The sequence below is a fragment of the Amycolatopsis sp. MtRt-6 genome (assembly GCF_017308975.1).
In the GTDB taxonomy this organism is placed as follows: Bacteria; Actinomycetota; Actinomycetes; order Mycobacteriales; family Pseudonocardiaceae; genus Amycolatopsis.
In genome coordinates, this window is the sequence record NZ_JADWPD010000004.1 from 1 (window position 1) to 53,608 (window position 53,608).

Genomic DNA, 53,608 nt, shown 5'->3' on the forward strand with positions numbered 1-53,608 from the left:
CGTCCCACGCACCGAAGGCCACATTGGGGCGCTCGGGTCAGCGGGTGGCGGCGGCCCAGCGGACCGCCGGGCCCATCGCCCAACCGGCGGCCAGGAACACCACGCCCAGCAGGAGCCAGCCCGCGACGCCCCCGCCGATCACCACCGTGCTCAGCAGCACCGGGCCCACCGCGCGGGCCACCGACGTCCCGCTGCCGAAGAAGCCCTGGTACTCGCCCTGCTTGTCCGCCGGCGCCAGGGCGAAGCCGATCTCCCACGAACCCGCCGACTGCAGCATCTCGCCGAGCACCTGCACCAGCGCGCCGGCCACGAGGACCGCGAACGCCACCGCCGGTGACGTCCCCAGCGCCGACAGCGCGAACGCCACGCAGGACGCCAGCAGCACCACACCCGACCGGCGCACCATCCGCGCCGCGGATCCCAGCGAAGTCAGCCGTCCCGCGACGCGGACCTGCAGCGCCACCACCACGACCGTGTTGAGCACGAACAACGCCGACACCGTCCAGCCCGGGGCCGCGGTGTGGTCGGCGATCCACAGCGGGATCGCGACGCTCAGCAGCGGCATGCGCAACAACAGCACCGCGTTGAGCAGCGTCACCAGTGCGTACGGCCGGTCGCGCAGCACGGCGGACTTCGGCGCTCCCGGGCGCGGGAAAGCCCGCGGGGCCCGCGGCAGCGCGTGCAGCAGCGCCGCCGTCACCACGAAGGCCGCCGCGTCGAGGACGAAGACCGTCAGGTACGCCGCGGCCGTGTCGGCCGAGAGCGCGAGGCCGCCCAGTCCGGCGCCGACGGCGAGGCCCGCGTTGCCCGCCGACTGCAGGTGCGCCCGGACGCGCGTGCGCCGCTCCGGATCGGCGAGCGCGGCCAGCAGTGCCTGGCGGACCGCGGCCAGCCCGGTCTGGCAGCTGCCGTAGACGCAGGCGGCCAGGACGAACGCGACCGGCGAGCGCACGACGAGGAAGGCGAGGATCGACGTGCCCGTCGCCAGTGCCAGCAGCACCGCCGAGCCGCGGGTGCCGTGGCGGTCGGCGAGGCGGCCGAGCGGCACCCCCGCGACCGAACCGACCGCCCAGCCGAGCGTGAGCCCGAGCCCCACCTGCGCCGGCGTCAGGCCGGCGATCCGGGTGAAGAACAGGACCGAGCAGGTCAGGAACGCGCCGTCGCCGAGCGAGCCCGCCAGCTGCGCGGCGGTGAGCAGCCGGCCCGCCGACCGGTTCTTCGGACGTTCGGGAAGCCGTTCCAGAAGCACTGTCATGCGAAGAACGCTAGGGCGGAACTTGGCCCGATCCCAGATCCAATTCCGACCACTCGGATTGGGCCAATATAGCCTCGACAGATGGACTTCCACGTCAGCCTGGCGGGCCGTGGCGACCTCAGCGTCCGCATCTACCGCCAGCTGCGCGACGCCGTGCTCGACGGCAGGCTGCGCGCGGGGGAGCGGCTGCCGCCGACGCGGGAGCTGGCGCGGCGGCTGGCCGTCTCGCGCAACACCGTCGCGGTGGCCTACGACCGCCTCACCGCCGACGGGTTCCTCGCCGGCCGCGTCGGCGCCGGCACGTACGTCTGCGCGGAGCTCCCGCCGCCGAAGCCCCGCCAGGTCCCCGCGAAACGCGGTCCGCGGCCGACGGCGGTGTGGCGGTCGCTGCCGGCCCCGGCCGGCACCGGGCCCGGCCCGGCGTTCGACTTCCGCGTCGGCATTCCCGACGCCGCGCTGTTCCCGCTGGACACCTGGCGGCGCCTGCTCGCGCGGGAACTCCGTGACACCGCGGGATTCGCGCACTACGCCGAGCCCGGCGGGCACCCCGGCCTGCGCGCGGCGATCGCCCGGCACGTCGGCGTCTCCCGTTCGGTGCGGGCCGACGCCGGCGACGTGCTCGTCACCCAAGGCGCCCAGCAGGCCCTCGACCTGCTGTGCCGCGTGCTGCTCGAACCCGGCGACCGCGTCGCCGTCGAGGAGCCGGGCTACCGGATGGCCAGGCTGCTCTTCGCCTCGCACGGCGCCGAAGTGGTCGGCGTGCCGGTCGACGGCGAAGGTCTCGACGTCGCCGCGCTGCCGTCGCGCGCGAAACTGGTGTACGTCACGCCGTCGCACCAGTTCCCGCTCGGCACGCCGATGTCCCTCGCCCGGCGCGCGGCCCTGCTGGCGTGGGCGGACCGGGCCGGCGCGGTCGTCGTCGAGGACGACTACGACAGCGAGTTCCGGTTTTCCGACCGGCCCCTGGAACCGTTGCAGAGCCTGGACCGCGACGGGCGCGTGGCCTACGTCGGATCGTTCTCGAAGACGCTGCTTCCCATGCTGCGCCTGGGGTTCCTGATCGCGCCGGCGTCACTGCGCGACGCGTTGCACCACGCCCGGCAGCTGTCCGGCTGGCACGGTGACCTGCCCGCGCAGGCCGCCTTGGCCGGTTTCATCGACGAAGGCCTGTTCGCCCGCCACCTCCGTCGCGCGACGAAGGTCTACGCGGACCGCCACGAGCGCATCACGACGACCCTGGACCGGGTCTTCGCCGGCCGGCTGAGCGTGGTGCCCTCGGCGGCGGGCCTGCACCTGTGCGCCCTGGCCGGCGACGACACGGACCTGGAGCCGATCGCGGCCCGCGCGGCCGCGGCGGGCGCGGCGATCCAGACGCTTTCGGACCTCTGCGGGGGTTTCCCGCGCCAGGGCGTGGTCCTCGGCTACGGTTCGATCCCCTCGGCGAGCATCGACGCCGGGCTCGCGGTGCTGGACGAGGCCTGGGGCTCGGCGTAGTGGTCCGTCCGCCGTCGGGCGGCGATCAGCAGGCCGCCGGCGCACGTCGCCGCCGCCGTCGTCAGGATCACCAGCCAGCCGCGGCGGAAGTCCGCCAGGTCCGGCGTCCCGGCGAACACCGCGATCAGCACCGCCGTGCCCAGGACCGTGCCGATCTGCCGGGCCGTGTTCACCATCGACGAGCCCGCGCCCCAGCGGGACGGCGGCAGGACCGTGCCGACCACCCCCGACAGGCTCGGCATGATCAGGCCGACGCCGAGGCCCGTCAGCACCTGGCCCGGCAGCATCGACCCCGCGTAGCCGGGCACCGATCCCATGCGCAGCACCCAGACCAGCACCCCGGCCCCGAACGAGACGCCGCCGAGGGCGACCACCGGGCCCGGCCCGAAGCGGTGCGCGAACCGGCCGCCGAGGATCGACACCCCGACCACCACCAGCGGTCCCGGCGCCAGGGACAGCCCGGCCACCAGGATCGAGGCAGGCGGCGAACAGCACGGTGTAGCCGGTGAGCACCCACGACAGGGCCGCCAGGTCGTCGCCGGGGAAGGCCGCCCGGATGCCGGGGAAGGCGATCGTGACGATGAAGGTGTCCAGCGCGGCGAGGAACGCGGCCGCCGAGACGACCAGCAGCACGAGGCCGGGCTTCGGCGGGGCGTCGGTCATGGTCCTCTTAGGTTCGGTAAAGCAACCTAGCCGGACAAAATGGGTTTCAACAAGAGACTCACGCAGCGGCCCGTTCCTCGGCGCGGGCGCGCAGCGCGGCCAGGGTGTGCTCGATCGACCGGACGTTGTAGCCGGGCCGGTCCGCGCGGCCGGTGACGCGCGGCCCCATGAACCTGCGCACCACCCAGCTGCCGATCCGGTACCAGTTCTCGGTGACCACGCAGCCGCCGGTGGCCGGCGCCAGCACGTACTCCCAGCGCGACACGCGCGAGCCGAGCGGCGTGCGCACGTCGAAGGCGAACCGGCGGCCCGGCTCGAAGGCGACCACCCGCACCCGCGTCCACCACTGCAGTTCGCCGTTGCGGTTGCGGCCGCGGAACCGCGCGCCGAGGGCGGGGCCGGTGCCGTCCAGCCAGCGGCCGCCGACGTTCTCCGGGCTCAGCTCGCCCATCCGCGGCAGGTCGGTGACCCACGACCACACCGTGCCCGGGTCGGCGGAGACGGTCACACTGCGCGAAATCGTCGGTTCCACGCCCCGACGGTGACAGCGCCCGCCGGGCCCGGGCAAGGCGTGGGAGCGGAGTCCGCAGCCGAGAAGAGCCGGCCCGGCGGATTGTGACGCCGCCGTTCTGGGTATTCCGCGCGCGGGGGAATGAGGAATCCCGCGACACGGAGGGTGCGGTGGTCAGCGTGATCCCGATCGAAGTGGTGGGGATGGCCGTTCCGGTGCCGGGTGAGGCACCCCTGATGCTGCTGCGCGAGCCGGAGGGCGCCCGGCGCTGGCTGGCGATCATGATCGGGTACGGCGAGGCCGAGGCCCTCGTGCGGGCGCGGGAACAGATCGCGCAGCCACGCCCGGGCACGATCGAGCTGCTCGGCGACGTGCTCGCGGCGTTCGGCCAGGGCCTCGCCGCGGTGGAGCTGACCGAGGTGCGGGACGGCATCTTCTACGCCGATCTCGTCCTCAAGTCCGGCACCCGCGTGTCGGCGCGGCCGAGCGACGCCGTCGCGCTCGGCCTGCGCCAGGGCGCGCCCATCCGCGTCGCCGAAGAGGTGCTGGACGTCGCGGCGGTGCAGCTCGAAGTCGAGCAGGAGACCGAAGGCCCGGCCGCCGATGTCCTCGACGCCGAAGCCGAGGTCGAACGGTTCCGCGCCGAGCTCGACGGCCTGCGGCCCGAGGACTTCGACGACCGGGGGTGAGAATTTCTCTCGACGGCCGCGGTCGACAGCGCCCCTGCCGGCGACTCAGCCGGCGGCGCGCGCTTCCGACGGACGGCCGTAGGCGCCGCCGTCGTTGCTGCGCTGCAGGAGGCCTTCGTCGACGAGGTAGCGGCGGAGCGTCGCGTGGTCGTCGTGGACCATCGAAAGCTTCTCGCGGACGTCCTGCTCGGTGTAGAGCCGGCCCGGCTCGAAACGCTCGGCCAGGTAGGCCAGCACCAGCTGCCGCCGCTTGCCCGAATGCGGGATCGAGACGAGCCGGCCGTGCCGGAAGAGCGCGTCGAGCGGATCGACCGGGGCCTTGGCGAGCGCGTCGCGGAACACCGACGGCACGGCCCGGTAGCGGCCCTCGGCCTCGGTGACGAGTCCCGCGTCGACGAGCCGCTTGGCGAGCTTGGCCGACGCGTGGGACGCCTCGAGCCCGTCGGGCGCGGTGCAGATGCGGGCGAAGAGCTGCAGCCGGTCTTCGTCCGCGAGTGCGGAGACCAGCGCTTCCGGTACGGCCATGGTCTGCGACCGTACCCGCGCGCGCCCCGGGGGTGAACCCGGTTTCCGGCGGCCGGTAGGTTGCCCGGCGTGCCCCGTCCGACCGCGCCGGTGACCGTGCCCGACGCGGTGCTGCGCACGTCGATCGTCGAGCGGCTGTTCGCCCGCGCCGATGACGAGCGTCCGCTGTTCACCCACCAGGACCACCGAACCGGTGTGGAGCACACGCTGACGTGGGCCGAGTTCGCCGCCCGGGTCCGCGAGGTGGCGGGCGAGCTGCGCCGGGTGGCCGCACCGGGGGAGCGGGTCGCGATCCTCGCCGGCCAGGAACTCGCCTACCCGCTGGCGTTCTTCGGCGCGCTGGCCGCCGGGCTGATCGCCGTCCCGCTGATGGCGCCGTCGAGCCCCGCGCAGGCCGGCCGGCTCGCCGGCGTGCTCGACGACTGCGGCGCGCGGGTGTGGCTGACGTCGTCGGCCGCGGCGGCGGGACTGCCCGCGCACGAGGACGTCGTGGTCGTCGACGAGCTCACCGGGCCCGGCGCCGATCCGGTGCCGGTCACGCCGGACAGCCCGGCCTACCTCCAGTACACGTCCGGGTCGACGCGCGAACCGGCCGGGGCGGTGATCCCGCACCGCGCGATCGTCGCCGCCTGCTGGCAGGGCAGCCTCGCCTACGCCGTCGACGAGCGCACGACCTGCGCAGGCTGGATCCCGTTCTTCCACGACATGGGCCTGATCCAGCTGCTGTGCCTGCCGGTCTTCGCCGGTGGGCGGTCGGTGTTCATGGCCCCGGCGGAGTTCGTGCACTCCCCGGCGCGCTGGCTGCGGCAGCTCGCCGGGTACCCCGCGGTGTTCACCGCCGCGCCGAACTTCGCCTACGACCTCGCCGCCGACGCCGACACCGGCGAAGACCTCGACCTCTCGGACGTCCGCGTCGCCCTCAACGGCAGCGAACCCGTCCGGCCGCGCACGATCGAGCGGTTCCACGAGGTGTTCGGACCCCGCGGCTTCCGGCGGGAAGCGCACCGGCCGTCGTACGGGCTCGCCGAAGCCACCGTGTATGTGGCGAGCGCGGACGAAGACGGGCCGCGGGGCGCGGTGTTCGACCGCGAAGCCCTCGCGCAGGGCCGGGCCGTCGAAACCGAAGGCGGGCAGGAGCTCGTGTCGGTGGGCCGTCCCGTCGGGCAGCTCGTCCGGGTCGTCCACGACGGCCGGGAGCAGCCCGAAGGCGAGGTCGGCGAAATCTGGGTGCACGGCCCGAACGTCGCCGACGGCTACTGGGGCCGCGGCGACGTCACCGCGTTCGGCGCCACCCTCGACGGTCTCGGCGGCTGGCTGCGCACCGGCGACCTCGGCGTCGTGCACCGCGGCGACCTGTACGTCACCGGACGGCTCAAGGACCTCATCGTCGTCGACGGCCGCAACTTCCACCCGCAGGACATCGAAGCGGCGGCCGCGGAGGCCCATCCCGCGGTGCGCCGCGACCGCGTCGCCGCGTTCGGCGTCATCGACGACGAAGGCGAGGGCGCGGTGGTGGTGGCCGAGCGGGCCCGCGGCATCGACGCCGACGACCGGGAAGTGCGCCGCGCGGTGCTGCGCGCGGTGTCCCGCGAACACGGTCTGACGCTGCGCGCGGTACGTCTGGTCCCTTCCGGTGGACTTCCGCGCACATCGAGCGGCAAGGTCGCCCGGTCGGCCGCGAAAGCACGTTATGGTGGCGACCGTGAGTGATCACCGTGCCGAGGTCACGAAGGTCGTCTGCGACACCTTCCGGCTCGACCCGGCTCTCGTCGAGCCCGACGCGCCCCTGGAGGAGCTGGGCATCGACTCGAAGGGCCGGATCAAGCTGCTGGCGGCACTGGAGATCTACTACGGCGTGACGATCGACCTGGACCGGCTCGACCGGTTCACCGACGTGGGATCCGTGGCCGACGTGCTGGCGGACGCACTGAGAAGTGAGGGGCGCTGAAATGAGCGGCGGGGGGTACACCGCGACGACGGAAGCGTTGTCGGCGGCGGCCAAGACGATCGGCGACCTGGCGGAACACCTGCTGGACGACAACCCGGACCTGCAGACGGCGCAGGTGACCGCGGAGAAGTTCGGCCGGGCGCACGGTGCCCACGCGACCAAGTACACCGCCGGCGCGCAGGCGTTGTGGGCCGCGGTTTCCGGCTACAGCAGCACCCTCGGCTCGTTCGGCACGAACCTCGGCACCGCCGGGGCGAGCTACAGCGCCAACGAAGACAGCCAGTCGGGCACGATCACCAACGCCGGGGGCGCGCTCTGATGGCGGAGAAGAAGAGCTGGTCCGACGTCAAGGCGCTGCTGGACGACCCGAGCGTGCCGCCGGCGCAGAAGAGCGCGCTGATCAGCAGCTGGCTGCGGGAAAACCCGCCACCGCCGCCGTTCCTGGCCGACCAGGAGCCCGACGAGATCAAGCAGAAGCGGGCCGAAGCCGACAAGTACGCGCAGGCGTTCAACGCGAACCCGCTGTTCGCCGGCCAGTCGGTCGATGACGCCTACAACAAGGCGAAGCAGAGCGGCGACCAGAACAGCTACAACGAGGACCAGGAGAAGAAGGCCGTCGACGACGGCAAGAAGAAGCTCGACGAGACGAAGCCGCCCGCGGCCGACAGCAGCAGCGGGACCAAGACGTCCGACGAGATCTTCGACGCCGCCGCGCCCGCGCTGAAGCTGTTCGAGACGTTCGGGTCGCTGCTCGCGAAGCTCCCGCCCGACTGCCGCGGCAACACCCGCGCGCTCGACCTCGACAAGGACATCCGCGCGCCGTTCGACGAGCAGCGCGGGATCAGCTTCGCGGACTTCGTCGCCGACGCCGGGCACTTCAAGCGCGGCGCGGAGACGGTGGACCGCACCCTCCAGGACACCGGCTCCCAGCTGGGCAGCCTGTACCAGAGCTGGAGCGGCGCGGGCGCGGACGCGGCGTCGGACACCTACAACGACAAGATCCAGCCGAAGGCGGCCAAGCTGTCCCAGACGCTCGGCACCGCGAGCGAGGCGACGCTGAGCACGGCCACGACGGTGTTCCAGCTGTGCAAGGGCAAGGCCGACGCGGTCATCGGGATGTACACGGACCTGGTGGGCAAGGCCGACTACACGATGGCGCAGAAGGTCGTGGCGGTCGCCAACGGCGAGGCCGGCAACGAGAAGGACCTGGCCCAGATCGCGGGCTGGATGGACCTGAACTTCGGGACGAACCTGGTCGAGACGCTCAACGACCAGGGGTGCTGCGACGGCGACGAGATCAAGAAGCACGGCCAGGACCTGGCCAAGCAGTGGGTGCAGAACCAGTTCAACCCCGATATGTGGGACCGGCTGTACCAGGGTTTCGCGAAGACCTGCAAGGACACGAAGGACCTCGTCGACCAGGCGTACGACGCGCTCGACAAGGTGATGGGCGGGATCCGCAACGAGTTCGAGGGCGTTTCGCTGCCGGGTGGGCCGGGTTCGACGGGTGGCCCAGGCGCGCCCGGGGGTCCCGGAGGTGGGGCGGGTTCGGGTTCGGGCGGTTCCGGTGCCGCCGGTGGTTCGGGCGGTGGTCCCGGTGGTCCCGACGGTTCGGGCGCCGGGGCGGGTTCCGGGTTCGGCGGTGGTTCCGGTTCGGGCGGCTCGGGTTCGGGTGGGTCCGGTTCGGGTTTCGGCGGGTCCGGCTCGGGTTCTGGGTCTGGTTCGGGGTCCGGTGGCGCCGGTGGGCCGGTGCCGTCGATTCCCGAGACGAACGCGGGGTCCGGCGCGCCGGGCGGGGGTTCGGGCGGCGGCTCGGGCACCGACCTGCCGAGCGGCGCGGGCGCCGGCAGCGGCTCGGGCGCGGGTGGCGGCGGTTCGGTGCCGCCGATCCCGGACGGGTCCACACCGTCCGGCGGCGGTTCCGCGGGCGGCGGCGCGGGTTCGTCGGCGGGCCAGGACGACGCCGCGGCCGCGGCGGAAGCGGCCAAGCAGCAGGCGGCACAGGCGGCCGAGGCCGCGAAGAAGCAGGCCGCGGACGCCCTGAACCAGTTCAGCGGCCCGGGCATCCAGACCGACTCGGGCGCCGGAGCCGGCCTCGGGTCGGGCGGCGGTCCGGGCGCGGGGTCCGAGGGCACGACACCGTCTTCGGTGACGCCGCCGTCCGACAGCGGTCAGGAAGCCGCCGAAGCGGCGAAGAAGAAGGCCGCGGACGCGCTGAAGGAGTTCAGCGGCCCGGGCATCGAGACGGAGTCCGGCGACGGCGCCGGCGGCCTCGGCGGGGCGCCCGGTTCGGGTCCGGGGGCCGACGACGGCAAGGCAGCGGCCGAGCAGGCCGCGGAAGAGGCCAAGAAGAAGGCCGCGGACGCGTTGAAGGACTTCGGCGGCCCGGGTATCGAGACCGACCCCGCCGGCAAGCCCGACAGCCTCCTCGGCGACGGCAAGGGCGACGACGAGCCGGAAGTCCTGAAGGTCAAGCAGGGCGACAAGACGTTCGAGATGACCGAGCCGGACTCCGACGGCAAGATGGACATCAAGGTCGGCGACGGCCCGGGTGACCCGAAGGACTTCAAGCTCGACTGGTCCGACACCGGAAAGCCCGCCGATGGTCCACAAGGGACGGACACGGACACGTACCGCCCCGGCCCGGACGGCAAGATCCACATCCGCGACGGCGACCTCGAGATCACGGCCGAGCGCCCGGACGGCCCGGATGGCCCCACGGTGGTGACGGTCGACGACGGCAAGGGCACCCCGACGACGTACACGCTGGGTGAGGACGACAAGCAGGCGGACGCGCTCGGCAGCACGCCCGCCAAGCAGGTCGACGACCTGCCCACCCACCGGGGCACCCTCGCGGACCTCGCGGCCCCCGACCAGGCTTCGCCCACCGGCGCGGATGGCAAGCCCGGCGGTGACTTCGGCGACCCGGCCTCGTCCGGCGGCGACTCACACCACGCCGGTTCGCCCGACGGCGCGGATGGCAAGCCCGGGAGCGGGGACGGCTCGCACAGCGGCGGTTCCGGCACCGGCGGCGGGCCCGGGGGCGGCGACTCGGGCCCCGGCGGCGGCTTCGGCGACCCGACCTCGTCCGGTGGCGGTGCCCACTCCGCCCCCGCGGCGGCCGGCATCGGCGGCGGCGCCCACGCCGGCTTCTCCGGCGCGGGCTTCGACCCGGCCGGGCTCGGCGAAACCCCCGTCTCCGGCGGTGCCCACACCGGCACCGCCCAGCCCCAGCCCGCGTTCGCCTCGGCCGCCGGCGCGCCCGGCATGACCGGGGCCGCCGGCGCACCCGGCTCGTCGATGCCCGGCATGGGCGCCATGGGCGGGGCCGGCGCCCAGGGCGGTGGCGGCGACACCGAACGCCGCGCGCCCGCCTACCGGATCGAAGGCGCCGTCTTCGACAACCTCGGTGAGCCCGGGCGGCGGATCATCGGCTCCCTCGACGACGAAGACCCGCCGTCCGCCCGGACCCGGTAGGAGGACGCATGACCGACATCGCCGCGATGAAGGCCCAGCTGGACGGCCTCGTCCGCGAACAGGCCGACCGCCGCGCCCTGCGCGAACAGCAGGGCGAAGAAATCAAGGCGCGCTCGCACGAGTACATGACCAAGCAGGTCCAGGCCGCCGAACGGTACGTCCAGCACGTCCGCGAAATGGCGCAGCGCAAGACCAAGTCCGGCTGGAGCACCGACCGGTCGCACGCCGAACCGGCCTCCGCCTTCGACGCGGAGGCGTACTCCGCCGGGTTCGAGCCGGCGCCGCGGCCCGTGCGGGACGAGCCGCGGGCCGCCCGGCGTCCGCGGGCCGCCGTCGAAGAGGACGAGGACTTCAACAACCCCTGGTGAACCACAGGTCGACGGCGATCTCGCGCAACCGCACGGTGAACGTCTCCGCCGGGGCCAGCCGCCGCCGGAGCTCCGCCTCGAACTCGGCCCGCCGCGCGCCGAACAGGTGGGGCGCCGAGCTCGACAGCGAGAACACGCCGGCGACGACCTCGTCGACCGTGCGCGTCACGACGCGCCCCGGCACCTCGAACCGCCGCGGGCCGTGGAAGCCCGCCGCGCGGTAGATCGCGGCCTCGCCGCCCGCCGTGCCGGCCGGCAGCGAACCGCGGCCCGCGCGCCGCACCGGGCCGAGGTACTCGCGCACCAGCTCCGCGATCGCCGGGTGCGCGCTCTCGTGCGTCGACGCGTGCACGTGGGCGCAGACCCCGTCCGACGTCAGCATTTCCCGCACCGCGGCCGCGACCCGGGGGCGGTCGAACCAGTGGAACGACTGCGCGAAGGTGACCAGCCGGAACCGGCCCAGCCCGGCCGGCAGCTCCTCCGCGCGCCGGTGCACCCAGCGGCAGTTCGCGGCGTCCGCCGCGAGCCGGCCCGCCTCGGCGAGCATGTCGCCGTCGGCGTCGAGCCCGACCGCCTCCTCGAACAGCCCCGCCAGTAGCAGCGTCAGCGAGCCCGGTCCGCAGCCGACGTCGAGCAGCCGTCCCGACCCGTCCAGCCCGAGCTCGGCGGCGAAGGCGGTGGCGAGTTCCGCGGGATACGCCACCCGCCCCCGCGCGTAGTATTCCGCGCTGCCCGAATAGAGGGACGGGTCCCATTCCCACGCGTCGGTCACGGCCTCCAGCGTAGATACTCGGGTGCATGGTCGACTGGTGGCGCGACGCCGTGGTCTACGAGGTCTACGTCCGCAGCTTCGCCGACGCGGACGGCGACGGCACCGGCGATCTCGCCGGTCTCCGGGCCCGCCTCGGCTACCTGGCCGAACTCGGGGTCGACGCCGTGTGGACGACGCCGTGGTACCGCTCGCCGATGGTCGACGGCGGGTACGACGTCGAGGACCACCGGGCGGTCGACCCGCTGTTCGGCACCGACGCCGACGCCGTCGCGCTGATCACCGAGGCGCACCGGCTCGGGCTGCGCGTCGTGATCGACGTCGTCCCGAACCACACCTCCGACCGGCACCGGTGGTTCCGGGCCGCGCTGGCCGCGGGCCCCGGCTCGCCCGAACGGGCCCGTTACCACTTCCGGTCCGGCCGCGGCGACCGGCCGCCGAACGACTGGCGCAGCGTTTTCGGCGGACCCGCGTGGACGCGGGCGCCGGACGGCGAGTGGTACCTGCACCTGTTCGCCCCGGAGCAGCCGGACCTCGACTGGGACCACCCCGAGGTGCGCGCCGACTTCGAAGACCTGCTGCGGTTCTGGTTCGCCCGCGGGGTCGACGGCGTCCGCATCGACGTCGCGCACGGCCTGCTCAAGGACCCGGCGTTCCCCGACCTCGGCATCGACGACGAAGAGATCGTGCGGCCACCCGACCGCAGCCGCCACCCGCACTGGGACCGCGACGGCGTGCACGAGATCTACCGGTCGTGGCGGCGGGTCGCGGCCGAGTTCGGCCCGGACCGCGTGTTCGTCGCCGAGGCGTGGGTCGACCGCCCGGACCGGCTCGCGCGGTACGTCCGCCCGGACGAGCTGCACACCGCGTTCAACTTCGACTTCCTGCGCTGCGCCTGGGATCCGGAGGCGCTGCGCGCGGTGATCGACCGGACGTTGGAGGCACTGCACGCGGTCGGCGCACCGGCGACCTGGGTGCTGTCGAACCACGACGTGGTCCGGCACGTCACCCGTTTCGGCGGCGGAGCGCTGGGGACGAGGAGGGCCAGGGCGGCGCTGCTGCTGATGCTCGCGCTACCCGGCGGCGCCTACCTATACCAGGGCGAGGAACTGGGCCTGGCGGAGGTCGAGGACCTGCCCGAAGCGGTGCTCGCCGACCCGACGTGGGAGCGCTCCGGCCGCACCCGCCGCGGCCGCGACGGCTGCCGGGTACCGCTGCCCTGGTCGGGAACGACGCCGCCGTTCGGGTTCACCGGCAACGGCGTGCCGACGTGGCTGCCACAGCCGGCCGGCTGGCGGACGCTGACCGCCGAGACCCAGGCGGCCGACCCGGGTTCGATGCTCCGCCTGTACCGCGCGGCACTCGCGGCGCGCCGGGCGCATCCCGCCTTGGGGGACGGGACGCTGACGTGGTCGCCCGCGCCGGAGGGGGTGTTGTGGTTCGCGCGCGAGCCGGGGTTCGGCTGTGTGGTGAACCTGGGGGAGGAGCCGTGCGAGCTGTCCGGCGACGCGCGGGTGCTGTTGGCGAGCGGGCCGCTTGACGGTGGCCGGCTGCCGCCGGACACCGCGGTGTGGCTCGCCGGGAGCTGAGCGCGCGCCGGGTGGGTGGTGGTGGGTTGCGGCTGTGCGGTGGGGCTCGCCGGGATCGGGTGCGCGGGTTGCTTGGCGCGCCGGGGTGCTCGCGGCGGGTCGAGCGGCACCGGCCCGCCGCCGCTCGCGGGTGGCCGCCGCAGCAAGGCTCGACGGGAGTTGAGCCCACGCCACCCGGACGGGTTCGGTGAAGGGGTGTGAAACCCGGCGCGGCGGGGTATCCGGTCGCGTTCGTTTCGCCGCCGAATGAGCCGGAGGTCTTCCGATGCCCGTGCGCACCGCCACCCCGCCCGCCACCGATGTCGTCGGCCTGGCGCTGGAAGTCCTTGCCGCGCAAGGACTCAACCGCGCCGCCGCCCAAGCGGCCCTGGTCTCGATGGCGAAGGAAAGAGGCCTGACCGTGCCGCGCTGTGCCGCGCTCGTCGTGGCCGCCGTCGATGGGCAGGTGGGCTGATGGCCTTCACCGTGCGGGCCGACGATGACACCGCTTCCGTCGGCGGGGGCGTGCTGGTCGCCGTCGGGCTGGTCGTCGCGTTCTTCGGCTGGTGGTCCTGGTGGACCGTCGCCGGTCTCGGTGTGGCCGCGCTGGGCGCGCTGTGGCTCACAGTCGCCCGCCGCGACGAGTAACCCGTCCGGGACGGGGAACGTCGCTTCCGACCGGAGAACGAGACCGAGAGGAGGCCGTCATGGCGCAGCACGACGAGGACGTCATCGAGTTGCTGCAGCGGCAGCACCGGGAGATCCGCGAGCTGTTCGCCGCGCTGGAGACCGCCGAGGGCGACCGGCGGCGGGAGCTGTTCCACGACCTCGTGCGGCTGCTGGCCGTGCACGAGACAGCGGAGGAACTGGTCGTGCACCCGGAGATCCGCGATCTGGAACCCGCGGCCGAGCCCGTCGTCGAGGCCCGGCTGGGCGAGGAGCACCGGGCCAAGGAACTGCTGACCACCCTGCAGAAGATGGGCCCGGAGGCCGACGGCTTCGACACCCTGCTCGTCCAGCTGCGCGATGACGTGCTCGCGCACGCCGACCACGAAGAGCGCGAGGAGTTCCCGCTGCTGCGGGCCCACCGCCCGCCGGAGCGGCTGCGGGCGATGGCCGCGACCGCCAAGGTGGCCGAAGCGGTCGGGCCGACCCGCCCGCACCCCGGCGTGGAAAGCGCGAAGGCGAACCTGCTGCTGGGCCCGCCCGCGGCGATCATGGACCGGGCCCGCGACCTCATCCGCGGCGCGCTGGGGAGCCGGTCGTGATGACCGAGCCCGGCGACGACGTGACCGCTCCGGACGACGACGTGACCGATCCGGAGGAGTTCGCGGAAGAGGCGGGCCTGGACCCGACCCCGCAGGAGGTCGCCGAATACGAGGAGCTGGCGAAGAAGAATCCGCCCTGGTCGGCACCGGACTGAGTGGGTACTCCTGAACCATGGCAGCCGACCCGGCCCGCAAACTGCGGCGCTACCAGCAGATGCGCGACTTCGACCGGACCGCGGAGCCGGCCGGCGGCGCCGCGGGCGGGCCGGACGGCCACCGGTTCGTGGTGCAGCGGCACCGCGCCCGCCGGCTGCACTACGACTTCCGCCTCGAGCTCGACGGCGTGCTGGTCAGCTGGGCGGTGCCGAAGGGGCCCACGCTGGACCCGAAGGCCCGCCGGCTGGCCGTGCACGTCGAAGATCACCCGATCGAGTACGCCTCCTTCGAGGGCGTCATCCCGCGTGGCGAGTACGGCGGCGGGGACGTCATCGTCTGGGACCGCGGCGTGTGGCGGCCGGTCGAAGCCGACCCGGCGGCGGCGATCGAAGCCGGGACACTGCACTTCGACCTCGAAGGCGAGAAGCTGGCCGGCCGGTTCGTGCTCGTCCGGAGCGGCCGGAGCGGTCGCGGCGAGAAGGACCAGTGGTTCCTCCTGCACAAACAGGACGAACACGCGCAGCCGGGCTGGGACGCCGAAGACCACCCGCGTTCGGTGAAGAGCGGCCGCACCAACGACGAGGTCAAGGCCGCTCCCGACGCCCTGTGGCACGGCGACCGGCCCGCCGCGGAGGCGGAGGAGTCCGTGGGCGGCCGGCAGCCCCCGACCGACGACGAACTGGCCGCCCTCGACGCCCTGGGCGCCAAGGGCCGATGGTCGGTGGCAGGCCGCGAACTGGCCCTGACGAACCTGGACAAGGTGCTCTTCCCGGCGGCGAGCGGCGGCAAGCCCGTCACCAAGCGGGATCTGATCCGCTACTACGTCACCGTCGGACCGGCCATGCTGCCGTACCTGGCCGGCCGCCCGCTCAACACCCACCGGTTCCCGCAGGGGGTCACCGAGCCCGGGTTCTGGCAGAAGGAGGTCCCGCGGCACGCGCCGGACTGGCTGACCACCTGGCACAACGAACGCGCCGGGGAGGGGGAGAGCCGGCGGTACGTCGTCGCCGACAGCGTCGCCACGCTGGCGTGGCTGGCGAACTACGGCGCGCTGGAGTTGCACGCCTGGACCTCCCGCGCCGCCGACGTCGACCGGCCGACGTGGGTGCTGTTCGACATCGACCCCGGCCCGGAGACGACCTTCGAGGAGGTCCTGGACCTGGCCAGGCTGCACCGCACCGCGCTCGAGCACTTCGGCCTGACCGGCCGGCCCAAGGTGACCGGGCAGCGCGGGATCCAGGTGTGGGTGCCGATCGCCCCGCACTGCACCTTCGAGCAGACCCGCACGTGGGCGGAGACGGTGTCCAAGACGATCGGGCGGGTGCTGCCCGACCTGGTCAGCTGGGCCTGGACGAAGGACAAGCGCCGCGGCCGGGCCCGGCTCGACTACACGCAGAACGTGCTGAACAAGACCCTCGTCGCGCCCTACAGCGTCCGTCCCCGGCCGGGCGCGCCGGTTTCGGTGCCGCTGGAGTGGGAGGAGCTGGACGACCCGGAACTCGCGCCGGACCGGTGGACGGTCCGGGACGTGCCGGGCCGCCTGGCCGAGCGCGGCGACCCGTTTTCGGTGCTGCTGGGCCTGGAGCAGAAACTGCCGGGCCTGTAGGCCCTCAGGCTTGGACGGTTTCCAGCTCCTGCGGCTGCAGCCGGTCGAGTTCCGCGCGGGACAGGTGCGGGCGCCCGCCCGCGTGCCCGGTCGTCGCCGCGGCGGCCGCGACGGCCAGGCTCGCCGCCGTCTCCAGCGGACGACGGCGGGTCAGCGCGGCGGTCAGGGTGGCGACGAGTGCGTCGCCGGCGCCGGTCGGGTCGACGACGGGGGTTTCGACGTCCGGCACGAACCAGGTGCCCTCCGGCCCGGCGAACAGGTTGCCCTGCCCGGAAACCTCGAGCACGACCAGGGACGGCCCGCGCCGCCGGAGTTCCGCCGCGGCCCGGGCGGCCGCGGCGACGTCGTCGACCGGCTTTCCGGTGAGCAGCTCGGCTTCGTGGCCGTCGGCGCGCACGACGTCGGCGAGGGCGAGCAGATCCGCCGTCAGTGCGTCGTCCTGCGGTGCCCCGTCGAGCACGACCCGGGTGCCCGCGGTGTGCGCCAGCCGGGCGGCCAGCAGGGCCACCGGCGCGGGCTGCTGCAGCTGCACGATGAGGGACGCGGCGGCCGAGATCGGCGCGGACGCGGCGAAGACGTCGTTCTCGGTGAGCAGCGTCCCGTCCGGGACGTGCTCCAGGTAGCGGCGCCGGCCGTGGTCGTCGACGACGTCGACGAGCAGCGCGGTTTCGGTGCCCGCCCGGCGGACGACGTGGGAGGTCCCGATCCGGTCGGCCCGGGCCTGTGCGAGCAGCGTGTCCCCGGTGCGGTCCCGGCCGACGACCCCGACGAGGGACACCGAGACGCCGAGCTGGCCCAGCGCCACGGCCTGGTTGGCGCCCTTCCCGCCGAGCAGCTCCTGCCGGTGCCGGACCGGGGCCGAGGAGTCCGCCTCGGGCGCGTCCGGCACCTCGATCACCAGGTCGCGGGCGATCTGCCCGGCGACGACGACTTCGCTGAACATCACCGGTACCACCGGTCGGTCATGGCGCCTCCTCGGATCACCGACCGGCTACCCCACGCGCACCACGGGGTAAACCGCTCGTTCGGGTCGGCTGCCACCGGGTGATCCCGTTGCGCCGGATGGCGGCGCCGCTTCGGCCTTCCGCGTGGCCGGCCCCACAAACCCCGGCGCCGCCGCAAGCGGAGCACCGCGAGGTGCGGTAAATCAAGAGAACCAAGACCGGTGGAGGTTCGGTGACCGAGACACTCATGAACGCGGCGGACCGCTGGAGACCGCTGGCCGAGTTGCTGCAGGCCCTGCTCGAGCGGATCTCGGGGGAACTGCCCGGCTGGCTCGGCGCGGGCCTGACCGTCAGCCGCGGCGACCGCCCGCTGCGGGTGCTGGCCACCGCGGGCGTCGCCGAGCACGTGATCCCGGCCCAGCTGGCGCACGGCGGGCCGGTCCCCGTCGCCGACGCCACCGGCGAGCCGGTCACCACGGACCACCTCTTCGGCGACGAGCGCTGGCCGGACCTGACCCGCGAGACCGTGTTCGACGGCGGCCCGGCGGTCGCCGCGATCCGCGGCGCGGCCGCACTCCCCGGGTTCTGGGACGAGGACGGCGCGTTCGTGCTCTCGGTCACGCTCGACCGGTCGCCCGGCGACGCCACCCTGGCCGTCCTGCGGCGCTACGCGAAACTCACCGAGATGACGCTCGTGGTCGCCGAGACCGCCACCGCGGGCGACCCCGACCAGATGCTCGACCTGCTGGCCTCCCGCGCCGCCATCGAGCAGGCGAAGGGCGCGATCATGGCGGTCCGGCGATGCCCGCCGGAGGAGGCCTGGCAGACCCTGCGCCGGGCCAGCCAGGAGTTCAACGTCAAGGTCCGCGAGCTGGCCGTCGCCCTCGTCGAGCACCTCGGCGGCCGGACGGCGGTCCCGCCGGACGGCGCCCGGGAGATCCGGCCCGGCGCCGCGGCCCGCCACGCCGCCGAACGGCTCTGGTCGGCCTTCACGACTGCCTCGCCGTGAAGGGGAGCGTTTCCGGATCGGGCGTTTGGGTATCAAGAACCCGTCCTTGATCACGTCACTGCGTCGCCGGCCCCGGCCGGCGCGGAAGGCCAACCGAATCCCGTGTCCCCTGCCTTTCCGGTCCCCACCCGGTCCGCGCCCCTGGTGGCGCGCCGGACGGAGTACCGCCCCGGTTTCCTGGTGCTGACGTTCGCCGGCGAAATCGACGCGCTGACCCTGCCGATCCTCGAGCGCGAGCTGGGCTCGGCCCCACCGGGAACGACCGTCGTGGACCTCACGCAGGTGGCGTTCGTCGGCCTGGCCGGCGCCCGCGCGCTGGCGGCGGCCGCCGACCGGGCCGGTGCCGAGGGGCGGCGGTTCGGGGTGGTGGCGAACAGCCGGACCCTCGCGCGGCTGTTCCGGATCACCGGGCTGGCGGCGGTGGTGCCGATGTTCGCGTCGCTGTCGGACGCGCTGCGGGAGCTGCTGGCGCCGGACGTGCACGACACCGCCTGCTGAACGTTCTTCGGCGGGTGGGCAGCCGGGACCGGCGGCCGCCGAGGCGGGCGGACCTCGAGGTGCCGCTCTTCACCGCGCGGTCCAGCGGGCGACCAGCACGCCGGCGTCCTGCCGGAACCCGCCGCCACCATGGGCGAGGACGGCCCGGGTGAGCCGGCGGGCGATCTCCGGGGGCAGTTCGCCCGCGTCCCGGCCGAGCTGCTCGGTGATCCGGGCGCGGCCGAACGGCTCCCCGGCGGCGTCGGGGGTTTCGGTCACGCCCCGGGAGCAGAACGTGAGCAGGTCGCCGGGTTCGAGCCGGAGCCGCGTGGGCGGGTGCGGCGCGCCGAACCGCGTGGCGGTCGGCTCGGCCACGGGGACCACCTCGCCGTCGCGGACGACCAAGGGGGCGGGCTGCCCCGCTCCGAGCAGGCGCAGGACGCCGGTGCCGAGGTCCAGCTCGGCGAGGACGCCACCGACGGCCGGGGCGTCCGGGATACCGTCGAGCTCGGCGCCGACCGCGGCGAACTGCTCGCCGAGGGAAGCGCCGGCGTGCCGGGCCGCGCGGTAGGCGGCGAGGGCGGTCAGGACGGCGGTGTTCGCGCCGCGGGTGCGGGCGCCGGCGTCGAACATCGCCAGCTGGGCCCGCTCTTCCGAGAGCGCGTAGTCGAAAACCGTGCCGCAGAGGTCGTACACCGGCTGGACGCTCACCCCCACGACGACGCTTTCGGTGGCGCCGGTGAGCGGCGGCAGGCTCTGCCACAGCAGCTCGGCGGCGGACTCGCGGCGCCGGTGGCGGCGACGGCGGTCCAGCCCGTCGCCGTACTGGGTCGTGACGGTGACGAGGTGGCCGAGCAGCGCGGCCAGCCACCGGCACTGCTCCCGCAACGCCGGGTCGTCCGGGTCGGCCCCGCCGGCCGGGACGATCTCCAGCACGCCCAGCCGTTCGACGCCGTCGAGCAGCACCGTCCACAATGTACCGTCCCGGGTGACCGTGCCGGCGCGGCGGAAGACGTCGCCGCCGACGGTGGTCTCGATGTCGAGACCGGCGGCGTCCGGCCGCAGCGGCACGAGCGTGCGCTGGTCGTAGTCGGCCAGGTAGACGCCGATCTTCAGGTCGAGCGCGCGGCCCGCTTCGGCGACGACGGCAGGCAGCCGTTCCGGCGGCGCGCGGTGGGCGCCTTCGAGCAGGTCGACCAGGGCCTTCAGCGGACCGTGCAACGGCTTCGCGTCCTGGACGGTGTGGCTGTAGGGCGCGCGGGCCGGGCCGGTCACCTCGTCGAGCCGCTCGTTGACGGCGTGGGCGAGCATGTCGCGGTCGACACGGGGCAGCACGACCAGCCCGTTCAGGTAGGCGTCCAGCTCCAGCAGGCTCAGGCTGCCGCCGAGCGCGAAGTACCGCATCCACAGCTCTTCCAGCGTCAGTTCGCTCCGGGCGAAGCAGGCGGCGAGCAGCCGGCGCTGTTCCTCCTCGGGCAGGAAACGCATGCGCTCACCCTTCCCGCGGCTCGGGGCCGACGAGCCGGGCGGCGGTTTCGGCCGGACTGGTCCCGTGGCCGCGGGCCAGCGAGAGCAGACGGTCGAAGGCGGCGTCCTCGCCGAGGCCGTCCCGGCCCATGAGGAAGCCCTTCGCCAGGGTGATCAGGTCCCGGTCGCGGAGGGTGAGCTTGAACTGGTCGCTGAACCGGCTGGCCCGTTCGTAGGCGCGGGCGTTGGCGACGAGCACGGCGGCGCGCTCGGCGAACGTCGCCAGTGCCCGCTCGTCGGCGGGCCCGAAGGCGCCCGGAGTGGTCGCGTAGATCTTGATGGCGCCGTGGCAGCCGTCTTCGGTGACCATCGGCGCGGTGACGGCCGATCGCAGCCCCGACCCGGCGACCGCGGCACACCACCGTCGCCACCGTCGCTCCGTGGCGACGTCGTCGATCCGCTGCGGCGAGCACCCGGCCAGGGCGGTCATGCAGGGACCGTCGTCCAGCTCGTACTGCAGGGCGTCCGCTTCGCGCACCAGCGGGGCCGACGCGGTGGAGGTGACGAACCCGCCGTCGGCGTCGACGAGCGTCACCCCCACGCCGTCCGCCGCGGTGATCGTCGCGCTCGCCAGCGAAACGATCAGCTCCAGCACCGAATCCACGGATTCCCGCGACAGCAGCAGCCCGGACATCCGGGCGGCGACCGCGGCCAGCTCACCGTCCAGCGGCAGCTCGCCCGGCGAGGCCTGTTCCGACGACATGGCCGCCGGTTACCAACCCGCCGCCCCCGGCAAACGTCGGCGGACATGGATCGGCGGCGGAGTGGGTACCCGAGGGCACTTCGCGCCCGAGCGGGAGGAGCAGACATGGAACGGCCGGACCCCATCGCCCCGGCGTCACCGCTGTTCGACGAGGTCACCGGGGCGCTGGAAACCCTCGCGGCGGTCCTGCGGGAGGAGGACGACTTCCGGATCCTGCTGCAGCACGTGTGCCTGCAGGTGCGGCACGCCGTCCCGGGGGTCGACGAGGCTTCCGTCACGCTGGTGACCGGGGAGGTGCCGCACACGGCGACCGCGACGAGCGCCGGGGTGGGCGAGCTCGACGGCGAGCAGTACCGGATCGGCGACGGCCCCTGTCTCGAGGCGATGCGCGGCGGCAAGATCGTCCGGACCACGATGGCCGACGCGCTCGAGCGCTGGCCGGGCTTCGCCGGCGCGGCGCGGGAGGCGGGCTTCGGGAGCTTCCTCGCCGCCCCGCTGGTCGCCGACGAGCAGTTCTCCGGCGCGGTCAACTGCTACGGACGGCAGGACGACGGCTTCGAGGAGGTCGAAGCTCAGCTGCTGGAGCTCTACACGGCCGCGGTGGAGGCGATCCTCCGCGTGTACCACCGGTACCTGCGGGCCCGGGAAACGGCCGAGCACCTGCGGACCGCGCTGACCTCGCGCGCGGTCATCGACCAGGCCAAGGGCATGCTGATGGCGATCCGCCAGGTCGACGCCGACGACGCCTTCGCCCTGCTGGTGGAGCAGTCGCAGCGGGAGAACGTCAAGCTGCGCGAGGTCGCCGAGCGGTTCGTCGCGCGGGTGGTCTCCGGGCACGTCCGGCCGCGGTAACGTGGAGCCGTGGCGGGGAGCCGGATCACGGTGCGGGTCGGCGAGCGGCAGCTGACGCTCTCGAACCTCGAGAAGGTGCTCTACCCGCGGCACGGCTTCACCAAGGGCGAGGTGCTCGACTACTACACGCGGATCGCGCCGGTGCTGCTGCCGCACGTCCGCGACCGGGCGATGACGTTCGTGCGCTTCCCCGACGGTGTCGCCGGCGGCTCGTTCTTCGAGAAGGACGTCTCCCGGCACGCCCCGGACTGGGTCCCCACCGCGCGCCTGGCCGTCGGCGGCCGGCGCAAGGACCCCGAGCTCGTCGCGTACCCGCTGATCAACGACCTGCCCGAGCTCGTGTGGGCGGCCAACCTCGCCGCCCTCGAACTGCACGTCCACCAGTGGACCGTCGGACCCGGCGACGAGCGCGGCACCCCGGACCGGCTGGTGTTCGACCTCGACCCCGGTCCCGGCACGACGGTGGTCGACTGCTGCCGGGTCGCCGAACGGCTGTACGACGTCCTGGTCGAGGACGGGCTCACCCCGGTGGCGAAGACCAGCGGTTCGAAGGGCATGCAGCTCTACGCGGGCGTCGTGACCACGGATGGCGGCGAGCCGTCGAGGTACGCGAAAGCGCTGGCCGAGCGGCTCGCCGCCGAGACGCCGGACCTCGTCGTGGCGCGGATGACGAAGGACCTGCGGCCGGGCAAGGTCTTCATCGACTGGAGCCAGAACAACCCGTTCAAGACCACCGTGGCGCCGTACTCGCTGCGCGGGCGCGACGAACCGACGGTGTCGGCCCCGGTCACGTGGGACGAGGTCCGCGCGTGCCGGCACGTCACGCACCTGAGGTTCACCGCGGACGACGTCCTGGCGCGTGTCGACGACCTCGGAGACCTTTTCGCCGATCTGGAGCGCACCCGGGTGCCGATTCCTACCTTCGGCTGAACTTCGGTCGCGGAAATTCCCGGACGTGTGCTCGTGTCGGTTTTCCGGAAATTGCCGAAAACTGCGTCACCTGCGGATTTGATCGTCCACAGTGGATCGCTGCACGTGCAGACGAGCGTGTCGCTGCACGACGCGGAGATGGGGGATATTCGGCGGTGGGCCGAAGTCGGCGAACTCGGTACGGTCTACGCACGAAGCGCGGCGGCCGTCGCGGTGGCGAACGACAACGACGTGGCGGCCGTCGCCGGTCTTGTTGAATCCGGCGAAAGGAAACGGGTGTCCGGCCTGATCGACACCGATCTCGAATTCTGGTTCCAGCGCGGGCTGCGCGCGTATCTGGGCGAGGTGGCGCGTGCGCTCGGCTTCGGCCTGGAATCCTGCACCGTGGACGTCGACGTCCCGGTGTCGGCGTACGTGGCGGTGGACTGGCGGCTGCGCCGGTTCCCCGAGCGCGACGTGGCGCTGCTCTGGGACGAGGTGCACGGCTGGGCGGTCGCGGTCGAGGCGGCGTGCGGGGAGGACATGATCGTGCTGTCCTACCTCGGCGGCGCGGACGTCCTGCCGCCGCCGCGCGAGGTCGTGCGCTTCCTGACGGCGCTGCGGGCCGGCGCCCGGGTGCCGGGCGGGCCGGGTTCGCCGGTGCTGCGCCGCGCGGGCCGCCACCAGGAGCTCCTGCCGCTGCTGCCGGCCCGCTGACTCTCGCGAGTGGACCGTGACCGGCGTCATGTGCGCAGCTGTCACATCGGTCCGGGCCGCGGAGTCGAGCGGGGTGACGGACCCCGGAACCGGGGGCCGCGGATCCCGAGGAGTCCCGATGTCCACCGCTCACCTGATCGTCACCATCGCCGCCGCGGCCTGGGTCGGCTTCTCGGCCATTTCGATGTTCGCCCGCGCGAAGTGGGTCGTCGAGCCGATCACCGGGTACGGCGTGCCGCGGGCGTGGTGGAACTGGCTCGGCACGGCCAAGGCGGCCGGCGCGGCGGGGCTGCTCGCCGGGCTCTTCTGGCCGCCGCTCGGTGTGGCGGCGGCGATCGGCCTGGTCCTGTACTTCGGCGGCGCGCTCGTCACCGTGGCCCGCGCGCGGTCGTACGCGCACCTGGCCTTTCCGGTGCTCTACCTCGCGCCGGTGGTCGGTTCGCTGGTCCTGCTGCCCTGATCGGCGAGCCAGGTGAGGACGTCGGCGGCGTGGCGCAGCACGGACAGGTGCCCGTCGCCGGGCGAAGGCCGGTATTCGGCGTCCGGGCACCGCTCGGCGAGCCACGCGCTGTGCGCGGCGGGGATCATCCGGTCCTGTTCGCCGTGCACGAGGAGGACGGGCGCGGTGATTCGCGCGGGGTCGCCGCCCCACGGCGCGACATAGGCGAGGTCGTCGTCGATCAGCCCGCCGCGCCCGTCCGCGAGCGCCGCGCGGGCGACCTCGTCCAGCCACGACCACGACCCGCGGAGCGCGGCCATGTCGGCGGCGGTGAAGACCTCGGGATCGAACTCGGCGGTGTCCTCGTGCTTCTCCTTGGCGGCCCGCCCGGCGGCGGCCGCCCGCAGCGACGCGGCACTGGCGTCGGCCATGCCGCCGAACCAGTCGAGCCCTTCGGCGTCGAACGGCGCCACCGCGGCCAGGCTCGCGACGGCGCGCACCCGGTCTGGCAGCAGGGCGGCGCAGGCGAGAGCGTGCGAGCCGCCACCGGAGTGCCCCAGCAGCGCGAAGCTCCCGATCCCGAGCGCGTCGGCGACCGAGGCGACGCACCCGGCGACGTCCCCGACGGTCCGCCCCGGCACGGCGGTGGAGGTGCGGTAACCGGGCCGGTCGAAGGAAACGAACCGCACCCCGAGTTCCGCGGCGAGCGGCAGCAGGGGGCCGGGCGGCGCCCCGGTGTTGGGGGTCCCGTGGTGCCAGAAGACGGCGAGCCGGCCGGGGCCGCCGGTGTCGTAGACGTGCAGGGCGCGCCCACCGGGCAGTGCGAGCTCGGTCTCGGTGACCATCAGCCGACCCTAGCGAAGGCGGCGGCGGACCGGTGAGCCGCGATCAACGGGCCAGCCGTTCCGCCAGCCAGGCCAGTGAAAGCGGGTACCGGTAGTCGATCCCGCCGTGGCCGGCGTCGAACAGCTCGAAGTACACCCGCTCGTCCGGCAGGCCCGCCGCCGCCACCTCCGCGCGGAACGCCTCCGCGCCGACGTCCAGGAAGTACTCGTCGCTCGTGCCCGCGTCGATCCATACCGCGCGCAGCGAGCGGACCGCCTCCGCGTGGCGCGCCACCATCCGGACCGGGTCCCAGGCCAGCCAGCGCTGCCACTGCTCCGGCCGCAGCGCTCCGGTCAGCGGGTCGAACGGCAGCTCCGGCGTCCCGTCCTCGGCCGCCGAGAAGCACGCCGAAACACCGAGCACCGTCAGCAGGGCGTCGTCTTCGGGCCTGGTGAACGCCGGGCGGCTCCGGAAGTCCGCCCACCACGCCTGGATGTCCTGGTCGTACCCGCGCAGCGCGCGGACCGCCTTGCCGAATTCCTGGACGTAGGACAGCTCGTACAGCGCGTCGCCCGCGTGCGTCGCCAGCGCGCCGAACACGTCCGGCCGCAGCATCGGCGTGATCATCGCGCCGTACCCACCCGACGACTTGCCCGCGATCGCCCGGGATTCGCGGTCCGGGATGGTCCGGTAGTGCTCGTCGACCCACGGCACGATCTCGTCGCACAGGTACGAGTGGTACCGGCCGGTGCCCGGCGAATCGACGAACTGCGAGCCGCCGTACGCGGTCCACGCGTCGACGTACACCACTACGCACCCCGGCGCGCTGCCGGCGAAGACGGCGTCGGCCGTCTCCACGAACGGCTGCCGGAACGGCGTCCGGTTGGCCCACATCGTCAGGTGCCCGGTGTAGCCCTGGATGACGTACACCGCCGGGTACCGCTCGCCGCCGTCGTCGTAGCCGGGCGGGACGTACACCCACAGCGGCCGCTCGAACGGGTCGCCGAGCGGATTGCCGCGCAGCAGCGCGGAAGTCACGGTGTGCCGGTCGAGCCTTCCGGCGAGTTCGCCGTCCCAGGGCAGCATGCGGCCAGTCAACCACGCCCACCCGGTTGCGGGGGCTGAGCAATACCTCTTGGCGACGCGTAACGTGAGCCGTTTCGCCCGAAGTTCGTGTTTCGCACGCGGTGGTGGGAAGAGAATGAGACATCCGGGGCCGTTGTTCACCTTGCTCGCCGGAGTGGTGCTCGCGGGCGGGATCGGCATCGTCAACGTGGCGACGGGGACCGGCGCGGAGCCGGTCGCCGGGACCGCGAGCGCGGTGGGCGTCACGACCACCGCGCCACCCGCGACGACGTCGGAACCGCCGAGGCCCGAGGTGCCCGCGCGAGCGGACTTCGCCGGACGGGTGACCGGCGGTGGTGCGTCGATCGCGGTGTCGGCGCGTGACGGCCACGCCATCGCGTACGTCTGCGACGGCAAGAAGGTCGAAGCCTGGCTCCAGGGCGTCACCGTCGGTGGGGCACTGGACCTCAGGGGCGCGCCGAACGCGAGCCTGACAGGCAGTTTCGACGCCACCTCCGCCACCGGGACGGTGATGGCGGCGGGCAGGACGTACCGGTTCACCGTGCCGGCGGCGAAGAAACCCGCAGGCCTCTACCGCGCGACACCGACGGTGCGGGGCAAGGCGGCGAAGATCGGCTGGATCGTGCAGACCGACGGCACCCAGGTCGGCATCCTCACGACGGACGGGGATTCGACGGCCGCTCCCGCGCTCGACCAGGCCGCCGGCACCGCGGTCGTCGACGGCACCCCGGTGCCGGCCGAGGCGATCAGCGGCCTGGCCGGGACCGGTGACTTCTGATGGCCGCCCCGGCCGCGGGCCACCGCGCCGCCGTCGTGCTCGTCGTGCCGCTGGTGGCCGGCGCCGCGGTTTCGGTGGCGCTCGGCGTCTACGGCAGCCTGCACCCGCCGACCGGGGTCGCGGTGAACGTCGCGGGCTTCTCCGGCCCGCAGCCGGTGAAGGCCTGGCTCGCCACGGTCGTCGTCGTGCTCGCCCTCGTTCAGCTGGTCTCGGCGCTGGCGATGTACGGCAGGCTCGGCGGCGGCGCGCCCGCGTGGGTCGCGCCGGTGCACCGGTGGTCGGGCCGGCTGGCCTTCCTCGTGTCGATCCCGGTGGCGATGCACTGCCTCTACGCGCTCGGGTTCCAGTCGTTCGACACGCGGGTCCTCCTGCATTCGCTGCTCGGGTGCTTCTGCTACGGCGTGTTCGTCGCGAAGATGCTGTTGCTGCGCAAGGACGGCGCGCCCGGGTGGGCGCTCCCGGTGGTCGGCGGCCTGGTCTTCACCACGCTGGTCGGGCTCTGGCTGAGCGCGTCGCTGTGGTTCTTCACCCGGTTCGGCTTGGTCTTCTAGCGGGCGGAGGACGAAAGTGCGCAACGACGACGTCGACCCGGTGCTGGCGCGCCGGACGGCACTCGCGGTCCTCGGCGCCGGGCTGGCGGCCGGCATCGCAGCCCTTGGCGAAGAAGCCGATCACGGTCACCGGCGGCAAGATCACCCTGGGGTAGGTAATCCGGTCGCTGCCCGCCGGGCTCCTCTGGCACGATCGGGCGGGTGCGCCCGGTCGAGATCGCCTGCGACGAATCGGGCTCGGAGGGCGAGAACCTCCTCGGCGGCGAGACGGACGTCTTCGCCCACGCCGGCGTCCGGATGTCGTCGTCGGCGGCGGACGCGTGCGTGCGGGAGATCCGCGCCCGCGTCGGCTCGCCCGCGGAGGAGTACAAGGCCAACCACCTGCTCCGCGCCAAGCACCGAGCGGTCCTCGAGTGGCTGCTCGCCCCGGACGGCCCCCTCGCCGGCCGCGGCCACGTGCACCTGACCGGCAAGACGTACTTCGCCGTGCGCGCGGCGGTCACGCTGCTGGTCGGGCCGGGCACGGAACCGATGGCCCGCACCCTGCACCGCACGGGCCCGGCGACGTTCGGCGCGGCCCGCTGGGAGTTCTTCCTGAAAGCGTTCGTGAGCGCGCTGCGGCTGAAGCCCCGCCGCGGCGTGACGACGTCACCGGAGGACTTCTTCACCCTGGTCGACGAACTCGCGCGGGTCCCGGGCGAAGCCGGCGAGATCGTGGGCCGATTCCGCGGCGGCGCCGAGCGCGTGACCGCGTACCGTGCCCGCCTGGCGAGCGACCCGGGCGTCGTGCCGGTACTGGACCCGCTGGTATCGGCGGTGATCCACACGGTCCGGCACTGGAGCACCGACGGCACCCCGGTCGAGCTGGTCCACGACGAGCAGCTGGCGCTCACCGCCGAGCGCGTCCTCCAGCTCAAGGCCACCCTCGGCCCCCGCCTGGCAGGCGTACGTTTCGTCGATTCCCGCGACGACACCCGAGTCCAGATCGCCGACTTCCTGGCGGGCGTGGCCCGCCGCATCGCCTCCGACGAGCTCAACGGCCGCGGCGACCCCGTGTTGACGACGCTGCTGAGGTCCTTCGTCGATGCCGGTTCGGTCTGGGACGGGCCCGGCTGGTGATCACCTGGGGAGCCGGCAGTGGGACAGGACGGGTTCGCCGGGCTGTCCCACCGCCGCGGTTCGACCGGTCAGGTCACGCGATGGCGTGCGCTACCGTCTGCGAAGCGATCTTGTCGGGATTCCAGTACTGCGGGCCAACCGCGATCGCGGAGGTGATTACCAGCGCAGCCAGTGCGATACCGGCGATTTTCTTCTTTAGCATGTCTTGCCTCTATTAGTTCGGTCGTGCATCAACCGCGGAGCAAACTCACTCGGTCGTGTGCTTGTCGCCCGTTGTTGACAGTGCGGCCACTGTAGTGGACGGTCCTTGGTGGCCGTGGCGTGGGGTCTCTACCGTGAGTGGGACCAACGGCACGCACGGGTTAACCCTACTCAGAAGTAAACGACGACTTGTCGTCATTTCGTGTTACAAGGCGAGTGACATTTACTTTACTCGCGAGTATTGCCACTCCTGGCCGCGAGGGCGGCGAGGTCTTCGCGGAGGTGCTGCCCACGTTCCTCGTTCCCCAGGTCGTCGTAAATCACCGCCGAGGCGAGCCAGCCCTCCTCGGCGGCGGATAGACGTCCGGTGTCATGCAATGCGTGGCCGAGGAGGTGGAGTGCTTCGGCTTCCACTGTGGCATTCTGGTTGCGCATGGCCAGCCGCACGGCTTGGCGGGCGTAGCCGATCGCCGTGGCGTACCGCGACTGCTGGTAGTTGATCTCGGCCATGACGGAACAGGCGCGGGGACCCGCCTCCACGTCGATGATCTCCTCGATGATGGCCAGCGAGCGAAGGCTGTAGTCCTGTGCTTCGCTGTGCCTTCCCAGGCTGCACAACGTGGCGGCCACCTCGGTCAGGATTTCGGCTTCGCCGTGCCGGTTGCCGATGCTTTTCTTCAGGACCAGGGCCCGGCGGTACAGGGTGAGTGCCTCGTCGTGCTGCCGGCGCTCACGCAGGGTTTCCGCGAGCCGGTGCAGAAGCGCCGATTCGATACCTGCGTTGCGGCCTTCGCGGAGTTGGAGCAGTGCGCGGCGATACAGGCGTTCGGCGCCGTCCGAGTTGCCGATCTGGGCTTCGTAGCTTCCCAGGTGCAGCAGCGAGGTGGCGATCCAGATCGGGCTGTGGGTCTGTTGTGCGATGGCGGCGGCGAGGTGTAGTTCCCGCAAGGCTTCGTCGCGGTCGCCCAGAGCGAGGCTGATCAAGCCGAGGTCACTTCGGGAAGCGCCTTCTGCTTCGAGGTTGCCCACGGCTTGGGTCGAAGCCACCGACACGGCGTAAGCGTCGCGCAATTCGCTGTAGAAGCCGTACCTCCGGTAGATGCCGTAGAGGAAGTGGGGAAGCCGCCAAGAAAATTCGTGGTGATTCCGGTGGGCGGCCCAGGGGATGAGCCGATCGAAGTTGTTCTTTTCCGTCAGCAGCCAGCTCGCCGCGTCGTTTTCGGACGTGAATTCGACCGAAGGAATGCCGGGCACGGCCGGAAGCATCGGGACCGACGGCCGAAACGGGAACAGCAAACGGTCGACGTGGTGGCCGGCGTGCAAATAGAACGACAACAGCCGGCGCTCGGCATCTGCCCGGACGTCGGCGTGGTCCTCCGCTTCGGCGAGTTCGCGGGCGAAAGCGCGGAGCAGGTCGTGGATCCGATAGCGGCCGGGAGTACCCGTGTGGGTGAGGAAGTGGGTGCTGACGAGCACGTCGAGAGCGTGCCGGACTTCTTTCGCCGGCAAGCCGGCCAAGGCGGTGGCGGCGGGCAACGTCAGTTCCGGTGCGGGGGAGAGGCCGATGGATCGGAGCAGGTCGCGGGCATCTCCGGGAAGAGCGTTGTAGGTGACCAGAAGCGCGGCCCTCAGGTTCGCCGGCGGATCGTCCCCGTCGTCCCCGATGTCCAGCAGCCTGCTCTGGTCGCGGAGTTCGTCGGCGAACTCCGTCAGCGCGGCGCCGTGGCGGCTTTCGATGTGGTGGGCGACCAGTTGCAACGCCAAGGGGACGCCGCCGCACAACGCGGTGATCCGGGCGAGCGGTTCCTGTTCGGCGGCACCTCGCGGACCGACGCGGTTGGTCAGGACTTCGACGGCGTGCGGATCGTTGAGCGGGGTGACAGTGCAGCGCCGGGCCCCGTGCCGGCTCGTCAGCGCCGTGAGGCCTTGGCGGCTCGTGACGAGCAGGAGGCTCGGGGAGAGGGTGAACAGCAACGGCAGCACGTGTGCCGAGTTCGCCGCGTTGTCGAGCACCACCAGTGTGCGGTTCTGTGCGAGGGTCTCGCGTAGTTTCGCTTCCCGCCGGGTGCGGGTGGCCAGGCGGGCGATGGGCACGTCGAAGGCGTCGAGGAGCTCGTCGACCACGTCATCGGCTTTGACGGGCCGCCCGCCGTCGAATCCGTGCAGGTCGAGGTACAACGCCGTGTCGACCAGCTTGCCGTACTGCCGGTGCGCCCAATGCACCGCGAGCGCGGTCTTCCCGATGCCTGCCAAGCCGTCCAGGACGATCACTCCGGCCCGGAACCGCCCGTCGGCGGTGCGGGCCAGGTCGTCGAGCGTCGTCTGCAGGTCGTGATGCCCGACGAAGCCGGTGGCGGCCGGTGGAAGCAGCAGCCGGCCTCGGGGTGCCAACGGCGGCAGCAGGGTGGACGGCGCGTCCGACGGCGGCCGTGGACGGGGTAGTGAGGCCAGCCGTTCGGCGGCGACCCGTGCCCCGCGTTGCGCCGAAGTCTTGCTCGTGAGCAACAGGTTGTAGTACTTGAGGAGGTCGGCGGCCGCGGCCTGGTCGTCGTCGGCGAGGAGCAGCCTGCGGACGGAAATGTGGTAGGCGCCCATGTCGTCCGTCCGGTCCAGCTCGCGCAGTACGTGCAGACGCCGCCGGGCCAGCCCGATGTCGGTCCGGTGTTCGCGCTGGAGCTCGTCCAGTTTCTGCAGCGCGGCTTCGAAGCGTCCGAGGGCGATCAGCTCGCCCAGCAACAGCTGGTTCGCCGGCAGCCAGACATTGTGCGCCGCCGAATACCGCCAGGCCCGCGCGGGCTGCGAGGTCAGGTCCGCGAGTGGCTGCCCTTGCCAGAGCGCCAGGGCCGTCGTGGCCACCTCGCAGGCCTCTTCGTGCTCGTTTTCGCCGCTGTACCGTCGAGCGGTTTGGATGAGCTTCCGGAAGGCGAAATAATCGATTGCCGACCGATCGACGTCGAGGTGCAGTGCGCCGTCGATCGTGCGGAGGGTCGCGGGAACACCGGCATCGCGCATTGCCTTGCCGATGCGTCCGGAGTACGTGCGGAACGTGGAAACCGGATCGTTCGGTTCCGGCTCGTCGACCGACCAGACCCATTCCGCCAGCGTGGCCATCCGCATGCGCGCCTGCGGATCCGTGAGCAACGCGGCCAGCACCCTGCGCAGCTTCAGTGATCCCCAGCCGGTCGTCAAACGACCGTGCATTCGCATGGTAGTCTGCCCGAGAATGCCGAATGCGATCTCCATCCCGCCAGCTTTCCCCCCTCCTGGGATCGCTGATCTTCCTCGCCGATTTCGAGTCTCGCATTCGCTCGCGCACCCGCGCCACCGCTCTGACCTGTGATGACATTAATTTGTCACGTTCGACATGGCCATGTTCGCGCGCGGCGCTGCCGTCGACATGTCGTTGACAGCGGCGGGTTCCATGCTTCCGGTGTCCGGCAGAGCACCGACCGAGCGGAGCGTGAATGTTGGTGAAGACCCGTCAGGCGAAGCCCTTGCGTTCCTGCATTCCGGCGAAGCTCGCGGTTCTCCGTGCGCAAATCGGAAAGGAGCTGCAACGTGGTGATCGAATTCATTGAACCGGACCGTGAACCGACCTTCAGTAACCCCAACCAGCAAAGCTAGACCCCAGGAGGAATGGCCATGCAGCGACCCATGATCAAGCCGGAACACCTCCCGGTCCGCCACGGTGGCGACCGGGTCCGGATCGGGGGTGTCGTGCGCGGAATCGCCGCCGACATCAGCGATCCCGACGGGTGGGTGTGGGCGCTGCTGGAACTGCTCGACGGTTCGAGGACCCCGGACCAGGTCGTCGCCGACCTGGTCCGCCGTCACCCGGTGCGGACCGATGCCGACGTCCGGGCGGCCGTCGCCGACCTGGTCGAGGCCGGGTACGTCGAAGACGCCGGCGAGCCGGATCCCGGCGGGCTGAGCGCCGGCGAGCGGGAACGCTACCGGCGGAGCCGGGCACTCTTCCGCTGGATGGACCGCACGCCGCGCCGCACGAGCTGGGACACGCAGCTGCTGCTGCGCGGGGCGCGTGTCGTCGTGATCGGGATCGGCGGCGTCGGCTGCACCGCGGCGCAGACCTTGGTCGTGTCCGGCGTCGGGCACGTCCACTGCGTCGAGCCCGACGTTGTCGAGCTGTCCAATCTCAACCGGCAGGTCCTGTTCACCGAACGGGACCTCGGTCGCCCGAAGGCCGAGGCCGCCGTCGAGCGGCTGCAGGAACACAATTCCGAGGTCCAGGTCACCGGCGCCCGCCTCCACGTCGACGACCGCGTGGCACTGCGGACGCTGGCAACCGGCTTCGACGTCGTGCTGCTGGCCGCGGACCAGCCGCAGGAGATCCGCTCCTGGACCAACCAGGCGTGCGTGGCGACCGGGACGGCGTGGGTGCACGGCGGCTACCACGGCCCCCAGGTCAGCTGCGGGGTGTACCGGCCGGGCGCAGGTCCGTGCTACGACTGCGCCCGTGTCGCCGAACGGGAACGTCGCGCCGGGCTGCCCCGGCAGACCTTTTCGGCGGCGGTCGGCGAGGTCCCGTCCCACGCCGCCAATGCCGTGTCGGCCGGCATCGCGGGGCAGCTGGCCGCGCACGCGACGCTGAGCCTCATCACCGGTGTGCCCGCGTTGCGGACCAACTGCGAGTTCGGGTTCAACCTCGTCACCCTGCAGGACAGCTTCGCGCTCGGGCTCGAAGCACCCCGGCCCGACTGCCCGACCTGCGGCTGACTCACTCCCGGGTCGTCAGGTCCCTCGCTCGGGCGCGGAGGGTTGCGGCGCGCTCCTCGTCGAGATCGTCCAGGAGCGCGCATGCCTCCGCGAGGCACTCCGCCGCCTGGGGGACATCTCCGGTGCGTTCGAGGGAGGTCGCCGCCGTTTCCAGTGCGTCGGCGAGCAGGGTCTCGGTGCCGGCGAGTGACCGATAGAGCGCGATGGCCTGCCCGGCGTACTCGATCGCCGTGTCGTGGTCCTCGAGTCCTTGCATCGCAACGGCCAAATCGCGGAGGGCGTACGCCTCACCGACGCGGTCCGCGGTCTCGCGGCGCAGCACGAGTTCGCGTTCGGCGTGCTCGCGGGCCTGCTCGAACTCGCCCAGCCGGACGCTGATCTGGCTGAGATTGCACTCGACGACGGCTTCCGGGCGGCCGCCGCCCGCCTGCCGAGCCAGTGGCAGGGCCTGGCGGTAGAAGTCCCGCGCCTCGGCGTAGCGCTGTTGCAGAAGGCGGATCTGCCCCAAGCCGGCCAGCGCCACCTCGTGCCGGACGGCGTCGTCGAAGTCCCGCGCCAGCGCCAGCTGACGGCGGAAGTCGGCCTCCGCCTCGTCCCAGCGCCCCAGGTCCGCGAGCGTGTCGCCCCGGAAACCGAGCAGGAACGCCTCCCCGGCCCGATCCTCGGCCGCTCTGGCGGCCTCGATGCCGAGGGTTTCGGCTTCCAGCCGCACGGACCACTGGGTGCGTTCCCGGCGTCTGAGGAACCGGGCGGCCGCGGCCAGGACGACGGCGGTTCGGTACTCGGGGGCCGAGCGCAGCACCGCCAGCAAGTTCGCCTGCTCGGTGTTCAGCCACGCGAACGCCTGGGCGCGGTCGGCGAGCGGCACCTCGGGTCCAGCCGGGGGGAGTGCGATGTCCGGGTACTCGAGACCGGGGAAGACGAGCCGGTCGGCGGCCTGCGCGATTCGCGCGTACCACCTGAAGAGCCGCGACGTGGCCTCGCGTCGGCTGTCCGGGTCGTCGTCCTGCTCGGCGCGATGCGCCGCGTAGGCGTGCAGCAGGTCGTGGAACCGGTAGCGTCTCCGGCCGGCGGGCTCGATCAGGTGCACGTCGGCCAGCGCTTCCAGCAGCCGGTAGGCCTTGGCCTCGTCGACTCCGGCCACCGCCGCGGCGGCGGGCACCCCGAACTCGGCGCCCGGATGCAGGCCGAGCCGGCGGAACAGGCCGGCGTGTTCGTCCGCGAGCCGCGTGTACGACCAGTCGAACACGCTCCGCACGGCACTGCGCTCGTCTCCGCTGCTGCTCAACACGTCCAACCTGTCCCGGCCGCCGGCGATGTCGGCCACGACCTCGGCGACGCTGGTGTGGCGGCGGGTGGCGATGCGCGTGGCGGCGATCCGCAACGCCAGGGGGAGCCGGGCGCACACCTCGACGAGGTCGGCGACGGCGTCGGGCTCGGCGGCGACGCGCGTGGCCCCGAGAATTCTCCGGAGCAGCACGCGGGCTTCGGCCGGCGTGAACAGGTCGAGGGTCACCTGGCTGGCGGCCTCGGCGACGAGCAGCCCGGTGAGGCTGGCTCTGCTGGTGACCAGGACGACGCAGCCGGGGGACCCGGGCAGCAGCGGCCGGACCTGTTCGGCGGTACCGGCGTTGTCCAGCAGGATCAGCACCCGGCGGCCGGCGAGCACCGAGCGGTACATGCTGATCTGGAGGTCCGGCTCGGCGGGGATCCGGTCCTCGTCGACGCCCAGCACGTGCAGGAAGGACGCGAGGACGAGGTCCGGGCGCAGCGGGGCGCTGGGGCCGTAGCCGCGCAGATCGGCGAACAGTGTGCCGTCGGCGAAGCGGTGTTCGACTCGGTGCGCCCACTGCACGGCCAGTGCCGTCTTCCCGACCCCGGCGGTGCCGTCCAGCGCCGAGATGACCATGGCGGCCGGGCGGTTCTCGTCGCCGGCGAGCAGGAGATCGTCCAGCCGGGCGAGCTGGTCCTCACGCCCGGCGAAGTCACGCACCGCCGGGGGCAGCTGGCGGGGCACCGGCAGATCCTGGCGCCGCACCGCTGTGGAGAGGACGACCTGCCGGATGGTGCCCGCCTGCACGACGGGACCGGTCACGGTGCCCGGCAGCTGGTTCGTCACCGAGTTCGGGCCGTACTCGTGCGTCGGTTCGTCGACCATCGCCGTACCCCGCAACCCACCAGTCGAAGTTCCGGTTTACCGCATGTCATCGGGCTGTTGAGCGGAATGTGACACGGTCGACGCTCAGCGTCACCCGGATGTCGGCCGGAACCTGTCCGGCCCACGTACCCTGGTCTGGTGCGGACCCGGCCCACCCTCTCCTGGACCTCGGCGGCGGCGCCGCTGCCGCGGACGGCCAGCCTCGACGAACTGACTCGCGTCGTCGCGCGCGGGCGTGTTGCCGTGCTCAGCGGGGCCGGGCTGTCCACCGAATCCGGGATCCCGGACTACCGCGGTGAAAGCGGCAGCCTGCGCCGGCACACGCCGATGACCTACGACGAGTTCGTCACGAGCGCCGAAGGCCGGCAGCGGTACTGGGCGCGCAGCCACCTCGGCTGGCGCACGATCGCCCGCGCCGACCCCAACGACGGCCACCGCGCCGTGACGGCCCTGCGCGAAAGCGGGTACATCGACGGCGTCATCACGCAGAACGTCGACGGCTTACACCAGGCGGCGGGCACCGCGGACGCCGTCGAGCTGCACGGCAGCCTGGACCGCGTCGTCTGCCTGGACTGCCGCCGCACCAGCCCGCGCGCCGATCTCGACCGCCGGTTGCGGGCGGCCAACCCGGGCTTCGCGGGCGCGGCCACCCGGATCAACCCCGACGGCGACGCCGAGCTGCCCGCCGACGTCGTGCGCCGCTTCCGGCCCGTCGCGTGCGAGGACTGCGCGGGCGTCCTCAAGCCGGACGTCGTGTTCTTCGGCGAGAACGTGCCGCGGCCGCGGGTCGAGCAGTGCTACCGGCTGGTCGACGCCGCCGCGGCGCTGCTGGTGCTCGGCTCCTCCCTGACCGTGATGTCCGGGCTCCGGTTCGTCCGCCACGCGGCGAACGCGGGCAAGCCGGTGGTGATCGTCAACCGCGGCGAGACCCGCGGCGACCGCTACGCCTCGGTGCGGGTCGACCGGCCGCTGGGGCTCGCGCTGACCGAGCTGGCCGGCCGGCTCCGGACCGCGTGAACGAGCCGGCCCGGGCAAGTGGGGGAACCTGCCCGGACCGGCTCTGGCGACGGACCTCCACAGCCGGTCGTCGCCTGCAAGACGCCGGGACCGCCCCGGGCGTTACACCGGCCGCGACCCGTGCCACGACCAGCGGGGCACGGCCGCCCGGACGGCACGTCGCCGGGCGGCCCGGGGTGGCTGAGCACCTCGGGCACGGCCCGTTCCGCGCAGCCTAGGCCGATCTGTCACAGTCGAGTAGCACTTCAGCGTAGGCAGAAGTCGACCACTACCGCAGGGCCGCGTCGCCGTCACCGACGCGCACCCGGAGCGTCGCCGAGTGGTCGCCGCGCTCGCGGGAAACCGTGGCGGGCCGCCCCTGACCTCGGCCCAGTACCAGGCAAGCCGCTCGACGTGCCGTGGGTGCTGCCCGGGGTGGGCGAAGGGGCGGTTCGGCTCCGGATCGGCCCGGCAGCGCTCGCGGTGGCCGGCGCGCGGAACGCGGGGTCGCCGCCGGCGAATTCCTCCAGCGTCGGACCCGCCCCGCCGAGCCTGGGCGCCGGACGTCAGGACGTCAGCGCGCCCCGGCCGCCGCGCGTTCGGCGGCGGGGGAGAAGCCGCCGAACGCGTCGACCGCCCGCCGGACGTCCTCGGTGACGAGGTCGTGGTTCAGCGCCCCGGCGGCGGCCGCGCCCTGGGCCGCGGCGATGATCACGGTCGCCCGCGCGTCGACGACGTTCCCCGCCGCCCACACACCCGGGACGCCGGTCTTCCCGGAAGCGTCGACGTCGCCTTCGACGTAACCGAGGTCGCGCAGCAGCCCGTCGTGCGGGACCGTCCGGGAGCGGAGGAACAGTGCCGCCCGCGGCACGAACCGCGCCCCGAGCTCGACGCCGGTGAGGTGGCCGGCTTCGCGCCGGACAGCAGTCACAATGCCGTCGACGACGCGGATCCCGCGCGCGTCGAGCCGTTCCCGGTCCTCTTCGGACACCGCGGTGGTGTGGGCGAAGTAGACGACGTCCGGCGACCACTGGCGGACCAGGAGGGCGTGCTCGACGCTCGCGGGCTCGGTGCCGAGGACGCCGAGTGGCTGGTCGCGCACCTCGTAGCCGTGGCAGTAGGGGCAGGTCACCGCGTCGGTGCCCCAGCTTTCGCGCAGGCCCGGGATGTCCGGCAGGTCGTCGTGGACGCCGGTGGCGACGAAGACGCGCCGGGCGGTCAGTTCCCGGCCGCCCGCGAGCTTCGCGGTGAAGCCGTGATCGAGGCTCAGCACGCGGTCTTCGAGGAGTTCCACGCCGTAGCCGCGGAGTTCCTCGCGGCCGATTTTCAGGAGCTCGGACGGGGGCAGGCCGTCGCGGGAGAGAAAGCCGTGCATGTGCGACGCCGGTGCGTTGCGCGGGGCGCGGGCGTCGACGACCGCGACGCGCCGCCGCGCCCGGCCCAGCATCAGGGCGGCGCTGAGTCCCGCGGCGCCGCCACCCACCACCAGTACGTCGAAGCTGTTGTTTTCGTTCATGCCGCCACCTTGACCCCGGTATCGCGAATCCGACAACTAATGTTGCCGATTCCGGGACAAGCGGGTTTCCTGGAGACATGACGGACGCGATCACCCAGGCCCTGGCCGAGGTCGGCCCCCGGCTCAAGCGGGTCCGCACGCAACGGCGGGTCACCCTCTCCGACCTGTCGGCGGCGACGGGCATCTCGAAGAGCACGCTGTCCCGGCTGGAATCCGGCCAGCGGAAACCCAGCCTGGAGCTGCTGCTGCCGATCGCCCAGGCCCACCAGGTGCCGCTGGACGAACTGGTGGGCGCGCCCGAGGTCGGCGACCCGCGGGTCCGCATGACCGCCCGCCGCATCCCGCGGCACAACGGCGCGACGATGACCGTGCTGCCGCTGACCCGCCAGCCGGGGGCGCCGCAGGCGTTCAAGATGATCCTGGAGCCGGAGACGGGCGAACCCGATCCCCAGGTGCACGAGGGCTACGAGTGGCTGTACGTCCTGTCGGGCCGGCTGCGCCTGATCCTGGCCGACCGGGACATGACGCTGGGGCCGGGCGAGGCGGCGGAGTTCGACACCCGCCTCCCGCACTGGTTCGGCGCGGTCGACGGGCGGCCGGCGGAGATCCTCAGCCTGTTCGGGAAGCAGGGCGAGCGGCTGCACCTGCGGGCGAAGTCCCGTTAACCCAGCTCCCGCTGCATCAGGATCGTGTCGAGCCAGCGGTCCTGCTTGAACCCGACGCGGCGCAGCACGCCGGCGTCGGTGAAGCCGGCCGCGCGGTGGAGGTTCCGCGACGCCGGGTTGCCGGAGTCGACGATGACCGCGATCGCCTGCCGGGCACCGGCGTCCGCGCACCGCTTCAGCAGTTCGTCGAGCAGCCGGCGCCCGTGGCCCCGGCCGGCGGCCTCGGGGGCGAGGTAGATCGTCGTCTCGACCGAGAACCGGTACGCGGGCTTCGGCCGCCACGGCGTCGCCAGCGCGTAGCCACGGATCTCGCCCTCTTCGGCGAGAACGAGGAAGGGCCAGACGCTCTCGCGGATCTTCGCGCGCCACTGCGCCACGGTCGGCGGCGTGGTTTCGAAGGTGAAGACGGAGCCGGTGGCGTACGGCGCGAAGACGGCGGCAATGCCTTCGGCGTCGGCCTCCACGGCTTCCTCTATAGTGGACATGGTCGCTATTATAGAGGAATGATCGATCCGGTGTTGCTCGGCCGCCACCTCCACGACCTGCGCGCGGCCCGCGGTCTGGCGTTGAGTGCTCTGGCCGGGATGGCGGACGTCAGCGTCAGCATGCTGTCCGCCATCGAGCGCGGCGAGAAGACGCCGACGATCGTGGTGCTGTCCCGGATCGCCGACGGCCTCGGGCTGCCGGTGTCCCGGCTGCTGGCCGGTCTGGAGGCCGATCGCGTGATCGTCCGCCGCGCGGCGGAGCAGGACCACATCGCCGAACCCGGCGGCTGGCACCGCACGGTCCTGACCCCGGTCGTCCCCGGCGTCAACTTCGAGTGGATCCGCACGACCCTCCCGGCCGGCTGCGACGCGGGCGGATTTCCGGCGTACGCCCCGGGTTCGCACGAGTTCGTCGCCGTCGAGTCGGGGGAGTTGTGCCTGGGTGTCGGCGAGGCCGAGTACGTCCTGGCGGCGGGCGATTCGGTGTACTTTCCCGCCGACGTCGGGCATTCCTACGCGAACCGCGGCGAAGGCCCTTGTGTGTACTCCGTCGCCGCGTTGATCATGCGGTCCCGCTCGGCGGGGTGAGGCCGAGCGAGGAGATCAGCCGCGCGATCTCGTTGCGGTACAGCTTGGCGGGGTTGGTGGTCTGGGCGCGCAGGTGGCCGAGCACCTTGAGGGAGACCAGCCCGTGCAGGTGCCCCCGGATCCGCAGGCCCAGCGCGACCGCGGCGGGCGGCAGGCCGGGGAACTCGGCCTGGACCTCCCGGACGGCGTCGGGCGCGGCCCCGCCGCCGGGAGGCTCGTAACCGGGGACGGGATCGCCGTAGACGAGCCGGAAACCCTGGGGCTTGCCCAGCGACCAGTCCCGGAAGGTCTGCGCCCACGCCAGGATCCGGCCGGCCGGTCGGCTTCCGGCACGGCGTCCCGGGCGTTCTCCAGGGTGTCGGCCAGCTCGGTGCAGACGTCTTCGATCAGGGCGGTGAGCAGGTCGTCGCGGGTCGCGAAGTGACCGTAGATCGCGTTGGCCGTCATGCCCATTCCCGGGCGATGGCCCGCAGCGTGATTGCGCCGGGCGCACCGGCCGCTTCCGGATCGGCGGCGACCAGCCCGTGCTCGACGCCGGCGGCCGCAGCCGCATCTCCGTCGAAGACGCCGCCGTCGCGCTGATCGACGAAGCCGGGCTGCCGCGGTTCGTTCAGCGCCGCTTCACCGTGGGCTACCAGGAAATCGAGGTGACACGGCCGCGCGGGCCGTGCCACCCTTCCGGTCATGTTCCCCGTGTCCGACAGTGCGATGCTCGCAGGCTTGTCCCTGCCGAGCGCCCTGCCGGCACGGCCGTTTTCCGCTCTGCTGACCGGCGCTCGAAGCTGACCCTTCCCCGATTTCCCCCGCACTGGGCGCGAAACCGCCGGGGGAGGGTCGACGCGCTCCGCCCGGTTTCGCGCATTCTTCCTTCAACACAGGGAAAACCCATGACCAAGCAGCAGTACGTGCGGACCAAGCCGCACCTGAACATCGGCACGATGGGGCACGTCGACCACGGCAAGACCACCCTCACCGCCGCCATCACGAAGGTGCTGGCCGAGCGGGGTGGTGCCGACTTCGTCGCCTTCGACCGCATCGACCGCGCGCCGGAGGAGATCGAGCGCGGCATCACCATCAACATCGCGCACGTCGAGTACGAGACGCCGACCCGGCACTACGCGCACGTCGACATGCCCGGCCACGCCGACTACGTCAAGAACATGATCACCGGTGCGGCCCAGCTGGACGGCGCCGTGCTCGTGGTTTCGGCGCAGGACGGCGCGATGCCGCAGACCCGCGAGCACGTCGTGCTGGCGCGCCGGATCGGCGTCGAGCACCTCGTCGTCGCGCTCAACAAGGCCGACGTCGCCGACGACGAGGAACTGCTCGACCTGGTCGAGCTCGAGGTGCGCGAGCTGCTCACCCGCTACGGGTTCGACGGCGACGCCGTGCCCGTGGTCCGTGTGTCGGGGCTGCGCGCGCTCGAGGGCGACCCGCGGTGGACGCAGCGGATCCTCGACCTGCTCGCCGCCGTCGACGAGCACGTGCCGATCCCACCGCGGCGGCTCGACCTGCCGTTCCTGATGCCGATCGAGAACGTCCTCACCATCACCGGCCGCGGCACCGTCGTGACCGGCGCGGTGGAGCAGGGCACCCTCGCGGTCGGGGACGCGGTCGAGGTGATCGGGCTCGGCCCGGCGGTCACCAGCGTGGCCACCGGGCTCGAGACGTTCGGCAAGCCGATGGACCGCGCCGAGGCCGGCGACAACGCCGCGGTGCTGCTGCGCGGCGTCAAGCGCGGCGAGGTCCGGCGCGGCCAGGTCGTCTGCCTGCCGGGCAGCGTCCGTCCGTACACGCGGTTCCGCGCGGACGTCCACGTGCTGTCGGCCGCCGAAGGGGGCAGGCGGACGCCGTTCGCGGCGAACTACCGGCCGCAGTTCCACTTCCGCACCAGCGACGTCGTCGGGGTCGTCGCCCTCGCCGACGGCGTCGCCGTCGTCCGGCCGGGCGACGCGGCGGAGCTGACGGTCGAGCTGGGCCAGCCGGTCGCGATGAACCCGGGGCTGGGTTTCGCGATGCGCGAAGGCCGGCTGACGGTCGCCGCGGGCACCGTCCGCGAGGTGCTCGGCTGAAGACGCCGCTCGTCCCCGCCCGCGCGGGGACGAGCGGCCGCAGCCGGGAAGTCCGCCGGGCCGGACCGGCGGGAATCCGACGTCACCCGGCGTGGCGATCGAGCTGTCGCGAACCTGCCAGCCGGCGTGCTTCGCCGCCGGTTCACTGGGGCCTCATGAACACCTCCGTGCCCCGGTGGCCCGCCGTCTTCGCCGTCGCCGTCGGGATCTTCGCCATCGTCACCACCGAAATCCTCCCGATCGGGCTGCTGACGCCGATCGCGGCCGGCTTCGGCGTCTCGGCCGGGACCGCCGGCTGGACCATGACTGTGCCCGGGTTCGTCGCCGCCGTCGCCGCGCCGGTGGTCACGGTCGCGGCCGGGCGGCTCGACCGGCGGCTCGTGCTGGGCGGGCTGCTGGTGCTGCTCGCGCTCGCGGGTTTCCTCGCCGCCGCCGCGCCCACGTACGGGGTGCTGCTGGCCGCCCGGTTCCTCGTCGGCGTCGTCATCGGCGGCTTCTGGTCGATCGGTGCCGGCCTGGCGCCCCGGCTCGTCGGGACGGCGGCCGCCGCCCGCGCGACCTCGGTGATCTTCGCCGCCGTGCCGCTGGGCTCGGTGCTGGGCGTCCCGCTTGGCACCTTCATCGGGCAGCTCGCGGGCTGGCGGACGGCGTTCTTCCTGCTCGGCGTGCTGAGCCTCGGGACCGCGGCCGCCCTCGTGCTTCTCGCGCCGTCGTTGCCCCCTGAAGAAGCCACGCGCCTGAAAGTCCTGAGTGGACTGCTGCGGCGTCGCGGTGTCCGAAGTGGACTGCTGGTCACGTTCCTGGTCGTGCTGGCCCACTTCGGCACCTACACCTACGTCACGCCGCTGCTGCGGGACGTGGTCCGGCCGGAGGTGCTCAGCGGCTACCTGCTGGCCTACGGCGTGGCCGGGATCGCGGGCACCTTCCTGGCGGGGCGCCACGGAAAGGGCTTCGCGCTCGCGGCGGCGGTGCTCGCGGCCGCGGTGCTCGTCCTGCCGCACACCGGGCCGATCGGCGCGCTCGTGACCCTCGTGGCGTGGGGCGTGGCCTACGGCGCGGTGCCGGTGTACTCCCAGGCCTGGTTCGCCCGCGAAGCGCCGGACGCCCCGGAGGCGGCCACCGCGCTGTTCACGGCGTCGTTCCAGGCCACGATTTCGGCGGGGGCGCTGGCCGGCGGCTTCGTGGTGGACGCGGTTTCGGTGCCGGCCGTCATGACCTGCGGGGGAGTGGCCGCCGCCGTCGCCGGGCTCGTCATCCTCGGCGCCGGCCGCCGTTCACCGGACCGGGCGTTCCGGTGAACGGAACGTCCGGCTGTCGCCTGCCCTCGCCGCGGTGCGACGGTCGGACCATGGCTCCCGTGATGGCGGCGATCGTCGGCCCCGGCAACATCGGCACCGATTTGCTGGCGAAGCTGCGACGCAGTGAAGTGATCGAAGTCGGCTATGTGGTGGGTGTGGTCGAGTCGGACGGCCTCGAGCGCGCCCGCGCGCAGGGGATCGCGGCGTCCGCGGAGGGCGTCGACTGGCTGCTGCGCCAGGACCCCCTGCCGGAGCTGGTGTTCGAGGCGACGTCGGCGAAGGCGCACGCCGCGAACGCCCCGCGGTACGAAGAAGCCGGTATCCAGGCGATCGACCTGACCCCGGCGCACCTGGGCCCGATGGTGTGCCCGCCGGTGAACCTCGGCACCCACCTCGACGCCCCGAACGTCTCGATGATCACCTGCGGCGGCCAGGCGACGATTCCCATGGTGCACGCCGTCTCCCGGGTGACGACGGTGCCGTACGCGGAGATCGTCGCTTCGGTGGCTTCCCGCAGCGCCGGGCTGGGGACGCGGGCGAACATCGACGAGTTCACGCGCACGACGTCGCAGGCGGTCGCCGAGATCGGCGGCGCCGGGCGCGGCAAGGCGATCATCATCCTCAACCCGGTCGAGCCGCCGATGATCATGCGGGACACGGTGTTCTGCGCGATTCCCCCGGACGCCGACCGGGACGCGATCACCGCGTCGATCCACGAGATGGTCGACGAGGTGCGCGAGTACGTCCCCGGCTACACGCTCCGGGCGGATCCGCAGTTCGACGACGCGCGCGAGGACTGGGATGGCAACGCTCGCGTCGGGATCTTCCTCGAGGTCCGCGGCAACGGCGACTACTTGCCCGAATACGCCGGGAACCTGGACATCATGACCGCCGCGGCCGCCCGGGTCGGCGAGCTGATGGCGGGCGCGAAGCAGGAGGTGTCCGCATGACTCGCCCGGAACTGCGCCACGACGTCCGGATCGTCGACACGACACTGCGTGACGGCAGCCACGCGATGGCCCATCGCTTCACCGAGCAGCAGGTGCGGGACACCGTGCGCGCGCTCGACCGGGCGGGCGTCGAGGTCATCGAGGTGACCCACGGCGACGGCCTCGGCGGCTCGTCGTTCACCTACGGCTTCTCCGCCGTCGACGAACTCGAGCTCATCGCCGCGGCGCGCGAAGAGGCGAAGCAGGCGAAGATCGCCGTGCTGCTCGTGCCGGGGATCGGCACGGCCGAGGACCTGCAGCGCGCCTTCGACGCGGGCGCGGAGATGGTCCGGGTGGCGACGCACTGCACCGAGGCCGACGTCTCGCCGCAGCACTTCGGGCTGGCGCGCGAACTCGGCATGGAGACGGCCGGGTTCCTCATGATGGCGCACCGGACGCCGCCGGAGGACCTGGCGAAGCAGGCCCGGATCATGGTCGACGCGGGCTGCCAGGCGGCCTACGTGACGGACTCGGCGGGCGCGCTGCTGATGCACGAGGCCCGCGCCCGCTTCGAAGCGCTGGTCGCCGAGGTCGGCGACACGGCGTGGGTCGGCTACCACGGGCACCAGAACCTCTCGCTCGGCGTCGCGAACTCGGTCCTGGCCCACGAAGCGGGCGTGCGGTACATCGACGGCTCGCTGTGCGCGCTCGGCGCGGGCGCCGGCAACTCGCCGACGGAGGTCCTGGCGGCGGTGTTCGACCGCCTGGGGATCGACACGGGCCTGGACGTCGGGGCCCTGCTGGACGCGGCGGAGGAGGTCGTCCGCCCGTACCTGCACCGCTGGCCGAAGATGGACCGGAACGCGATCGTCCAGGGCTGGGCGGGGGTGTACTCCAGCTTCCTGCTGCACGCCGAGCGCGCGGCCGAGCGCTACGGCGTCCCGGCGCAGGCGATCCTGCGCCGGTGTGGCGAGCTGGCGCTGGTGGGCGGCCAGGAGGACATGATCATCGACGTGGCGGTGCGACTGGCGGCGGAGAAGTAGGCAACCGAACGCGGGGCTCGGGCGTGGGAGGGGCATGGAGATCGACCCCACCCTGGACGACGCGCCGGACATCCCCTGGCCCGTGCGCCGCCGCCTGCTGCGCACGGGCCCGATCCGGCGGGCGTCGTGGCAGCGGCGCGTACCGGCGGTGTCCGTGGACCTCGTGCTGCATTTCATCGTGGCGGCCGTGGTCGCGGCGGAGGTCGACGTGGAGGGTGGCATCGCCTACTTCGTGACGTTGGTGGCGACCTACCTCGTGGCCTCCTTCGGGCACCGCGTGTTCCTGCAGCGGTGGTGGGGCGCCACGATCGGCAGGCTGCTCGTCGGCCTGCGCTGCGCGGACCCGCAGACGGGCCGGCCGCCGACCCTGCGCCGGCTCGCTTTCGGCTGGCTGTACGGGCTGTTGGCGACCATCGCCGCCGTGCTCCCTTAACCGGCGAACTTCGCCAGTGCGGCGAGCAGCCAGGCCCGTTTGACGTCGCTGGCGCCGTGGCCGGACCGGTCGTCGACGAGGAGTTCGGCGCCGGGCCAGGCCTCGGCCAGTTCCCACGCCGTCGTCACCGGGCAGCCGAGGTCGAGCCGGCCGTGGATCAGCACGCCGGGGATGCCGGCCAGGCGTCCGGCGTCGCGGATCACCGCGCCCTCCTCGAGCCAGCCGGCGTGCGCGTAGTAGTGCGTGGTGAGCCGGACGAACGCCAGCAGCGCGTCGTCCGGCGGTCCACTGTGGACGTCGGCGGTGGCGCCCGGTTCCAGCGAGAGAACCGTTCTCTCCCAGGCGTCCCACGCGAGCGCGGCGCGTTCGCGCCGGCCCGGGTCGGCCATCAGCCGGGCGTAGGCGGGCACGACGTCGTCGTCCCCGGCGACGTCCCGGAAGCGCTGCCACGCCTCCGGGAAGAAGCGGCCCACCCCGCGGTACAGCCAGTCGATCTCCGATCGGCGTGTCGTGCTGATCGCGCTGACCACGATCTCCGTCACCCGGTGCGGGAAGCGCTCGGCGTACACCAGCGCCAGCGTCGCGCCCCACGAGCCACCCCGCACCAGCCAGCGTTCGATGCCGAGGTGCTCCCGCAGCCGTTCCAGGTCGGCGACGAGGTGGTCCGTCGTGTTGTGCCGCAGCGACGTCGCGGGGCCGGCGGCGTGCGGACGGCTCCGGCCGCAGCCGCGCTGGTCCAGCAGGACGACGCGGTAGCGGGCCGGGTCGAACGCCCGCCGCATGCCGGGTGTGCAGCCCTGGCCGGGGCCGCCGTGCAGCACCACCGCCGGCTTGCCGTCCGGGTTCCCGCAGGTCTCCCAATACACGTGGTGGCCGTCGCCGACGTCCAGCAGGCCTCGGTCGTAGGGTTCGATCGGCGGGTGGAGTTCGATCACCGGCCCCATCCTGTCAGGCGGGTGCGCCGAACCACCTGTGCAGCGCTGCTTCGAGGCCGGCCACCGAACCGCCCTCCCGCGCCCAGGCGATGTGGCCGTCCGGCCGGACCAGCACGCCCGTGAGCGCCGGCTCGCTGTCGCACTTCATGGTCAGCACGCCGACCCGCCCGGCCCAGCCGTTCGCCGTCTCGCGCAGGCCGGCGTGGTCGGCGAGGTCGAGCAAGAGGGCCTTGCCGTTGTGGAGGTGCTCGCCGAGCCTGCTGCCGTCGGCGAACGCGAAGTCGGGCGCGGCGCGGCCGGTGAGGTCGTGCTCGCCCTCGATCGGGTAGCGGTGCAGGACACCGGAGAGCTTCTTCGCGAGGTACGTCGCGCCGTCGCCGGTGTGCAGCAGGTCGTCGACGACCCGGCGCAGCGCCCGGGTCCGCACGTCGCTGCGCATCAAGGCGACCTGCGCCCGGGTCCACTCGAGGACCCACTCGCCGATCGGGTGCCGCTCGGTCGTGTAGGTGTCGAGCAGGCCCTCGGGCGCCCAGCCGTGGACGGTCGCGGCGAGCTTCCAGCCCAGGTTGACGGCGTCGCCGATGCCGAGGTTGAGGCCCTGCCCGCCGAAGGGGGAGTGGACGTGCGCCGCGTCCCCGGCCAGCAGCACACGGCCCCGGCGGTAGGTGCTCGCCTGCCGGGCGTTGTCGGTGAAGCGGGTCGCGCTGTGGAGCTGGGTCACCCGGACGTCCGCGCCGGACACGCGCCGGAAGCTGTCTTCGATCTCCTGCGCGGTGACCGGTGCGTCCCGGTCCGCGGGCGGCCCGTCGAACTCGACGGTGAGGACCCGCCCGGGCGTCGGCCCGTGGACGTAGAGCCCGCCGGGGCCGTGCTGCCAGCCCGCCGGCAGGACGTCGGCGCCGGTGAGTTCGGTGAGCGCCTGCCGTCCGGTGATGGCCGGGTCGGTGCCGGGGAACTCGAAGCCGGCCTGCTTGCGGACGAAGCTGCGGCCCCCGTCGGCACCCACGAGCCAGCCGGCGCGCACGGTTTCCCGGTCGTCGAGGTGCACGCTCACGCCGTCGTCGTCGGCGTCGAACCCGGTGAGCTCGACACCACGCCGGATCTCGACGCCCAGTTCGGTGGCGCGCTCGGCGAGGATCGCCTCGACGTCCTGCTGCTGGATGACGACCACCCGCGCAGCGGGCCCGACGTCCCGGAAGGCCGGATCGCCGAAGTCGACGCCGTCCGAGGCGACCATGATCCCGGCGAAGTGCCCCACCGGCACGGTCTTCGGGCCACCCCCGCCGCGTGACTCGAGGAACTTCCGGATCTGCGCGGAGTTCCGCTCCACGACGGCGTCCATCGCGGGCAGCAGGCCCCGGCGGTAGAAGGCTTCGCCCGTCGTCAGGTTGACCGACCCGGCCTTGATCGTCTGGTCCGGCTCGGGCAGCCGTTCGACGACGAGCACGTCCACGCCCGCCAGCCGCAGTTCGCAGGCCAGCATCAAGCCGACCGGTCCGCCCCCGGAGATCACCACATCCCTGTTCATGGCTCCGATGATGCCGAAAAACTTTTACCGAGTCAAACTTTGATCTCGGTCTATACTCGGCGCATGGCGGACCCCGGACTGCGCGAGCGGAAGAAGCAGGCCACCCGCCTGCTGATCTCCAACGTGGCCACCGGCTTGTTCATCGAGCGCGGCTTCGAGGAGGTGACGGTGGCGGAGATCGCCGAGGCGGCGGGCGTGTCGAAGATGACGGTGTTCAACTACTTCCCCCGCAAGGAGGACCTCTTCCTGGACCGCCACGCGGACCGCCTGGCGGAGCTGACGGAGGTGGTGCGCTCCCGCCCGGCGGGCGTGTCGCCGTGCACGGCGTTGCGCCGCCACCAGCACGAGCTGCTGGCCTCGGGCCACCCCCTGTCGGGCGCGATACCGGGCGGCCCGGGTTTCTGGTGGGTGCTGACGTCGAGCCCGGCCCTGACGGCCCGCTGGTACGAGCAGGAGCGCGAGATCGCGGACGCGTTCACCGAGGTGCTGACGGAGGAGACGGGGGAGGCGTTCCGCTCCCGGATGGTGGCGGGCCTGCTGACGACGGCGATCACGACGGTGTTCGCGCACGCGATAGGCCGCATAGTGGCCGGCGACGACGCCGAAGTGGTCCGGCGCGAGCAGGTGGCGGTCATCGACCAGGCTTTTGATCTGGTCGAGCGCGGGGTGGGCGGCTTTCCCGCCGCGGGGAACTGACGACGCGGGCCTTCAACGCAGCGCTTCCTGCGCGGCCCGGGCCACCGCCTCGGCCACCGCGGCCAGGGCCGGGGAGTCCAGCTTCCACTGCTGCCAGTGCAGCGGGACGTCGACGGGGCGGTCCGGGGCCAGGTCCACCAGGGCGGCTCCGCGCGGGCCCGCCTGCAGCTCCGGGACCATGCCCCAGCCGAGGCCGGCCGCCACGGCGTCCACGAACGACTCCGAGGCCGGGATGTGGTGGCGGACCATCGTGAAGGTGCGGCGGCGGGTGAGGGCGCGGAGGAAGCGGTCCTGCAGGTCGTCCTTGCGGTCGAACACGATCACCGGGGCCGCCGGGAGGGACGTCGTCAGGGGCGCGTCGGCGAGCCGGCGGGCGACGAACTCCGGGGACGCCATGGCGCGGTAGCGCATGCGGCCGAGGCGGTGGGACGTGCAGCCCTGGACCGGCTGGGGTGACGCCGTCACCGCCGCCATCACCAGGCCCTCGCGCAGCAGGGCCGCGGTGTGGTCTTCGTCCTCGCGCTGGAGGTCGAAGCAGACGCCCTGGTCCTCGGCGATCCCGGTCAGGGCCGGCAGGAACCAGGTGGCCAGGGAGTCCGCGTTCACCGCGATCGGCACCGTGCGCGTGCCCTCCGCGCCGAGGCCCAGCTCGGCGAGGGCGTCCTGCTCCAGCTGCGCCAGCGATCGGCCGAAGCGGACCAGGACCTGACCCGACGCGGTCAGCTGGATCGGCTTGGTGCGGAGCAGCAGGACCCGCCCGGTGCGTTGCTCCAGGGCCTTCACCCGCTGGCTGACCGCGGACGGCGTCACGTGCAGCACCGCGGCCGCGGCGTCGAAACTCTGCTCGTCCACCACGGCGAGCAGCGTCTTGACCTGGTCGAGCGGGAGATCCGACATCACGAGTGCTAATGTTACGTAAGAATCTTTAGCTGGAGTAATGAGGCAGGCGGGTCATACCGTGACGGGGTGCTCCCTCTCCTGCTGGCCGGGTTCGGAACCGGCCTGTCCCTGATCGTCGCGATCGGTTCCCAGAACGCGTTCCTGCTGCAACAAGGTCTGCGCGGCGGCGCGGTGGCACCGCTGGTCGTCATCTGCGCCGCGTCCGATGTCGTGCTGATCGGGCTCGGCGTCAGCGGGCTCGGCGCCGTGCTGGAGCAGTGGCCGACGGCCATCGGCGTGATCGCCGTCGGCGGCGGGCTGTTCCTGCTCGGCTACGGGGCACTCGCGGCGCGGCGGGCGTTCCGGCCGTCGGTCATGACCGTCGGCGAGGAACGGACGCCGCTGCGCAAGGCCGTGCTCGCCTGCGTGGCCTTCACCTGGCTGAACCCGCACGTCTACCTCGACACGGTCCTCCTGCTCGGCTCGGTGGCGGTCGCCCACGGCACCGGGCGCTGGCTGTTCGGCCTCGGCGCCGGGATCGCCAGCGCGGTCTGGTTCAGCGCCCTGGGCTTCGGCGCCCGGCGGCTGGCCGGGGTGTTCGCGAAGCCGACGGCATGGCGGGTGCTCGACGTCGTGATCGCGGTGACGATGACCGGCCTCGGGCTGTCGCTGCTGCTCGGCCGGGTGTGATCACGCCGTCAGGATGCTCGGCAGGTGCGCCTCCTGCCGGGGTCCTGGCCTCGATGCCGCGCCTACTACGACCGCAGCCGAGCCGAGGGCAGAAACACAACGCCGCGCTGATCTGCCTCGCCTGCCGCCGCTGCGACGTCCTCGACGCCATGCTCCGCTACGGCACCCACTACCGACAACCCGCTCCCGCTGCGGCTGACAACCATAGGGACCCCCGGCCTCGTGCGGCAGGCGGCCGACGGATCGGGTCGGGTCGGGTCGCCGTCGCCGGCACCAGGTCGCCCCGCGCCTCGGCGATCTGCTCGGCGTCCGCCCGGGACGCGGTGTCCGTGCCGATCACGATGTGCCGCGCCCGGTCGAGCAACCCCGGCAGCGCCTCGAGTTCGCGGGACGTCATGCTGCGTCGTGGAACACGAGGCCGAGCGTGTGCCGCCGGCCGGACCGGACCGCCGAGACGCCGTGGCGGACCGGGGCCGCCGACCAGCCGCGGGCCGAGCGGACCGGCCTGTCCCGGGTGGTGAACACCAGGCCGTGGCCCTGCGGGATGAGCGTCGCCGTGCCGCGGGACTGGGCTCGCGGCCGCTGCTCCACCAGGAGGAACTCGCCGCCGGTGTGGTCGGTGCCCGGCTCGTTGAGGTTGATCACCACCTGTAGCGGGAACACCTTGTCGCCGTAGAGGTCGCGGTGCAGCGCGTTCCACCCGCCCGGTTCGTAGCGCAGCAGGATCGGCGTCGGCCGCCGTTGGCCCGCCGCGTGGCAGACCGCCAGCCACTCGTCCAAAGTGGACGGCCACTCCGCCGGTCGACCGAGCCGCGCGGACCAGTCCCGCGCGATCGGCAGCAGCCGCGGGTAGAGCGCCTGCCGCAGCCGCTGCACCGGCTCCGGGAACGGCGCGGCGAAGTAGTGGTAGTCGCCGTTGTCCCCGAACCGGTGGAGGCGCAGGTTCACCGTCGCCCGGAAGTGCGACGGTTCGTCCCACAGCGCGACCAGCCCCGCGCACTCGGCCGGGGTGAGCAGCCGCGGCAGGAGCGCGCAGCCGTAATCGTCGACCTCGGCGGCCACCGCGGCCCAGTCGGCGGCGGCGACGCGCTCTTCGAACGTCTTCACGCCGCCTCCATCGTCAGCAGGACCCGCTTGGCTTCCTCGCCGCCGGCGTACTGGCCGTACGACCCGTCGGACCGGACGACCCGGTGGCACGGCACCACCACCGGCAGGGGGTTGAGCGCGCACGCCGTGCCGACCGCGCGGACCGCCTTCGGGCTGCCGGCCGCCGCCGCGACCTGCGCGTAGCTTTCCGTGTGGCCGTAGGCGATCTCGGGCAGGTGGTCGAGCACCGCCCGGCGGAACCCCCGCGCCAGCCGGAGATCCAGCGGGACGTCGAAGACCTGCCGTTCGCCGGCGAAGTACTCGGCGAGCTGGCGGATGACTTCCTCGAACCGGGACGGCGCCCGGAGGATGCGCGGGCTGATGCTCGACGCCAGCTCGGTCAGCACGGCGTCGTGGTCCTGGCGTTCGAAGGCCACCTTCACGAGGCCCTCCTCGGTCGCCGCCAGCAGCAGCGACCCGACCGGGGAGCCGACCGTGTGGTAGGCGACGTCCAGCAGGCCCTCGCGGGCAGCGTCGGCGACGAGCCGCTCGTGCATCGGGTTCGGGTCGAGCAGGATCTCGTCCCGCAAGTGCTTGAAGAAGAAGTCCGTCATGAGTGCGCTCCTTCCAGGGGGTAGCTCGCCCGTAGTGCTTTGACGCCGTCGGCGGCCGCGCGGCGCGCGGCGTCGACGGTGCCTCCGGTGATCTCCGCGATCTCGCGGTACGGCAGCCCGGCCAGGTAGTGGTAGGCGACGGCGAGGCGCTGCTTGTCCGGCAATCGCGCCAGCGCGTCCCACAAATCGCCGTTCCACGCCGCCGCGCGGCCGGGCCGGTCCGGGAGCTCGCCGACCGGGACCGGGTCGCGGGCCCGCGCGCGGGTGACGTCGACGGCCTTGCGGTGCGCGATCGTGACGAGCCAGGCTTGGACGTTCGCGTCGGCGGGCAGCTCCGGGTACGCCTTCAACGCCGCCAGGAAGGTTTCCGACCAGGCGTCTTCGGCGTCGGCCGGCCCGAGCACGGCCCGGCAGACCCGGAGGACCATCGGCCCGTGCTCGGCGACGACTTGCTCGAACGGTTTCACGATCACATGAGGTAGACGTCCGGGAGCGCCGGAACGTGAGATCACGGTTTCGCGGTGCCGGTGACGACGGTCGCGCCCAGCTCGTCGCAGGAGTGCACGCGCGGCGGCAAGCCCGCTGCCGCAAGGATTTCCGCGAGCACCGGCGCCTGCCGTTCACTCGATTCGATGAGCAGCGTCCCGCCCGGCGCGAGCCAGTCCGGCGCACCCGCGGCGACCCGGCGGGCGAGATCGAGGCCGTCCGCGCCGCCGTCGAGCGCCACCAGCGGCTCGTGCAGGCGAGCTTCCGGCGGCATCGTCGCGACAGCCTCCGAAGGCACGTACGGCACATTCGCCAGGAGCACCGACACCCGGCCACGCAGGGAAGCCGGCAACGCGGAGTAGAGATCGCCCTGGTGGACAAAGGCGTCCGGCAGGTTCAGCCGCGCGCACTCGACCGCGGCGGCCTCGACGTCGGCGGCGTGCAGTTCACGCGGCGGCAGCGTCGCGGCGAACGCGGCACCGAGCGCCCCCGAGCCGCAGCACAGGTCGAGCACCACCGGTTCCGGCGGCGCGAGCGAGACGGCCACGTCGACGAGGAACCCCGTGCGGTGCCGCGGCACGAACACGCCGGGCCGCACGGTGACGCGCAGGCCGTGGAACTCCGCCCAGCCCAGCAGGTGCTCCAGCGGCAGCCCGGCGACGCGGCGTTCGACGAGCGCGTCGAGTTCCGCGGGGGACGTGGCCGCGGCGACGAGGAGATCGGCCTCGTCCTCGGCGAACACGCAGCCCGCGGCGCGCAGCCGGGAGACGACGGTGGGAGTGTCCAACGAGGAGGGAGCCTACAAGACCTGCACCGCGTCGCCGACGTTCAGCCCGTCGAAGAACGCCGCCGAATCGGCGTCGGTCAGGTGGACGCAGCCGTGTGACGGCGTGTCGATCGGTCCGGCGTGGAAGGCGATGCCGCCGGCGGCGAAGAACACCGAGTTGGGCATGTCGGTGCCGTACTGGCTGCTGCGGTGCTCGCGGTCCTTCCACACGACGTGGAACGACCCGGCGGGCGTCGCCTGGCCGGGTGACCCGAACCCGGCCGGGACCGGGCCGCGGACCACCCGGCCGTCCCGCAGCAGCCAGGCCAGCCGCTGCGCCAGGCTCACGCAGGCGCCGGTCGTGATCGCGCACGGCGGCGCGGGCGGGGGAGCGGTGGTCTTGCCGGTCGTCACCGGAGCGGTGGTGGTCAGCGGTACCGGCTCGGCGATCGGGCTCGGCGTCGTGGTGCGCGGCGCCGAGCACGCCGTCGTGACCAGCACCGCCCCCAGCAGGGCCACCACCCCGGTCCTGCGCATCCGTCGTCCCCTCGCCGAAGAACCTGCCGGTGACCAGTAC

Annotated in this window: 58 protein-coding genes and 1 pseudogene; 34 read left to right on the plus strand and 25 right to left on the minus strand. The window is 73.0% G+C overall.

Annotated features, from left to right (window positions below):
* Positions 1–37 precede the first annotated feature (37 nt).
* Entirely contained in the window at positions 38–1,255 is a 1,218-nt protein-coding gene (locus I4Q55_RS08605; protein WP_206785509.1) for an MFS transporter, read from the minus strand.
* An 81-nt stretch (positions 1,256–1,336) separates the two neighbouring features.
* Here I4Q55_RS08605 and I4Q55_RS08610 point away from each other — a divergent pair, with 81 nt between their 5' ends.
* Positions 1,337–2,749, plus strand: coding sequence for a PLP-dependent aminotransferase family protein (locus I4Q55_RS08610; RefSeq protein ID WP_206785510.1), 1,413 nt, complete (start codon positions 1,337–1,339; stop codon positions 2,747–2,749).
* On the opposite strand, the gene I4Q55_RS08615 is transcribed toward I4Q55_RS08610, so the two are convergent.
* Both I4Q55_RS08615 and I4Q55_RS08620 read right to left on the minus strand, forming a co-directional pair.
* Positions 2,677–3,216 carry an MFS transporter gene (locus I4Q55_RS08615; RefSeq protein WP_307793158.1) on the minus strand — a complete coding sequence of 180 codons (540 nt, stop codon included), beginning with the start codon at positions 3,214–3,216 and terminating at the stop codon, positions 2,677–2,679. The two genes, I4Q55_RS08610 and I4Q55_RS08615, sit on opposite strands and share 73 nt — an antisense overlap.
* Positions 3,217–3,470: 254 nt before the next feature.
* Positions 3,471–3,944: an SRPBCC family protein gene (locus tag I4Q55_RS08620; RefSeq protein ID WP_206785511.1), complete on the minus strand. Its 474-nt coding sequence runs from the start codon at positions 3,942–3,944 to the stop codon at positions 3,471–3,473.
* A gap of 149 nt (positions 3,945–4,093) precedes the next feature.
* On the opposite strand from I4Q55_RS08620, the gene I4Q55_RS08625 reads away from it, so the two are divergent.
* Positions 4,094–4,612: a bifunctional nuclease family protein gene (locus I4Q55_RS08625; RefSeq protein ID WP_206785512.1), complete on the plus strand. Its 519-nt coding sequence runs from the start codon at positions 4,094–4,096 to the stop codon at positions 4,610–4,612.
* Between the two features lie 45 nt (positions 4,613–4,657).
* On the opposite strand, the gene I4Q55_RS08630 is transcribed toward I4Q55_RS08625, so the two are convergent.
* A complete protein-coding gene (locus tag I4Q55_RS08630; RefSeq protein ID WP_206785513.1) occupies positions 4,658–5,137 on the minus strand; it encodes a DUF2087 domain-containing protein in 480 nt (159 codons plus the stop codon).
* 69 nt (positions 5,138–5,206) lie between these two features.
* Between I4Q55_RS08630 and I4Q55_RS08635 the strand changes: the two genes are divergently transcribed.
* The 5 genes from I4Q55_RS08635 to I4Q55_RS08655 are packed head-to-tail and all read left to right on the plus strand — an operon-like array spanning position 5,207 to position 10,930.
* The gene (locus tag I4Q55_RS08635; RefSeq protein WP_206785514.1) at positions 5,207–6,847 is read left to right on the plus strand and encodes a fatty acyl-AMP ligase; all 1,641 of its coding nucleotides are present in this window, start codon (positions 5,207–5,209) and stop codon (positions 6,845–6,847) included.
* Positions 6,840–7,085, plus strand: coding sequence for an acyl carrier protein (locus I4Q55_RS08640; protein ID WP_307793159.1), 246 nt, complete (start codon positions 6,840–6,842; stop codon positions 7,083–7,085). The genes I4Q55_RS08635 and I4Q55_RS08640 overlap by 8 nt, the downstream gene beginning before the upstream one ends.
* A gap of 1 nt (position 7,086) precedes the next feature.
* A complete protein-coding gene (locus I4Q55_RS08645; protein ID WP_206785516.1) occupies positions 7,087–7,404 on the plus strand; it encodes a hypothetical protein in 318 nt (105 codons plus the stop codon).
* Positions 7,404–10,562, plus strand: a complete 3,159-nt coding sequence (locus tag I4Q55_RS08650) for a WXG100 family type VII secretion target (RefSeq protein WP_206785517.1) — start codon at positions 7,404–7,406, stop codon at positions 10,560–10,562. The genes I4Q55_RS08645 and I4Q55_RS08650 overlap by 1 nt, the downstream gene beginning before the upstream one ends.
* Before the next feature lie 8 nt (positions 10,563–10,570).
* Positions 10,571–10,930: a hypothetical protein gene (locus I4Q55_RS08655; RefSeq protein ID WP_206785518.1), complete on the plus strand. Its 360-nt coding sequence runs from the start codon at positions 10,571–10,573 to the stop codon at positions 10,928–10,930.
* Here the strand turns inward: I4Q55_RS08655 and I4Q55_RS08660 are convergent.
* Positions 10,914–11,702 carry a class I SAM-dependent methyltransferase gene (locus tag I4Q55_RS08660; RefSeq protein ID WP_206785519.1) on the minus strand — a complete coding sequence of 263 codons (789 nt, stop codon included), beginning with the start codon at positions 11,700–11,702 and terminating at the stop codon, positions 10,914–10,916. The two genes, I4Q55_RS08655 and I4Q55_RS08660, sit on opposite strands and share 17 nt — an antisense overlap.
* 26 nt (positions 11,703–11,728) lie before the next feature.
* Here I4Q55_RS08660 and I4Q55_RS08665 point away from each other — a divergent pair, with 26 nt between their 5' ends.
* The 6 genes from I4Q55_RS08665 (at position 11,729) to ligD (I4Q55_RS08690) (ending at position 16,297) form a co-directional block, all read left to right on the plus strand.
* Complete coding sequence (locus I4Q55_RS08665) at positions 11,729–13,288, plus strand: alpha-amylase family glycosyl hydrolase (protein ID WP_206785520.1); 1,560 nt, start codon at positions 11,729–11,731, stop codon at positions 13,286–13,288.
* A gap of 265 nt (positions 13,289–13,553) precedes the next feature.
* The gene (locus tag I4Q55_RS08670) at positions 13,554–13,742 is read left to right on the plus strand and encodes a hypothetical protein (protein WP_206785521.1); all 189 of its coding nucleotides are present in this window, start codon (positions 13,554–13,556) and stop codon (positions 13,740–13,742) included.
* On the plus strand, positions 13,742–13,915 hold the full coding sequence (locus I4Q55_RS08675; RefSeq protein ID WP_206785522.1) for a hypothetical protein: 174 nt from the start codon (positions 13,742–13,744) through the stop codon (positions 13,913–13,915). The genes I4Q55_RS08670 and I4Q55_RS08675 overlap by 1 nt, the downstream gene beginning before the upstream one ends.
* 59 nt (positions 13,916–13,974) lie before the next feature.
* Positions 13,975–14,535 (plus strand): hemerythrin domain-containing protein, encoded by a 561-nt coding sequence (locus I4Q55_RS08680; protein ID WP_206785523.1) that lies wholly within the window; start codon positions 13,975–13,977, stop codon positions 14,533–14,535.
* Positions 14,532–14,690, plus strand: a complete 159-nt coding sequence (locus I4Q55_RS08685) for a hypothetical protein (RefSeq protein WP_206786452.1) — start codon at positions 14,532–14,534, stop codon at positions 14,688–14,690. The genes I4Q55_RS08680 and I4Q55_RS08685 overlap by 4 nt, the downstream gene beginning before the upstream one ends.
* A 17-nt stretch (positions 14,691–14,707) precedes the next feature.
* The gene (gene ligD / locus I4Q55_RS08690; protein WP_206785524.1) at positions 14,708–16,297 is read left to right on the plus strand and encodes a non-homologous end-joining DNA ligase; all 1,590 of its coding nucleotides are present in this window, start codon (positions 14,708–14,710) and stop codon (positions 16,295–16,297) included.
* Between the two features lie 4 nt (positions 16,298–16,301).
* Here ligD (I4Q55_RS08690) and I4Q55_RS08695 read toward each other — a convergent pair whose 3' ends face one another.
* Positions 16,302–17,240 (minus strand): PfkB family carbohydrate kinase, encoded by a 939-nt coding sequence (locus I4Q55_RS08695; protein ID WP_242545612.1) that lies wholly within the window; start codon positions 17,238–17,240, stop codon positions 16,302–16,304.
* 233 nt (positions 17,241–17,473) lie between these two features.
* On the opposite strand from I4Q55_RS08695, the gene I4Q55_RS08700 reads away from it, so the two are divergent.
* Both I4Q55_RS08700 and I4Q55_RS08705 read left to right on the plus strand, forming a co-directional pair.
* Complete coding sequence (locus I4Q55_RS08700; protein WP_206785526.1) at positions 17,474–18,250, plus strand: ANTAR domain-containing protein; 777 nt, start codon at positions 17,474–17,476, stop codon at positions 18,248–18,250.
* Between the two features lie 102 nt (positions 18,251–18,352).
* Positions 18,353–18,748 (plus strand): STAS domain-containing protein, encoded by a 396-nt coding sequence (locus I4Q55_RS08705; RefSeq protein WP_206785527.1) that lies wholly within the window; start codon positions 18,353–18,355, stop codon positions 18,746–18,748.
* 69 nt (positions 18,749–18,817) lie between these two features.
* Here the strand turns inward: I4Q55_RS08705 and I4Q55_RS08710 are convergent, their stop codons facing one another.
* Positions 18,818–20,215 carry a PP2C family protein-serine/threonine phosphatase gene (locus I4Q55_RS08710; RefSeq protein WP_206785528.1) on the minus strand — a complete coding sequence of 466 codons (1,398 nt, stop codon included), beginning with the start codon at positions 20,213–20,215 and terminating at the stop codon, positions 18,818–18,820.
* A 4-nt stretch (positions 20,216–20,219) separates the two neighbouring features.
* Positions 20,220–20,957 carry a GAF and ANTAR domain-containing protein gene (locus tag I4Q55_RS08715; protein ID WP_206785529.1) on the minus strand — a complete coding sequence of 246 codons (738 nt, stop codon included), beginning with the start codon at positions 20,955–20,957 and terminating at the stop codon, positions 20,220–20,222.
* A 105-nt stretch (positions 20,958–21,062) separates the two neighbouring features.
* On the opposite strand from I4Q55_RS08715, the gene I4Q55_RS08720 reads away from it, so the two are divergent.
* From I4Q55_RS08720 to I4Q55_RS08735, 4 genes are all read left to right on the plus strand, one after another.
* On the plus strand, positions 21,063–21,809 hold the full coding sequence (locus tag I4Q55_RS08720) for a GAF and ANTAR domain-containing protein (protein WP_206785530.1): 747 nt from the start codon (positions 21,063–21,065) through the stop codon (positions 21,807–21,809).
* 9 nt (positions 21,810–21,818) lie between these two features.
* Positions 21,819–22,739, plus strand: coding sequence for a non-homologous end-joining DNA ligase (ligD, locus tag I4Q55_RS08725; RefSeq protein ID WP_206785531.1), 921 nt, complete (start codon positions 21,819–21,821; stop codon positions 22,737–22,739).
* A 276-nt stretch (positions 22,740–23,015) separates the two neighbouring features.
* The gene (locus tag I4Q55_RS08730; protein ID WP_206786381.1) at positions 23,016–23,435 is read left to right on the plus strand and encodes a DUF6292 family protein; all 420 of its coding nucleotides are present in this window, start codon (positions 23,016–23,018) and stop codon (positions 23,433–23,435) included.
* Positions 23,436–23,553: 118 nt separating this feature from the next.
* Entirely contained in the window at positions 23,554–23,895 is a 342-nt protein-coding gene (locus I4Q55_RS08735; RefSeq protein ID WP_206785532.1) for a DoxX family protein, read from the plus strand.
* Here I4Q55_RS08735 and I4Q55_RS08740 read toward each other — a convergent pair.
* Entirely contained in the window at positions 23,853–24,719 is an 867-nt protein-coding gene (locus I4Q55_RS08740) for an alpha/beta fold hydrolase (RefSeq protein WP_206785533.1), read from the minus strand. The two genes, I4Q55_RS08735 and I4Q55_RS08740, sit on opposite strands and share 43 nt — an antisense overlap.
* Before the next feature lie 43 nt (positions 24,720–24,762).
* A complete protein-coding gene (locus I4Q55_RS08745; protein ID WP_206785534.1) occupies positions 24,763–25,785 on the minus strand; it encodes an alpha/beta hydrolase family protein in 1,023 nt (340 codons plus the stop codon).
* Positions 25,786–25,900: 115 nt separating this feature from the next.
* Here I4Q55_RS08745 and I4Q55_RS08750 point away from each other — a divergent pair, with 115 nt between their 5' ends.
* From I4Q55_RS08750 to I4Q55_RS08760, 3 genes are all read left to right on the plus strand, one after another.
* Positions 25,901–26,563 (plus strand): hypothetical protein, encoded by a 663-nt coding sequence (locus tag I4Q55_RS08750; protein ID WP_206785535.1) that lies wholly within the window; start codon positions 25,901–25,903, stop codon positions 26,561–26,563.
* On the plus strand, positions 26,563–27,114 hold the full coding sequence (locus I4Q55_RS08755; RefSeq protein ID WP_206785536.1) for a DUF6529 family protein: 552 nt from the start codon (positions 26,563–26,565) through the stop codon (positions 27,112–27,114). Before I4Q55_RS08750 ends, I4Q55_RS08755 begins: the two co-directional genes overlap by 1 nt.
* A 201-nt stretch (positions 27,115–27,315) precedes the next feature.
* On the plus strand, positions 27,316–28,233 hold the full coding sequence (locus tag I4Q55_RS08760) for a DUF3800 domain-containing protein (RefSeq protein WP_206785537.1): 918 nt from the start codon (positions 27,316–27,318) through the stop codon (positions 28,231–28,233).
* A 73-nt stretch (positions 28,234–28,306) separates the two neighbouring features.
* Here I4Q55_RS08760 and I4Q55_RS50120 read toward each other — a convergent pair whose 3' ends face one another.
* Both I4Q55_RS50120 and I4Q55_RS08765 read right to left on the minus strand, forming a co-directional pair.
* Positions 28,307–28,435: a hypothetical protein gene (locus I4Q55_RS50120; RefSeq protein ID WP_277991868.1), complete on the minus strand. Its 129-nt coding sequence runs from the start codon at positions 28,433–28,435 to the stop codon at positions 28,307–28,309.
* A 227-nt stretch (positions 28,436–28,662) separates the two neighbouring features.
* Positions 28,663–31,677: a tetratricopeptide repeat protein gene (locus I4Q55_RS08765; protein WP_206785538.1), complete on the minus strand. Its 3,015-nt coding sequence runs from the start codon at positions 31,675–31,677 to the stop codon at positions 28,663–28,665.
* 399 nt (positions 31,678–32,076) lie between these two features.
* Between I4Q55_RS08765 and I4Q55_RS08770 the strand changes: the two genes are divergently transcribed.
* A complete protein-coding gene (locus I4Q55_RS08770; protein ID WP_206785539.1) occupies positions 32,077–33,168 on the plus strand; it encodes a ThiF family adenylyltransferase in 1,092 nt (363 codons plus the stop codon).
* 1 nt (position 33,169) lies between these two features.
* Here the strand turns inward: I4Q55_RS08770 and I4Q55_RS08775 are convergent, their stop codons facing one another.
* The gene (locus tag I4Q55_RS08775) at positions 33,170–35,326 is read right to left on the minus strand and encodes a tetratricopeptide repeat protein (protein ID WP_206785540.1); all 2,157 of its coding nucleotides are present in this window, start codon (positions 35,324–35,326) and stop codon (positions 33,170–33,172) included.
* A gap of 138 nt (positions 35,327–35,464) precedes the next feature.
* Between I4Q55_RS08775 and I4Q55_RS08780 the strand changes: the two genes are divergently transcribed.
* Entirely contained in the window at positions 35,465–36,343 is an 879-nt protein-coding gene (locus I4Q55_RS08780; RefSeq protein ID WP_206785541.1) for an NAD-dependent protein deacetylase, read from the plus strand.
* 553 nt (positions 36,344–36,896) lie between these two features.
* On the opposite strand, the gene I4Q55_RS08785 is transcribed toward I4Q55_RS08780, so the two are convergent.
* Positions 36,897–37,838 carry an NAD(P)/FAD-dependent oxidoreductase gene (locus I4Q55_RS08785; protein WP_206785542.1) on the minus strand — a complete coding sequence of 314 codons (942 nt, stop codon included), beginning with the start codon at positions 37,836–37,838 and terminating at the stop codon, positions 36,897–36,899.
* A gap of 77 nt (positions 37,839–37,915) precedes the next feature.
* Between I4Q55_RS08785 and I4Q55_RS08790 the strand changes: the two genes are divergently transcribed.
* Positions 37,916–38,503, plus strand: coding sequence for a helix-turn-helix domain-containing protein (locus I4Q55_RS08790; RefSeq protein WP_206785543.1), 588 nt, complete (start codon positions 37,916–37,918; stop codon positions 38,501–38,503).
* Here I4Q55_RS08790 and I4Q55_RS08795 read toward each other — a convergent pair.
* Positions 38,500–38,988, minus strand: coding sequence for a GNAT family N-acetyltransferase (locus tag I4Q55_RS08795; RefSeq protein WP_206785544.1), 489 nt, complete (start codon positions 38,986–38,988; stop codon positions 38,500–38,502). The genes I4Q55_RS08790 and I4Q55_RS08795 overlap by 4 nt on opposite strands.
* A gap of 18 nt (positions 38,989–39,006) precedes the next feature.
* Between I4Q55_RS08795 and I4Q55_RS08800 the strand changes: the two genes are divergently transcribed.
* Positions 39,007–39,576, plus strand: a complete 570-nt coding sequence (locus I4Q55_RS08800; RefSeq protein WP_206785545.1) for a helix-turn-helix domain-containing protein — start codon at positions 39,007–39,009, stop codon at positions 39,574–39,576.
* Here I4Q55_RS08800 and I4Q55_RS08805 read toward each other — a convergent pair.
* Both I4Q55_RS08805 and I4Q55_RS08810 read right to left on the minus strand, forming a co-directional pair.
* Positions 39,551–40,129, minus strand: coding sequence for a TetR-like C-terminal domain-containing protein (locus I4Q55_RS08805; protein ID WP_242545613.1), 579 nt, complete (start codon positions 40,127–40,129; stop codon positions 39,551–39,553). The two genes, I4Q55_RS08800 and I4Q55_RS08805, sit on opposite strands and share 26 nt — an antisense overlap.
* On the minus strand, positions 40,020–40,262 hold the full coding sequence (locus I4Q55_RS08810; protein WP_206785547.1) for a hypothetical protein: 243 nt from the start codon (positions 40,260–40,262) through the stop codon (positions 40,020–40,022). Before I4Q55_RS08810 ends, I4Q55_RS08805 begins: the two co-directional genes overlap by 110 nt.
* 201 nt (positions 40,263–40,463) lie before the next feature.
* Here I4Q55_RS08810 and tuf point away from each other — a divergent pair, with 201 nt between their 5' ends.
* The 5 genes from tuf to I4Q55_RS08835 all read left to right on the plus strand — a co-directional run bounded on the left by tuf (position 40,464) and on the right by I4Q55_RS08835 (position 45,351).
* The gene (gene tuf, locus I4Q55_RS08815; protein WP_206785548.1) at positions 40,464–41,648 is read left to right on the plus strand and encodes an elongation factor Tu; all 1,185 of its coding nucleotides are present in this window, start codon (positions 40,464–40,466) and stop codon (positions 41,646–41,648) included.
* A gap of 155 nt (positions 41,649–41,803) precedes the next feature.
* Positions 41,804–42,946, plus strand: coding sequence for an MFS transporter (locus I4Q55_RS08820; protein WP_206785549.1), 1,143 nt, complete (start codon positions 41,804–41,806; stop codon positions 42,944–42,946).
* Positions 42,947–42,996: 50 nt separating this feature from the next.
* Positions 42,997–43,896: an acetaldehyde dehydrogenase (acetylating) gene (locus I4Q55_RS08825; RefSeq protein WP_206785550.1), complete on the plus strand. Its 900-nt coding sequence runs from the start codon at positions 42,997–42,999 to the stop codon at positions 43,894–43,896.
* Positions 43,893–44,918 (plus strand): 4-hydroxy-2-oxovalerate aldolase, encoded by a 1,026-nt coding sequence (dmpG, locus tag I4Q55_RS08830; protein WP_206785551.1) that lies wholly within the window; start codon positions 43,893–43,895, stop codon positions 44,916–44,918. Before I4Q55_RS08825 ends, dmpG begins: the two co-directional genes overlap by 4 nt.
* Positions 44,919–44,952: 34 nt before the next feature.
* A complete protein-coding gene (locus tag I4Q55_RS08835; protein ID WP_206785552.1) occupies positions 44,953–45,351 on the plus strand; it encodes an RDD family protein in 399 nt (132 codons plus the stop codon).
* On the opposite strand, the gene pip is transcribed toward I4Q55_RS08835, so the two are convergent.
* On the minus strand, positions 45,348–46,286 hold the full coding sequence (gene pip / locus I4Q55_RS08840) for a prolyl aminopeptidase (RefSeq protein ID WP_206785553.1): 939 nt from the start codon (positions 46,284–46,286) through the stop codon (positions 45,348–45,350). The two genes, I4Q55_RS08835 and pip, sit on opposite strands and share 4 nt — an antisense overlap.
* A 13-nt stretch (positions 46,287–46,299) precedes the next feature.
* Entirely contained in the window at positions 46,300–47,814 is a 1,515-nt protein-coding gene (locus tag I4Q55_RS08845; protein WP_206785554.1) for an FAD-dependent monooxygenase, read from the minus strand.
* Between the two features lie 63 nt (positions 47,815–47,877).
* Between I4Q55_RS08845 and I4Q55_RS08850 the strand changes: the two genes are divergently transcribed.
* Positions 47,878–48,510, plus strand: a complete 633-nt coding sequence (locus I4Q55_RS08850; RefSeq protein WP_206785555.1) for a TetR/AcrR family transcriptional regulator — start codon at positions 47,878–47,880, stop codon at positions 48,508–48,510.
* Between the two features lie 12 nt (positions 48,511–48,522).
* On the opposite strand, the gene I4Q55_RS08855 is transcribed toward I4Q55_RS08850, so the two are convergent.
* Positions 48,523–49,410, minus strand: coding sequence for a LysR family transcriptional regulator ArgP (locus I4Q55_RS08855; protein ID WP_206785556.1), 888 nt, complete (start codon positions 49,408–49,410; stop codon positions 48,523–48,525).
* Between the two features lie 66 nt (positions 49,411–49,476).
* Here I4Q55_RS08855 and I4Q55_RS08860 point away from each other — a divergent pair, with 66 nt between their 5' ends.
* Together I4Q55_RS08860 and I4Q55_RS08865 are read left to right on the plus strand one after the other, a co-directional pair.
* Positions 49,477–50,079 (plus strand): LysE family transporter, encoded by a 603-nt coding sequence (locus I4Q55_RS08860; RefSeq protein ID WP_206785557.1) that lies wholly within the window; start codon positions 49,477–49,479, stop codon positions 50,077–50,079.
* A 48-nt stretch (positions 50,080–50,127) separates the two neighbouring features.
* Positions 50,128–50,276: pseudogene (locus I4Q55_RS08865) on the plus strand (IS110 family transposase); the annotation flags it as partial.
* A gap of 196 nt (positions 50,277–50,472) precedes the next feature.
* Here the strand turns inward: I4Q55_RS08865 and I4Q55_RS08870 are convergent.
* The 5 genes from I4Q55_RS08870 to I4Q55_RS08890 are packed head-to-tail and all read right to left on the minus strand — an operon-like array spanning position 50,473 to position 53,568.
* Positions 50,473–51,186 (minus strand): 2OG-Fe(II) oxygenase, encoded by a 714-nt coding sequence (locus I4Q55_RS08870; protein WP_206785558.1) that lies wholly within the window; start codon positions 51,184–51,186, stop codon positions 50,473–50,475.
* Positions 51,183–51,779 (minus strand): methylated-DNA--[protein]-cysteine S-methyltransferase, encoded by a 597-nt coding sequence (locus I4Q55_RS08875; protein WP_206785559.1) that lies wholly within the window; start codon positions 51,777–51,779, stop codon positions 51,183–51,185. The genes I4Q55_RS08870 and I4Q55_RS08875 overlap by 4 nt, the downstream gene beginning before the upstream one ends.
* A complete protein-coding gene (locus tag I4Q55_RS08880) occupies positions 51,776–52,252 on the minus strand; it encodes an RNA polymerase sigma factor (RefSeq protein WP_206785560.1) in 477 nt (158 codons plus the stop codon). Before I4Q55_RS08880 ends, I4Q55_RS08875 begins: the two co-directional genes overlap by 4 nt.
* Positions 52,253–52,287: 35 nt before the next feature.
* Entirely contained in the window at positions 52,288–53,052 is a 765-nt protein-coding gene (locus I4Q55_RS08885) for a putative protein N(5)-glutamine methyltransferase (RefSeq protein WP_206785561.1), read from the minus strand.
* 12 nt (positions 53,053–53,064) lie between these two features.
* Positions 53,065–53,568, minus strand: coding sequence for a L,D-transpeptidase (locus I4Q55_RS08890; protein ID WP_206785562.1), 504 nt, complete (start codon positions 53,566–53,568; stop codon positions 53,065–53,067).
* Between the last annotated feature and the right edge of the window lie 40 nt (positions 53,569–53,608).

What these genes read in the sequence shown, in the direction of transcription:
- I4Q55_RS08605 (WP_206785509.1), bottom strand. Translation starts at nt 1,255, where the DNA reads ATGACAGTGCTTCTGGAACGGCTTCCCGAACGTCCGAAGAACCGGTCG.
- ligD (WP_206785524.1), top strand. Translation starts at nt 14,708, where the DNA reads ATGGCAGCCGACCCGGCCCGCAAACTGCGGCGCTACCAGCAGATGCGC.
- I4Q55_RS08770 (WP_206785539.1), top strand. Translation starts at nt 32,077, where the DNA reads ATGCAGCGACCCATGATCAAGCCGGAACACCTCCCGGTCCGCCACGGT.
- I4Q55_RS08645 (WP_206785516.1), top strand. Translation starts at nt 7,087, where the DNA reads ATGAGCGGCGGGGGGTACACCGCGACGACGGAAGCGTTGTCGGCGGCG.
- I4Q55_RS08845 (WP_206785554.1), bottom strand. Translation starts at nt 47,814, where the DNA reads ATGAACAGGGATGTGGTGATCTCCGGGGGCGGACCGGTCGGCTTGATG.
- I4Q55_RS08810 (WP_206785547.1), bottom strand. Translation starts at nt 40,262, where the DNA reads ATGACCGGAAGGGTGGCACGGCCCGCGCGGCCGTGTCACCTCGATTTC.
- I4Q55_RS08805 (WP_242545613.1), bottom strand. Translation starts at nt 40,129, where the DNA reads ATGCGGCTGCGGCCGCCGGCGTCGAGCACGGGCTGGTCGCCGCCGATC.
- I4Q55_RS08655 (WP_206785518.1), top strand. Translation starts at nt 10,571, where the DNA reads ATGACCGACATCGCCGCGATGAAGGCCCAGCTGGACGGCCTCGTCCGC.
- I4Q55_RS08630 (WP_206785513.1), bottom strand. Translation starts at nt 5,137, where the DNA reads ATGGCCGTACCGGAAGCGCTGGTCTCCGCACTCGCGGACGAAGACCGG.
- I4Q55_RS08765 (WP_206785538.1), bottom strand. Translation starts at nt 31,677, where the DNA reads ATGGAGATCGCATTCGGCATTCTCGGGCAGACTACCATGCGAATGCAC.
- I4Q55_RS08740 (WP_206785533.1), bottom strand. Translation starts at nt 24,719, where the DNA reads ATGGTCACCGAGACCGAGCTCGCACTGCCCGGTGGGCGCGCCCTGCAC.
- I4Q55_RS08675 (WP_206785522.1), top strand. Translation starts at nt 13,742, where the DNA reads ATGGCCTTCACCGTGCGGGCCGACGATGACACCGCTTCCGTCGGCGGG.
- I4Q55_RS08735 (WP_206785532.1), top strand. Translation starts at nt 23,554, where the DNA reads ATGTCCACCGCTCACCTGATCGTCACCATCGCCGCCGCGGCCTGGGTC.
- I4Q55_RS08790 (WP_206785543.1), top strand. Translation starts at nt 37,916, where the DNA reads ATGACGGACGCGATCACCCAGGCCCTGGCCGAGGTCGGCCCCCGGCTC.
- I4Q55_RS08680 (WP_206785523.1), top strand. Translation starts at nt 13,975, where the DNA reads ATGGCGCAGCACGACGAGGACGTCATCGAGTTGCTGCAGCGGCAGCAC.
- I4Q55_RS08715 (WP_206785529.1), bottom strand. Translation starts at nt 20,957, where the DNA reads ATGTCGTCGGAACAGGCCTCGCCGGGCGAGCTGCCGCTGGACGGTGAG.
- I4Q55_RS08785 (WP_206785542.1), bottom strand. Translation starts at nt 37,838, where the DNA reads ATGAACGAAAACAACAGCTTCGACGTACTGGTGGTGGGTGGCGGCGCC.
- dmpG (WP_206785551.1), top strand. Translation starts at nt 43,893, where the DNA reads ATGACTCGCCCGGAACTGCGCCACGACGTCCGGATCGTCGACACGACA.
- I4Q55_RS08825 (WP_206785550.1), top strand. Translation starts at nt 42,997, where the DNA reads ATGGCTCCCGTGATGGCGGCGATCGTCGGCCCCGGCAACATCGGCACC.
- I4Q55_RS08795 (WP_206785544.1), bottom strand. Translation starts at nt 38,988, where the DNA reads ATGTCCACTATAGAGGAAGCCGTGGAGGCCGACGCCGAAGGCATTGCC.
- I4Q55_RS08800 (WP_206785545.1), top strand. Translation starts at nt 39,007, where the DNA reads ATGATCGATCCGGTGTTGCTCGGCCGCCACCTCCACGACCTGCGCGCG.
- I4Q55_RS08755 (WP_206785536.1), top strand. Translation starts at nt 26,563, where the DNA reads ATGGCCGCCCCGGCCGCGGGCCACCGCGCCGCCGTCGTGCTCGTCGTG.
- I4Q55_RS50120 (WP_277991868.1), bottom strand. Translation starts at nt 28,435, where the DNA reads ATGCTAAAGAAGAAAATCGCCGGTATCGCACTGGCTGCGCTGGTAATC.
- I4Q55_RS08665 (WP_206785520.1), top strand. Translation starts at nt 11,729, where the DNA reads ATGGTCGACTGGTGGCGCGACGCCGTGGTCTACGAGGTCTACGTCCGC.
- I4Q55_RS08610 (WP_206785510.1), top strand. Translation starts at nt 1,337, where the DNA reads ATGGACTTCCACGTCAGCCTGGCGGGCCGTGGCGACCTCAGCGTCCGC.
- I4Q55_RS08820 (WP_206785549.1), top strand. Translation starts at nt 41,804, where the DNA reads ATGAACACCTCCGTGCCCCGGTGGCCCGCCGTCTTCGCCGTCGCCGTC.
- I4Q55_RS08670 (WP_206785521.1), top strand. Translation starts at nt 13,554, where the DNA reads ATGCCCGTGCGCACCGCCACCCCGCCCGCCACCGATGTCGTCGGCCTG.
- I4Q55_RS08745 (WP_206785534.1), bottom strand. Translation starts at nt 25,785, where the DNA reads ATGCTGCCCTGGGACGGCGAACTCGCCGGAAGGCTCGACCGGCACACC.
- I4Q55_RS08875 (WP_206785559.1), bottom strand. Translation starts at nt 51,779, where the DNA reads ATGACGGACTTCTTCTTCAAGCACTTGCGGGACGAGATCCTGCTCGAC.
- I4Q55_RS08750 (WP_206785535.1), top strand. Translation starts at nt 25,901, where the DNA reads ATGAGACATCCGGGGCCGTTGTTCACCTTGCTCGCCGGAGTGGTGCTC.
- I4Q55_RS08650 (WP_206785517.1), top strand. Translation starts at nt 7,404, where the DNA reads ATGGCGGAGAAGAAGAGCTGGTCCGACGTCAAGGCGCTGCTGGACGAC.
- I4Q55_RS08775 (WP_206785540.1), bottom strand. Translation starts at nt 35,326, where the DNA reads ATGGTCGACGAACCGACGCACGAGTACGGCCCGAACTCGGTGACGAAC.
- I4Q55_RS08890 (WP_206785562.1), bottom strand. Translation starts at nt 53,568, where the DNA reads ATGCGCAGGACCGGGGTGGTGGCCCTGCTGGGGGCGGTGCTGGTCACG.
- I4Q55_RS08695 (WP_242545612.1), bottom strand. Translation starts at nt 17,240, where the DNA reads ATGTTCAGCGAAGTCGTCGTCGCCGGGCAGATCGCCCGCGACCTGGTG.
- I4Q55_RS08850 (WP_206785555.1), top strand. Translation starts at nt 47,878, where the DNA reads ATGGCGGACCCCGGACTGCGCGAGCGGAAGAAGCAGGCCACCCGCCTG.
- I4Q55_RS08710 (WP_206785528.1), bottom strand. Translation starts at nt 20,215, where the DNA reads ATGCGTTTCCTGCCCGAGGAGGAACAGCGCCGGCTGCTCGCCGCCTGC.
- tuf (WP_206785548.1), top strand. Translation starts at nt 40,464, where the DNA reads ATGACCAAGCAGCAGTACGTGCGGACCAAGCCGCACCTGAACATCGGC.
- I4Q55_RS08835 (WP_206785552.1), top strand. Translation starts at nt 44,953, where the DNA reads ATGGAGATCGACCCCACCCTGGACGACGCGCCGGACATCCCCTGGCCC.
- I4Q55_RS08720 (WP_206785530.1), top strand. Translation starts at nt 21,063, where the DNA reads ATGGAACGGCCGGACCCCATCGCCCCGGCGTCACCGCTGTTCGACGAG.